Below are 51,311 nucleotides of genomic sequence, written 5' to 3'. Positions count from 1 at the left end.
GTCCCGCGCTACTCAGGTCTCTCGTCACTCCAACTTCAAAGTTTCGTATAAGGGGCTGTCACCCGCTTTGGCGATCCTTTCCAGAATCTTCTACTACCTCTCCGTTGTAAAGCTTTATTCGAGATCCTACAACCCCGACACTGCCGAAACAGCATCGGTTTGGGCTCCTCCCCGTTCGCTCGCCACTACTGAGGGAATCACNGCTTTTCGCAGCTTATCACGTCCTTCGTCGCCTCTTAGAGCCAAGGCATCCACCGTCTGCCCTTCTTTTGCTTATATTTTTTTTGCTCTCGCATATCACACCGTTAACGGCATGATACGGTTATTGTAGTTTTATACCATCCCGTATTTCCATACAGGACAATGCTACTATATTCTTCTCTTCCGATATGTCTATGATCTCGTATTCCTCACAGGAGATCCGCTCTCCCGTTTCGTGGGTGCAAAGTTAGAAAGAGTTTTTCATTCTACCAAACTTTACTAACAAAAGATAGACAAACATATCAAACAGCACTCTCAAAACAGCACTTAATCCGCTTGTTATCAAGCCTGAAGAGAATCAAACATTTTATCGAAAACCGCTATTTCCTTTCCCCAACTGCTCTCCCCTATATATATAATTAATGTATCCCCCGCCTCGGTCGCATTTCATTCCGGTCGGGGAAGGCATTTTTATATATTCCATACCGATGCTCTCCCCGATTTTTACGGCTCTCTATTTTGATCGGAGGGGTCGTTTTCGGAGGGGTGCCGGATTTGTTAAATCAACCCGTTTTATTAACACAATTTTCGATACAGGTTCACCCAAAACGCTAAACGAGCATATTCTTCCGGCTTAACGTGTTTAATTTTTCAATGAACACGTTTACCGGATTCATTAAACACGTTTACCGGATTCGATTAACGTGTTTAGCCAAAATAATTAAAACACTACACATCAGTATTTTATGTATTTTCACCCTAAAATGCACCCGGAAAGCCGATTTTCTCTATTAGATTTTCTTCACAGAGCACCCTGTTAAAATTCACACCTATTAACGCGAAAAAGCCCCATCAAACGGACTAAGAAAATTTTTTCTCCGAAGATGAGATTTTGCCATATCGCTTTCATTCAAAAGATCTTATCTTAAAACGACTTGACAAATTCGCCTCCTCCAAGCCAAAAATCTCCCCTTCCCCCTCCGTTTTCCGCATGACGTTTTTATATAAAAAGACCGATGCGCTCCTCCAAAAGCACATCGGTCTTCTTCCTTGTTCCTAAAATAATTCTGCCGAACTAAACCAGCTNCTCCTCCAAAAGCACATCGGTCTTCTTCCTTGTTCCTAAAATAATTCTGCCGAACTAAACCAGCTGTTTCGAGTCTTGGATAAACTTTGCCAAGCCGGTATCGGTAAGAGGATGATTGAGCAACTTCAGAATAGAGTCCAAAGGCGATGTAATGACATCCGCACCGATCTTTGCACAAAGTGTTATATGCAGCGGAGAACGGATGGAAGCCGCCAAAATCTCAGTAGTGTATCCGTAGTTGTCAAAGATCACACGAATATCTTCTATAAGATTAAGCCCATCCTGACTAATATCGTCCAAGCGTCCCAAGAATGGAGATACATAGGTAGCTCCTGCTTTTGCCGCCAAAAGCGCTTGTGCCGGAGAGAATATAAGAGTGCAGTTGGTTCTGATACCTTTTTCTGTCAGCTCCTTGATCACTCTTAATCCATCCTTAATAATGGGAACTTTGATGACAATCTTTTCCGGACATATCGCAATAAGCTCTTCGGCTTCTGCCATCATCTCTTCGTATGTAGTAGAGAGAACTTCGGCGCTAACCTTGTCTTCCACTATGTCGCAGATAGCCTTGTAATGTTTCATGACAGCATCTTTTCCGGAGATTCCCTCTTTTGCCATCAGGGACGGATTGGTAGTAACCCCATCCAAAATACCAAGTTCGTGGGCTCTCTTGATCTCGTTCAGATTCGCTGTATCTACAAAAAACTTCATATATAAATGGATTGATATAATGTTCTGTTCAAAAGTAGTGAAAAAAGCGGAGAGCGACAATAGGCTCTTCCATACCTTAGTCCCTATATATAAGAGCCGTAGCCATGGCGGCAATACCCTCCTCGTTCCCTGTGGCATCGAGCCTTTCGTGAGTGGTTGCCTTGATCGAAATATCTTCTTGGGGGATATTCAGGACTCTTGATATATTGGCTTGCATCTCCGGGATATGAGGGTTCATCTTCGGAGCTTGAGCTATAATGGTGGAGTCTATATTGCCTATGGCGTATCCTTTCTCCTTGAGAAGGGCTGCGACCTCTCCGAGCAAAAAGAGACTGTCTGCCCCTTTGTACTTCGGGTCTGTATCGGGAAAATGATAGCCGATGTCCCTTAGGTTTGCCGCCCCCAAAAGCGCATCGGAGATGGCATGAAGGAGAACATCCGCATCGGAATGCCCTAAAAGTCCGATCGAATGAGGTATGCGAACTCCTCCGATGATAAGATCTCTATCCGGGACAAGCCTGTGAATGTCGTACCCGAATCCTACCCTTATGTTCACTCCCATAGTCTTATCTTTTTTGTTTCTGTGGATGAATGGATTAAAACGAGCCGGTAAGCGAAAGGCGAAGAGTGCCATTCTGAGGATTGCGTGCGCTTATGGCAGCAAAGTAGGCAAAGTCGAAACGGACGAACTTGTACTTTACGCCGACACCCATAGAGAATCCACTGTCCGATCCTTTCGAGGGATGCATATACTTGTAACCGAGACGAAGAAAAGCCAGATCGTTGTACCCTGCCTCGATACCCAGTGCCGGTGTGTACTCTCTAAGCTCTTCACCAAACCCTTCCGGAGCATCAGAGAATGAGGCAAATATGCCTTGAAGTGCGGTAGTGGAGTAATACTCGTCTATGAGATCCGTGGTTCCGTCCGAGTCTTTCCCAATAGGATAAGATGGCACAAGCAGTTTTTCCAACTCCAGATAAGATGCCAAGGAGATATTTTTGGCAAATCGGGTCTGATACCCGACCCCTACGCGCAACATGGTCGGCATGAAAAGAGACTTACTGCTCTCGCCTATCTTCAGCTTCGGACCGATATTCAGGAGAGATGCTCCGGCGGTCAGTTTGTGCTTCTTTTCGGCATCCAGATAGTCGGTGAAAAGTGCTCCCAAATCGAAAGTAAAGTTACCCACAGAGGGATAGTAGGAGAGATGCCCCGATGATCCTGCGGTATAGAAATATCTCAACCCCGTTCCAAAAGACCACTTATCGGAAAGAGCATAAGCGTAAGAGAGCTGTGCCGATGCTTCAAAAGGGCTGAAGGTATGTGTGATAGAGCCGGACTTCCCAAAGACATGCACATCGTCAATATTCATTCTACGGAGGGAAACGCCGAAAGTATGCTTCCGCTCCGCTCCCAAAAAGGAAGGACGGAAATATCCGGTCAGGTCTGCTATACCGATTCCATCCGTTATTGCACTCAGCCACGAGAGATAAGCGACAGAAACACCATAGGAGTTACCGGCACGAGAGAGCTTTGCGGGGTTGAAGTAAGCAGAGACGGCGTCCGCTTCCGTTGCGACACCAAGACCTCCTAATGCCGCACTGCGAGCATCCGTGACTATGGATAAGGAAGATGCGGCAGTAACAATGGGAGAGAGAGCCGGCAGATAAACATCCGACGATGAAGCGGTTTGGGCGGAGAGCTTATTGATGCTCAGGAATGAGACCAAAAAGATCAGCAGGAAAGGATTTACAAAGTAAGCTCGCTGTCTCATAACGTATGCTGTATAGTGTCAATATTTTTTCAAAAAAGAAGAGGTGTACCAAGTGCCAACCATAAGCCCTCCTCCCACGATATTACCAAGGGTTGCCGGCAGAAGGTTGCCCCAAAGGAAGTCTGAGAGAGAGACATCCGCACCCTCCATCATACCGAGAGGGATATAGAACATATTGGCTACACAGTGTTCGTAGCCCAGCGCCACGAATGTCATTACCGGCCACCAAAGTCCCCAAATCTTACCTATCGTGGTCGTAGCACTAAGCCCCATCCAGATGGCCAAACAGACCAGCCAGTTGGCACCAATCCCTTTCACGAAAACTTTCCAAAAGGGAGCGGAAGTTTTATACTCCGCTATTCCGATGATCGTACTGTGCCAAGGGTCTTGCGCAAAGAGTCCCACGAGATAGACCAAGAGGTACGCAAAGCAAACCGCACCTACAAGGTTCATGATGAAGACCAGTGTCCAGTTCCGAAGAAGCTTTTTCAGACCAAAGTCTTTATTCCAAAATCCCGGCATCAAAACAGCATTGTTGCTGGTGAAGAGCTCTGCTCCTGCAATGACGACAAGGATAATGCCCACGGGGAAAGTCATTCCCGACAGGAGCATTCGCAGTCCGGGATTTTCGGCAGTAAGTGCCGGCATTCCTCCAGAGACAAGAACGGAGAGCGTCCCTCCCATTGCGATGAAAGCTCCACCGAGAAAGCCCAACAGAAGTGTCTTTATGAGCGAATAGTTTGCTTTTGAAATGCCCAGATCTTTTGCAGCCATCACTATGGCATCGGGCGATAATATATTCATTGTTTAGCTAAGTTCTAATGTGTTCTTTATCGAAGAGACAGTCTGGTCAAAAGCTGTGCTTCTTCTTTTTGATTTGTGTCCTCCAATAAGAGGCAGAGGTTGTCTCCTATAGCTGCCGTGTCGAATGCCTGCCGGAGAGGGAGCAGGAAAATGTCTCCAATCTTAATGGTGTGATACCTGCTTAGACGGGCAAGAGTCTCTTCTGCTTTGGTCAAAAGCTCGACGGGGATATGAATCTCTTCTTGCGCTTCTCCTTTTTGATGGAAAACTTTCACCGCACCATTCTCCCTGATAAGTTCGGGGGAGAATCCTGTCTCGCCCCAAACCAAAGCACCATCGAAGCCGTAAGCAGAGAAGGTCGATACTCCTTGGGAAGAGAGTGTGTCGAGCAGTTCAGGCAATAGAAGAGAGTAACCAACGGTTATGGCAGAGTAGTAACGATGTATAAATCTGGGAGCGATGCTCTTGCCTATACGATTCATCTTCAATACCAGCACAGGCATTACGGCAACAGGCTCGCCCTCTTCAATGGGAGGGAAAACCGGCTTTCCGCTCTTTACATAAGCAGAATCGGGTAGGAGAACCACAGCATCATCCGAAAACTCAGACTGTGTTCTCTTACCCGAATACAAATGTCCCGAAAGACTGAATATCTTCATTTATTATCCGTTTCTACCTTGCCTTGTACACCGGCAGTCTGTACAGTGTCAACTCTTGAGTCTGTTGAACATCACTGCAAGATGTGCATACATGGAGGTATTTTGCACTACAATATCTTCAGGAACTTTTATCCGAAATGGGGTAAAGTTCCAAACGGCTCTGATACCTTTGCTCACTACAATATCCGTCACTTCTTGCGCTTTAGAGATCGGGACGGTAAGCACTCCGATAGAGCCGGGAGTTTCTTTCATCACCCGATCCAACTCGTCCAAATGATAAATAGGAGTGTCCGAAATGGTCGTTCCACAGATAGACGGATCGACATCAAAACCTGCGACAATCTCCATGCCGTACTGGCTCAGTCCTTTATCCGCCAAAAGAGCAGCACCTAAGTTGCCCACCCCGAACACGTAAGCCTTGTGAGTCTGAGTGAAACCCAGAAAAGACTCTAAGACAGAAACCATCTGATCCACCCCATAACCGACACGAGTCTTACCGGAAATATCCACGTAAGAGAGGTCTTTGGCTACCAAAGCCGGATCTATACCTATACACTTTGCTATGGCAGTAGAGGAAATACTTTTGAGTCCTTCTGCTTGCATCAGTTTTACATGAGCCAAATACCACGGCAATCTGCGCAGTGTTGGCTCCGGTACTTGAGTTTGTTTGTCTATTCGTCCCATCTGAAGTTTTATTCTACCTCTAATTTATCATATAAACAGCAAGATCATCAGCTGTGCGACCACTACTCGTAGAAACATTGTCAGCGGATAAACGGTTGCGTATGCAATGGCAGGGTCATCATTTGTGGCAGTTGCATTGGCATAAGCAAGCGCAGGAGGATCTGTGGTACTACCGGATATAAGTCCCATCAACTTTAGATAGTTCACCTTGAAGACTCCTCTCGCAATAGCTCCGACAACGAGTAGCGGTAAGACGGTTATGATAAAACCATATCCTATCCACTGCCAACCTCCTTGATTTACGATTGTATCTATAAACCCGTTACCGGCTCCGATACCAACGCAAGCCAAAAAGATGCTTATACCAATCTCTCGCATCAACAAAGTAGCACTGTGGGTGGTATAAGTAACCATCTTAAATCTGTATCCAAAGCTACTAATAAGTATGGAAATAACCAATGGACCGCCTGCCAATCCTAACTTAATAGGTTGAGGAATACCTGGAACAAGAATAGGAATAGAGCCGAGAATAATACCCAAAGCAATACCTATAAATATGAAGAACAAGTTGGGCTCGTGAAGATGCTTTACCTTATTCCCCATCATCTTTTCCACTTGAGCTATTGCAGGATCACTACCAACAATGGTAAGCTTATCCCCAACCTGAATATGCAAGTCCGGAGAAGCTACAAGGTCTATACCGGAACGTGTAAGTCGGGTAAGATTCACACCATAAAGTTTTCTCAACTGCAGATCAGCGATTTTCTTTCCGGACAGTCTGCCATTCGTTACCAGGATTTGGCGGCTCACAAACTCCGCATGAGCCGGAACCCACTGCTTTCTATCCATGACGATCTGCTCTCCTATGATGGTTGTGATGGCATCGACATCGTCTCTCTGTGCGATCACAAAGAGCTTATCTCCGGTATGCAGCTCGGTTTGTCCGTTTGCTACCTCTATCTTTCCGGTCTGACCGGAGAGATGACGCGAGACAACAAAATCTCTTCCCTCCAATGCTTTTACTATATCAATGATAGTACGACCATTCAGAGCCGGGTTTGTAACAAGTAAAGAGAGTGGAACAAGATTTTGAGTTTCTTCCTCCGCTCCCACTGTTCTGCTTTTCTTCTCATCTTCAAGATTGATTCTGAAAACGACCCTTATCAGAATAAGAGAAAGAATAATCCCGACAACACCTAAAGGATAAGCTACCGCATACCCCATGGCAATGGTAGGATCCGCAGCTCCGGTAACGTCGGAATAAGCTTGCTGAGCAGCTCCCAAACCAGGAGTATTGGTAATGGCACCGGACATGATCCCGACCATCGTAGGAACGGGAATCTTTGTCATGTAATGTATGGCAAGGGTTGTAATGGCACCCAAAAGGACAATCGAAGCCGCCAGCAGGTTGTAGGTAACTCCCCCTTTCTTAAAGTTGGAGAAGAAACTCGGTCCAACCGCCATACCTATCGAGTAAACAAAAAGAATGAGACCAAACTCTTTGAAAAAATGAAGGACTTCATGATTGACATGCCATCCTAACTCTCCAAAGAGTATTCCCACAAAAAGAATAAAAGTAACACCAAGACTGATCCCACCAATCTTGATCTTACCCAACTGGATGCCCAGTGCTATCGTCAGCGCTATAATAAGAACAGACTGTGCGACACTTTGCACCGTAAATAACTGAGTAAACCACTCCATAATTCAGACCTAAGTTTAGTTTGACTCTTTCAAGTATATAATGTTAATGTTGTAAGGTTCTTATTAGATTTACCGGCGGGACAAAGGTAACAATAATATACTAAAGTCAAAAGATGTCAAGGCTGCAACTAACGCGGTTTTTGTATCTCTTTCGGCTGTAATGTTTCTACCGGAACACCCTTAAACGGGAAGAGGGAAAAGCAGACACGGAAAGGGAGCATGCGGAGGGAATAAAAAGAGAGATCTCGCCCCTCTTATTCAGAGGACGAGATCTCTCACAAATTATTATTAACACCAAAAACTTCTACATAAAATTGTTTTGAAGATTGTGTTTCAGAGGATAGCCAAAGAGAATATTACTCTTGTGTAGCTGCAACCTCTTGTTCAGCAGCTTCTGCCACAGGCGCAGACTCAGATACCACTTCAAAAGGAATCTCCACACTAACTTCTTTGTGAAGAGCAATCTTAGCGATATAGCTACCAACTTCTTTGATATTACCCGGAACTGAAATCTTCTTACGATCTACGCTGTAACCTTTTTCTTCAAGTTTTTCAGCGATCATAATATTGTTTACAGATCCAAAGATTGTTCCTTGTGCACTTGTCTTAACCGTAATGGTTAGAGAAACACCGTCCAGCTTTTGAGCAAAATCCTCAGCGTCTTTCTTGATTTGAGCAAGCTTGTGCGCTCTTTGTCTAAGGTTTTCAGCTAGTACTTTCTTGGCAGACTCTGATGCTATCACAGCCATACCTCTAGGGATTAGAAAGTTGCGGCCATAACCATCCTTCACCGTAACGATATCGTCCTTGAAGCCAAGGTTCTGCACGTCTTCTTTCAAAATAACTTCCATATTCTGTCTCCTTTATATTAGTTGTTTCTTACTATTACTACAAAAACTCTTATTTCATAAGGTCTGTCACGTAAGGCAACAACGCGATATGACGAGCTCTCTTCACAGCTTGAGCCACACGACGTTGGAACTTGAGTGAGTTACCTGTGATACGACGAGGAATAATCTTTCCTTGTTCGTTAAGGAATTTCTTTAGGAACTCCGGATCTTTGTAGTCTACAAACTTAATACCGGCTTTCTTAAACCTGCAATACTTCTTCTTGTTAACGTCCACAGACAGTGGAGTAAGATAACGGATTTCTGATTGTGATGCCATAATATTAAGCTTCTGTTTGTTCTTCATTAGGGGTTACTACTTGAGCTTCTGTTGTGCTCTTGTTGCCTTTGAGTTTTCTTCTCTTTTCGGCATACTCTGCGAAGTGTTTGTCTTGGCGGAAAGTCAAGAAACGTATAACACGTTCGTCACGGCGGAATTGCAATTCCAATGTCTCAATAAAAGAAGGCTCTGCCTTAAACTCTACAAACTGATAAAAACCGGTAGATTTCTTAAGGATTGGGTAAGCCAACTTCTTTAGTCCCCAATTTTCGTGGTTTACAAGTTCTCCTCCGTTTGTTTTGATGAGGTCTGTAAACTTATCTACCGCTTCCTTCATCTGAACTTCAGACAAAACGGGAGTTAAAATGAAAACGGCTTCGTAATTGTTCATAAAACGTTTACTATAAATAAATTATACGTTAATATTTTTGTACCGGCAGGGCTATATCCTGCCACGCGAGGCACAAAGTTAGATAAAATAGCCGGAATAGACAAACCTCCCCGCCATTATTCAATTATCGCCAATGCGTTTCAGGGTAATGACAACCTCCTCATCCGGCATTGCAGAGCGGTCTCCCAATATACTTGCATCGGTCAGTTTGAGCACCAAATCCTCTTCTGTCGAAGAGATGATGTCAAACTTTGCCGAAGCCATCCCGGCACTTAGAGAGAAGACACCGTCCAAAATCTTCCAGTTGAGCGTCCACTCTTCCGGCATGATATTCATCTGTTTAAGCACCGGAAGGTCCGGGAAGATCTTGTTCAAGTCTATGTTGGCAATGTTTATCGTACCGTTTGCCTTCAGGTCTATGCTCGGACTGTCGGACACCTCAATGCTTTTTGTACCCAGTTTGAGTTCGGTTGCACTCCATTTGCCTGCCAGATTTTTCTGTGCTTCCTCATCTCCTTTCTGACAAGCGGTAAAACCCAGAAAGACAACCATGAGAAGCAGTAGGGTATTTACCCTTTGGATCGTTCTGTTCATGTTCCTAATTATATATGTATGATGTTATACTCACTCTATTGCTCCACGCCATCTCTTTTGAGCAGCGCATCTATCTTGGCATCCCGACCTCTAAACTCTCTGTAAAGAATATCCGGATCCCGAAGATCTCCCTGCTCCAAAATGTGATGTAGAAACTTTGAAGCCACCGTTCCGCTCCATAAACCCTCCTCCAAGAGGTAGTCGAACGCATCGGCATCCAGCACTTCCGCCCACTTGTAGCCATAATATCCGGCAGCATATCCCCCGCTGAAGATGTGGTTGAATGCCGTTGAGATTGCTACCTCAGAGGGTGTATCTATCAAAGTGGTAGCCTTGCAAGCCTCGGCTTCTGCCTCTGCCACCGTCGGGATAGCCTCTATGTCCGACAGCGTATGCCAGAACATATCGAGATACCCAAAGTTCAGCTGACGAAGCCCTGCATATCCGGAAAGGAAGTTTTGGGTAGACAGCAGCTTCTCCAAAAGCTCTTTCGGAAGCGGCTCGCCCGTTTCGTGATGATGCGCAAACGATGCCACATAATCCGGCTGACGCAGAAAATTCTCCATCCATTGCGAGGGCAACTCCACAAAATCCCGTACTACATTCGTTCCGCTTAAAGATCCATGCTTCACTCGGGTCAGTAGTCCGTGAAGAGCGTGTCCGAACTCATGCAGGAACGTATTCACCTCATCGTAGGTGAGCAGAGAGGGCTGAGTGGAAGTGGGAGGAGTAAAATTCATGACGATACTCACCACCGGCAGATGGGCAATACCCTCTGCATCCATCCAATGTTCCGAAAAGTTGGTCATCCATGCCCCGTTTTGCTTACCCGGATTGGGGAAGAAGTCCGTGTACAGAATACCCACGACCTCTTCGGTAGAAGTGCGTACCACTCGATATGCAGCCACATCCTCTCTGTAAACAGGAGCATCGGAGTCCGGACGAAACTCTATGCCGAAGAGTGTCGTAGCCAGTCCGAACACCGCCTTTATCACCTTATCCAATGAGAAATAGGGGCGAAGCTCTTCGGCATCGAACTTCAACATACGTTGGCGATACATTTCGGAAGCAAAAGCCCAGTCCCAGGGCTGAAGACGATCCTCTTTCCCGATAAAGCCTTCCGAGACAAAGAAGCGTCTCACCTCTTCCAGCTCTGCTTCCGCTTTCGGTTTATATGCCGCTTTGAGGCTGTCGAGCATTTTATAGACCCCTTCCGGAGAGTGTGCCATCTTCTTTCTCAGAGAGAGATGAGCGTAGGTCGGCTCTCCGAGTATCTGTGCCATTCTGAGTCGCAGTCGGGCTATCTCTCTCAGGAGATCTCCGTTGTAAGTCTCCGACTTTTCGGGATGATTGCCCAGCGTCTGCCTTTCCATATAAAATTTACGGCGCAGCTCCCTATCCTCGGCGTAGCTCATCACGGCAAGGAAAGAGGGTGCGGAGAGGTCGAAAACCCAGCCGTTCAGCCCTTTGCTCTTGGCTTTCTCGTGAGCTATGGCAAGTGCCGTGGCAGGGATACCCTTGAGATCCGCATCGCTCTCCGTATGAAAAATGAAAGCGTTCTGCTCTACCAGCACATGGTTGGCAAATGCAAGTGTATGGCTGCTAAGGGCAGACTTAATCTCTTCCAGCTCTCTCTTCTTCTCCTTTTCGAGGTATGCACCGCTGTCTCTGTACCCCTCGTAGGTGCGTTGAAGCAGTCTGCGGTCTGCTTCATCTTCGGGTTGGGGTTGCTTCTCATACACTGTTTTGATGAGCTGCGCCAGAACATCGTCATACTTCATGGCATTGCTCCATTCGGTCAAGAGGGGCACAAGACGCTCTGCCTCTGTCTGACGCTCATCGGTACTGTCCGTATGCAGGAGGTTAAAGAAGAGATTGCTTGCCTGTTCGAGTGCTTGTCCGCTCCGTTCGAGGGCAAGAATCACATTTTCAAACGTAGCATCCTTTTCCGCCACGCTCTTTATCTCCGCCACTTCTCTCTTATGTGCTTCTATCCCTTCCGTGATCTTCCGGCTGAGAGATGCCGTGGAAAGATCGGAAAAGTCGGGATAAATTATCGTTGATTCAGATTTCATATTTTCCATTATTATCCGGACAAAGTTACTATTTTTGGACGATGCTCTATCTAAAATACCTGATAACGGTGGTGATACCCATTTCCCTGGTCGCCACACTCCTCTACCGCCTGTACCTCTACGGTAAAAGGCGAAGAGCCTCCGCATCTTTCAAAAAGGGCAGTAGGCTCTATCCCGAACCGGGAACACCTTCTTCCGCTCTCTCTGCCCGAACGCTCGTCCGCTCTCTGCCCCAAAGCGACAACCCCGATAAGGCAGGAAAATACCTTATCATAGATGTGCAGACAACCGGACTATTCGATAAACAGCACCCCGATACGGATCCGCCCCTGCCTTTGGAAGCTACCCTGCTGTTGGCTGATAGTGAGCTTTCTCCCATCTGTTCGCACACCTCTCTGATCTACCAAGAGACCATTGGCTCTCCCGAAGCCGTAAGCGTGCACCGGCTTTCTGCGGAACGTGTCCGGCGATACGGCTTGCCCATAGACGCTCTTGCCCCTGTCCTGCTCCGGTATATGGAGCGGGCGGATATTCTTGTCGGGCACAATCTGCCGTTCGATCTGGCTGTACTCCGCCACGCACTGCCTCGGCACGAAGCTCTGCACACTCTCATGGAGCAGAAAGAGCAGCTCTGCACCATGGCTCTTGCCTTGGAGAAGCTGCCGGAAGAGGTTTCGCAAGGGCGTTTCTTCTCTCTAAAGCAGCTGTCCCGACTCTTTGGCGCAGAGTGGCACGACAAAGCAAATAGTGCGGTGTCCTATGCCAATGCTCTCTACACTCTCTTTGTCTTGAAAAAGTTGAGCTGAACACCCACTCTCCCAAGCTGAGATTTTTATATATTCCATCCCTTTCCGTCTGTGCCCAAATTGCGCTCTCTATTTTGATCGGAGAGATTGTTTTCAGAGCACGACCAAATTGTTAAATCCACCCCTTTTTATTAACACAAATTCCGATACTCATTAAGCCAAAACGCTAAACGAGCATATTTTGTCGGCTTAACGTGTTTAATTTTTCAATGAACACGTTTACCGATTTCACTTAACACGTTTACCGGATTCGATTAACGTGTTTAGATTTTTTGCTTATAACGCTGACAATTAAATGTTTGAGGTTTTTCATCCTCTTTTTGCCACTTTTTGACCAGAAAACGAGTTAGGATTTATTTACAGATGAGGGTGTTAAAATTTACACCTATTAACTCGAAAACAGCCCATCAAACGGACTAAGAAAAAATTTTTTCCAAATTCGGGCTGATTTTATAAGCAGCTATCAAACAACAAGATAAGAGAAAACAAGAGGCGCAATAGAGAAAAAAGCATCTAAAAAAGTGAAAAATCGGGGCAAAAAACCGGTTTTCATTTTTGTATAAAAATTTCACTCTGAACGGCATTCTTGTTCAAGCAAGGTACTGTCCCGGCATACATCGCCGGCTACTGTTTTTCCATTTTCAGGCAGGAGTAAAAAGAGCTTTGCCGAGACATTCGGAAAGGGAACGAAAGAAACATCCGGAGCGTGGAACAACTCCTCAAAATCGGGAATCCGGAAACAAAAAAAGCGTTCGGATCTCTGCTCCGAACGCTTCTGTATCATCTTTCTGTAAAAGGAGTATCCTTTTTCTTAGCAACAGCCACAACCTCCGCTGCTGCAGCCACCACTGCCACAGTCTCCACTGCTACAGCATCCGCCGTTTTGAGGGAAGAACATCTCGATCTCTTCCGTAGTGGCTTCGTGTACGTCTGTTATCTCTCCGATGAAGTGCAAATCTTTTCCGGCAAGAGGGTGGTTAAGATCCACTCTTACGTGTTCATCGGCAACTTCGACCACCGTACCTATCAACTGATGACCTTCAGCATCCATCAAAGGCACTTGCGCTCCTTCAAAAACCATCTCGCTATCGAACTCACCTTCTACCATGAATATCTCTTTAGGAAGATTGGTGATGTATTCGTCGGAATGCTCTCCGTAAGCATCTTTTGAAGAGAGTACGAAGTCGAACTTCTCTCCCGGCTCCAAACCAAGAAGGTGTTGCTCGAAAGCGGGCAACATCATGCCCAGTCCGTGAATGTACTGAAAAGGTACTTCGTTTGTAGTCTCTTCTACCAGCTCTTCCCCTTCTACGCCTTTGGTCTGAGCATAAAGCTTATATTGTGCTTCAACAAATAGATTTTTGTCTACTTTCATTTGGTGTTACTTTGATATTGAATTTGTTGTATTGGAAATATTTCCGGTGTCAAAGATACGCAGTTTTTTGCAATTATACCGAACATATACCGCTCTTCCTTTTTCTTTTTGTACTTTTGTATGAGGACTTTTAGAGGAGAAAGCTTATGCTGTATGCCGTAGGATAAAGGTCTCACCATGTTTACAACGCGAAGATTCTGAGATAAAGAAAATGAAATCCCTTACAAAGTTCGTCATCAATATCGGTCTGATGATTCTGCTTGCCATAGCAGGCATCTGGGTCATCATGGCTCTGCTGAAAGTGTACACCAATCACAACGACGCGGTAGTGGTTCCCGACATCAAAGGTATGACGATAGAGGAAGCACAGACCCTTTTGGCATCGCAAGACTTGATGCTGAACGTAACAGACTCAGTGTATAGCTCCACCCATCCGAGAGGGGTTATCTTGGAGTTTACACCCGGTGGAGGTGCCAAGATTAAAAGGCATCGCTCCGTCTATGCTACCATAAATACATTCCAGATAGCACAAAAACGCATCCCGAAGATCAGTGAAGTCTCCATGAGACAAGCCGAAGCTCTGCTCCGCAGTAGCGGTTTTACCAACATCTCCATCGCTTATGTGAGTGGGCCGTATAACGATCTTGCCCTGCGTGTAACAGATGCTTCGGGACGAGAACTCAAGGAAGGAACGCTGGTTGCATACAACAGCAAGCTCATCTTGGAGGTCTCTTCCAATAACATCAATTCGCTCTACAATGAGGATGCCATGCTTGCTCCGGAAGATTCTTTGGGGACAGGCGAAGATGAAGCACAAATAGACGAAGACTTTCTCTGATGCAGGACTTGGATTTAGACAACTCGCCTCTGTCGGATGAAGAAGATGAGGTCATAGAGCTATACGAACACTTCAGCGTCAAAGTGGATAAAGGGCAAGCCCCTTTGCGTATAGACAAATACCTCGTACACCGTATGCCGAACGTCTCACGGCATCGCATACAGCAGGCAGCCGATGCCGGTGCTATCTTTGTATTCGATCGTCCGGTCAAGAGCAACTATAAGGTGAAGCCTCTGGACGAGGTAAGTCTGCGTCTCGAAAGACCTCCTTATGAGTTTGAAATCATTCCGGAAAACATCCCACTGGAGATCGTGTATGAAGACTCCGAGCTGCTGGTGGTGAATAAACCTGCCGGGCTGGTGGTGCATCCGGGTCATGGCAACTATACAGGCACGCTCCTGAATGCGCTTGCCTACTATTTGAAGGATGATCCGAACTATGATCCGAATGATCCGAGAGTAGGTCTGGTGCATCGGATAGACAAGGACACGAGCGGACTGCTCGTGGTAGCAAAAACGGCTGAAGCCAAAACGCATCTCAGCAGACAGTTTTTCGACAAGACCACAACAAGGTCTTACCGCGCGTTGGTATGGGGACGCCCCGAACCCAAAGAGGGTACAATAAAAGGAAACATAGCAAGAGACACGAAAGACCGAATGCAGATGGCGGTCTATCCGTACGAGGGAGAGATAGGAAAGAGTGCCGTTACACACTACAAGACATTGGAGACGCTGGGCTACGTAACATGGATAGAGTGCAGGCTCGAAACGGGACGAACCCACCAGATACGTGCACACATGAAGCACTTGGGGCATCCGCTCTTTGCAGATGAGCGGTACGGCGGAGAGAAGATACTCAGAGGACAGTCCACGGCAAACTATAAAAAGTTTGTGAGCAACTGCATGGCTATATGTCCCCGACAGGTATTACACGCCGCAACTCTCGGATTTGGACATCCCGTTACAGGCGAACAGATGGAGTTTTCTGCCCCTCTACCCGATGACATCTCCATGTTGCTGGAGAAGTGGAGACGATATGCCAACGAGGGCATAGAGTAGTAAATAGCACGAGTAAACGAATATGAAGCAAGGAGCTGAAATGAATAAAATCAACATAGCCGTTATAGCCGGAGGAGATTCCGGTGAATATGGTGTCTCTCTAAAGAGTCAGGCAGGTATCTTATCCTTTTTAGACAAGGAGTTGTTCTCTGCCGTTCCGGTCATCATCACCTCTAAGAAATGGGTGGCAACGGATGAAAACGGCAAGGAGTACCCGATAGATAAAAACGACTTCTCCTACTATCCCAACGGAGAAAAGGCTCGGTTCGACTTTGCCTACATTACCATCCACGGCACTCCGGGCGAAAACGGACTTCTTCCGGGCTATTTCGAGATGCTTGGGATCCCTCATTCCACTTGCCCTGCTTTCGTTTCCGCTCTGACCTTTAACAAGTTCTTCTGCAACAGAAGCCTTTCCGCTCTCGGTTACAACGTTGCCAAAGCGATTCTTCTTCGCGAAGGAAACACCTACGATAAGCAGGAAATCGTCAAAGAACTTGGACTTCCGCTGTTCGTAAAGCCGAATGCCGGAGGCTCCAGCGTGGCTACAACCAAAGTAAAAAAGGCAGAAGAGCTCGAAAAAGCAGTGATGGATGCTACCGCAGAAGGAGGAGACGTGATCCTCGAACAGCTCCTGACCGGCACGGAAGTAACGTGTGGCTGCTACAAGGATAGTGATGGCATACATGTGCTTCCGGTAACCGAAGTGGTGAGTAAAAACGAGTTTTTCGACTTTGATGCGAAGTACAACGGACAGGTTGAAGAGATCACTCCGGCACGTATCCCGGCAGAACAGTTTGCTCTAATCCAAGACCTGACCGTTCGCATCTACTCTACTCTCAATGCAAAAGGCATCATACGGATAGATTACTTCATCTCTCCCGAAGGCACACCCTATCTGGTGGAAGTCAATACCACGCCCGGCATGACCCCCACAAGCTTTATTCCGCAACAGGTAGAAGCTGCAGGACTGTCCATGAAAGAGGTCTTGAAAGAGATCATCCTGTACAACCTGAACGCCTGAGTATATGCCTTGATAGAGCAGACACCATCGCACTGATCAACCAACACAAAATCGAGACTGAAAGTATGGAAACAACCAACATATCCAACGATCCTTATAAAGATATAAGACCGCTAAACGAAACAGAGATACCGGAAGCCTTTGCACAGCTATTGCAGGATGAGACGCTTCGTAACCTTATCCCTCTGATGCTACCGGGGCATACGGCAAAAGATTTGGAGGCGTTGCAACCGCGGATCCGAACCATTTACGACTTCAAGAAACACATCTCTCTTCCGGTCGTGATGCAGATCGCCAAGAAAAGTTGCTTCTCTCTCTCGGCTTCCGGCATGAGTAAAATAGAGGGAGATAAGGCTTACACCTTTATCACAAACCATAGAGACATTGTCTTGGATGCCTCTTTCCTCAGCGTCTTACTCTTTCAGAACGGCAAGCTGTTCCCTCAAATCGCGATAGGCGATAACCTTCTCATCAAGGAGTGGATAAGGCAGCTTGTAAGGATCAACAACTCTTTTATCGTCAAACGAGCGGTATCCGTCAGAGAGATGCTCGCCGAAAGCAAAAAGCTCTCTTCCTATATCCGCCACACCATTACCGAGACCGGCGAACCGGTATGGATAGCTCAAAGAGAAGGTAGAGCCAAAGACTCCAACGACCGGACGCAGACAGCCATGCTGAAAATGCTGACGATGAGTTCGGACAAAGATACCGACACCGCTCTCCGGGAGTTGAAAATCGTTCCCGTATCGCTCTCTTACGAGTACGACCCATGCGACTATCTCAAAGCGCAAGAGATGTTACAGAAAAAGATCAATCCGGATCACAAGAAGAGCCAAATGGATGATCTCAAAAACATGCAGCAGGGTATCGTCGGCAAGAAAGGGCGTGTACACCTTTCCGTATGCGATCCGATGGGCGACTTTAGTACCGGACTCCCGACGAAAGAAGCCCTTCAAGCCTGGGCGGAAGAGATAGACAAGCGGATACACAAAAGGTACAGACTCTATGAAATCAACTACATCGCCTATGATCTTCTCAACGGAACAAAGAAGTATCAAGGCAGTATGTACGGAGAAAAAGATCTGGAAGAGATAGACCGTTACTTCGCCGAACAGATTGCGAAGATAGAAATATCGGGAGGAGAAAAGGATGAAGCATTTCTCAGAGAACGCATTCTGGAGATGTACGCCAACCCTCTCATCAACAATCTCAATGCGTAAAGAACAGACACAGAACATGAAAACACTATTGATCGTAGATCCACAGATAGACTTCATATCGGGATCATTGGCTGTCCCCAAAGCAGAAGCGGCAATGCTGAAGCTGACGGAACGGATAGAGAAAGAGGCTCTTGCTCCCACCCAAGCGTGGGAACAGATCGTAATTACCGTGGATGCTCACCCGATAGACCACTGCAGCTTCGTGGCTCAAGGCGGAGAGTGGCCGCCGCACTGCATCAAGCAGAGCGTGGGAGCCGCTATATACGAACCGCTGATGCAGGCTCTCATCAAACTAAAGGGCAGTTCTGCTGCTCCTCGCATCACTATTGTGGAGAAAGGGAAGCTGCAAGAGAAAGATGAGTATAGCGCATTCGGGGAGAGCCTGCCCGAATATCTCCGATCTTCTTCCGGGGTCGAAGTGTGCGGCATAGCAGGCGAATATTGTGTCTTCACCACGCTGAGCGACCTCATCAAGCATGGTATGCCTCCCTGGAATATCGTCATACTGAAAGAGTGCATCGGCTCTTTCGACGATGGAGAAACCATAGAAAAATTTGCACAGACACATCAATGTAACATAGCATAACAGATATAAAGAACAACGAAAATGAATTGGTTTGAATGTAAAGTAACCTACGAGAAAGAAGAAAATCAGGACGGAAAGATGAAGAAAGTGTCCGAAATCTACCTTTTGGATGCTCTTTCCTTTACCGAAGCAGAGAATAGACTTGCCGAAGAACTCGGTCCGCGCGGTCCGTTTATCGTGGACAGCGTGAAGAAGGTAAAGTATGCCGAGATATTCACGGACGAGAACGGCGACAAGTTTTACAAGATGAAGGTCGGCTTCATCTCTTTGGACGAGAAAGCAGGAGTAGAAAAGAAGAAGTACGTCAATATGCTTTCGCAGGCAGCAGACGTGGAAGGTGCCATAGCTCTACTGCACAAAGGAATGAGCGGAAGCATGATGGACTACGAGCTTGCCGCCGTCAGTGAAACCATGATAATGGACATCCTTAGAGGTAACGCATGAGCATCCGAGAAAATATAGAGGCTATCCGGCAGACACTTCCGCAAGATCGGAGTGTCACGCTGGTGGCTGTCTCAAAATATTATCCGGTCGAGGCTCTCATGACAGCCTATGAGAGTGCCGGTCAGAGAGTGTTCGGAGAGAATCGTGTACAGGAGTTGAGAGCCAAGTACGAAGTAGCACCGAAAGAGATCGAATGGCATCTGATAGGTCAGTTGCAGCGTAACAAGGTGAAGTATATTGCGCCTTTCATCCACACGATCCATAGTGTGGACTCCGAGTCGCTACTGGAAGAGATAGACAAGAGAGCAGGACAAGCAGAAGGTCGCACGGCTCCGCTCCGTGTCTTGTTGCAGATCCATATCGCACAGGAAGAGACCAAATCCGGACTCTCACCGGAAGAGTTTCTTGATCTTATCGCCTCCAAGCCGTGGCTGAAATACAAGAATGTCGAGTTTGCTGGCATGATGACCATGGCAACCAATACGGACGACGAAGCACAAATACGCTTGGAGTTCAAACAAGTATCCGATCTCATGAAAGAGGTACAGGCAAAAGCCGACGAACTGGAGCTGCCTGGCACATTCAAAGAGCTCTCCATGGGAATGAGCCATGACTACAATATCGCCCTCGAATACGGAGCAACCATCATTCGGGTAGGCTCCAAAATCTTTTCGGAGTGAATAAGATCGTCATCCTCTACATCGGCAAGACGGACGACAAAGGTTTGGAGTCTGCCACGCAAGAATACTACAAAAGATCCGGAAGGTATATCTCTGTGGAAGAGATAGCCATTCCGGATATAAAAAACAGGAAATCACTCGACCCCGAAGAGCAGAAAAAGAGAGAGGGCGAACTGATTTTGAGCAAACTCGAAACATCGGACAGAATAATCCTTTTGGATGAAAGAGGCAAGGAGCGAACATCGTCCGAAATGGCGGTTTGGCTCGATGGACAGATACAATCATCCTATAAAAGAATGGTCTTAATCATTGGCGGACCTTACGGATTTTCGGATGAAGTTTATGCCGTGGCACACGAAAAAATCTCTCTTAGCAAGCTCACATTTTCCCACCAAATGATACGCCTCTTCCTTGCAGAGCAGGTGTATCGCTGGATCTCCATCATCAAAGGTCTCCCCTATCACCACGATTGAGAGACGGATCACATCCGACCCTCACTCCTGGCACACTCCTCCGGCTCTCTCTACCTGTCAGCCGTCAATCTTGAAAATAAGACCTTTGAAAAAGAGAGCTTCTTGGCAAAAGATCTCAAAATAGCACCTTCTCCCCCTTTCCTCCTCTGTCCGACTGTCGCTTTACCTAAAACGACAAAACTCATCTTCCATGCTTCTCTTCCTGTCTATCATCGAAAAGAGAAGTGAAAGCAGAACAAAAAGAAACTTAATCCGTTCCCAAACAGAAACGATAGTATTAAAAACTTGCTCTAAACGTATTCTGTTCTGTAAATCAAGGCTCGATTTACAGAAATCAAAACCTAACTCTCACAAATCAAGCCTTGTCTGCTGCAAATCAAACTTTGCATGCTCCGACTCAAACCCTGCTTTCTACTTTTTTACCCGTTCAGGAGAGAAAATAAACAGGAAGAGCGATCTTTTTAGACCGCTCTATAACAACTTTTATACACTGATTTTGGAAAGACTCTGCTACTTCCTCTCAAGCAAAGAGAGTAAAAAGCTGAGAGCTGCTTCAGTTAGAGCTTGGATGCGCTCCTGCCTGCTCTCTTGAGGTGGTAAGGTTACTTTCAGCGTGTGTATCTCTCCACACACCACAGCTGCTACCCACATCTCTCCGGGTTGATGCCCACAATATGGAGAATCACCGGCTACTCCGGTAGTAGATAGTGTTATAAGAGATGGCGATGAAGAGCCTTTTTTCCAGAGAGATAGTGCCATAGCCACAGCAACATCCTCTCTTACAAGATCGCTGTGCCACTCTTCGCGCCATTCGCTCAACAGCCATTCTCTTTTGGTTTCAGGCGTATAGGTTACCATGCCACCACCGAACCAGAGAGAAGATCCATCTGTTTCCGTAAGGTGGTGAGAGATATTCCCTCCGGTGCAGCTCTCGGCGACCCGAAGGGTGTAACCATGTTTCAAGAGAAGTTGTGCTATCTCTTGCACCTGTTTTAGTGTATTCATCTAAATGCTTACTCTGGAGTAAGGCTCCAAGTCGAAACCGCTTCGCTCTCCTGCTTTATAAGCAAAAGCACCTGCCATGGCTACCATCGCAGCGTTGTCCGTAGTGTATGCAAACGGAGGAATATAGATGTTCCAGCCATAGCGTTTACCGTAATCTACAAATGCAGAACGAAGACCGGAGTTGGCAGAAACACCTCCGGCTACTGCCACTTCCTTGACTCCATACTGCTTGGCAGCCTTAACCAGTTTCTGCATCAATATCTCTATGATGGTGTGTTGAAGTGATGCGCAGAGATCTTCTTTATTTTTCTCAATGAAGTCAGGGTCTTTTTCCAGCTCGTCTCTCAGTGTATAGAGGAAAGAGGTTTTGAGTCCGCTGAAGCTGTAATCGAGTCCGGCGATCTGAGGCTTTGCAAAAGCAAATCTTTTTGGATCTCCCTCTTTTGCCAGTCTGTCCACGACAGGCCCACCGGGATAACCGAGTCCCATAACCTTTGCACACTTATCGAATGCTTCTCCGGCTGCATCGTCGATAGTCTTACCCACAATATCCATCTTGGAGGGAGACTCTACCAGAATGATCTGAGAGTTGCCACCGGAGACGAGAAGGCAGAGAAAAGGAAACTCCGGAACAGCTACACGAGTGTCGGGAGTCTGGATATAGTGCGCCAAAACGTGTGCCTGCAAGTGATTGACATCTACCATAGGAATTTTAAGCCCCATTGCCATCCCTTTTGCAAACGAAGTGCCCACATGGAGAGAGCCTAAAAGTCCCGGTCCTCTCGTATAAGCGATGACGTCTATATCTTCTTTCTCTATACCGGCACGCTTGATAGCCTCCGAGACAACCGGTACAATGTTCTGCATGTGAGCACGTCCGGCAAGTTCGGGCACTACGCCTCCATACGCCTGATGTACAGCCTGACCGGCTATGACGTTAGAGAGTATCGTATCCCCTCTAAGTACTGCCACAGAAGTGTCGTCGCAGGAAGACTCTATCCCTAAAATGACTTTATCGGTATCTATGAGTGATGTTATATCCATTGTTGTTCTGAGTTGTTATAATTTGAGGACGTCCACAGCGATCTATACAACGCGAGGCACTTCTCGTCCTCCATGGAAAAATCCGATAACGGCATCGGACAGCTCTTTGAGCATCTCCATACGGGCATCCACGGTCTGTGTTCCAATGTGTGGAGTAAGAAATACATTGGGCAGAGAGTAGAGTTCCAATGAGGGAATATCTTTATTTTCAAATACATCCAACCCGGCTGCGGCAATAGTGCCACTGCGTAAAGCCTCCACAAGAGCCGCTTCGTCCACCAATGCTCCTCTGCCTGTATTGATCAGAATAGCAGAAGGCTTCATCATCTTCAATGCTTTAGCATCTATGAGGTGATGCGTCTCTTTGGAGTAGGGAGTGTGAAGAGAAACCACATCTGCCTGCTGCAGGATCTCCTCCACGGAGGCATAAGTAAATGCAAGTCCGGCTTCTTCGGCTTCGGTATAGCGTGTACGCTTATTGTAGAGAATCTTCATGCCACACGCTTGTGCCCTGCGAGCAAAGGCCTTTCCGATATTACCCATTCCGATAATGCCAAGCGTTTTGCCATGGATGCCTGTCCCAAGATTGGTCAAACGGGAAATCTTCAAGGCGTGCTGCTCTTTCCGCATCAGCGCATCCCAGCGAGAGATGTTTCGTGTAGCATCCAACAACAAAGAGAGAGCAAGGTCGGCAGTGGGTTCTACTACCGATCGAGGAGTGTTGGTAACGGCAATCCCTTTAGATGCTGCATACTCTATATCTATATTGTTATAGCCTACGGCGTAGTTGGAAATAAGTTTGAGCTTCTTTCCGGCATCTATTATCTCTCTATCTACGGGGATATCAAATACCGAGCAGAGCACATCGCAGTCTGCCACTTGTTCTACAATCTCATCGTGTGTAAAGTCTCTACCTTCGGGAGGGAATACGACTTCAAAATGTTGTTGAAGCTCATCCCAGCCCTCTCTAAGCATATTAAAAGCGACTAATAGTTTCATCTTTCTGCGCTGTATAATATTGATATACCTATTTTTTCTCTATTCGTCTAAGAACCATAGCCGTACGAGCCGGCAAGTATAAAGACAAAATCCCCTTGCCCTCTATCGTATAGCTGACATCTGGAGCGGTAAAGTGGTGTACCGTTTTATCTATCCGATCGTAGCCGCCAAAGGCTGTGTCATCGGAAGAGAAAAGGACTTCGTACTCACCGGAAGGGGCTATGATGTTATAGTCTGTATAAGAATTGGACGGACTGAAGTTATAAACAAACATATACTCACCTCTTGTGTAAGCCAATACCTGCTCTTCATTCTGTTCCCAAATAGAGTTTAGAGGAAGAGAAGCAAAGTCTCTGATGCCGGAGATAAAATGTATCATCTTCTTGTCAAACTCATCCAGAAGTTGATACCTTAGAAATCCGTTCTCTCGAAGAGACCATTGGCGACGAGCATACTTATAGCTCCAATCGTTGCCTTCACGGGGAAAGTCTATCCATTCGGGGTGTCCGAACTCATTTCCCATAAAGTTCAGGTAGCCTCCGTTTATGGTCGTAGCGGTAACCAGACGTATCATCTTGTGCAATGCGATACCACGCTCCACATTCATATTGGAGTCCGCCCTATCCATGTGCCAGTACATATCGGCATCTATAAGGCGGAAGATGATGGTCTTATCTCCTACCAATGCCTGGTCATGGCTTTCGGCATAGCTTATTGTCTTCTCATCGCCTCTCCTGTTGGTACACTCCCACCAGATAGAGCCCGGTGTCCAATGTTCGTCCGGATACTCTTTGATGATCTTTATCCAGAAATCGGGGATATTAAGAGCCATTCTGTAATCGAAGCCATATCCGCCACTCTTTACCGGTAAAGCAAGACCGGGCATACCGCTGACATCTTCCGCAATGGTAACAGCTTCGGGATAGACTTCATGCACAAGCTCATTTGCCAAAGCCAAATAGGTAAGAGCATTTTCGTCCTGCATATCGTTGTAATAGTCTCCATAGGTACAGAAAGAAGCTCCGATACCATGGTGCAGATAGAGCATAGAGGTTACGCCATCGAAGCGGAAACCATCAAAGCAAAACTCTTCCAGCCAATACTTGCAGTTGGAGAGTAAGAAATGAAGGACTTCATTCTTACCATAATCGAAAAGTTTCGTGCCCCACTCGGAGTGTTCTCCCTTTCCTCCGGGATAGAAATACTGCTCTTCAGATCCGTCAAAACGAACCAGTCCGTCCACTTCATTGGCTACGGCATGGGAGTGAACAATATCCATTATCACTTTTATGCCCAATCGGTGCGCTTCGTCAATAAGTGCTTTCAACTCATCAGGCGTACCATACTTGGAAGATGGAGCAAAAAAAGAGGAGACCTGATAACCAAAGGAAGCATAGTAGGGGTGTTCGTGTATTGCCATCAACTGTATGGCATTGTAACCCGATTCGGCTATCTTCGGAAGGACATTCTCTCTAAACTCATTGTACGTTCCTATCTTCTCTTCTTCGGTAGCCATTCCGACATGACACTCATAAATTAAGAGTGGTTGATGATTGGATGTCGGTCTGCCGTGCTTAAAGGCAAAAGGAGATTCCGGCTCCCATACCATCGCAGAAAAGATAGCAGTATCCGGCATTTGGACAACATACTTCGCCCAAGCAGGTATGCGTTCGCCACTACCTCCGTTCCACTCTACAAAGAGTTTGAAATGATCTCCATGCTTGAGAGCATTCAAAGGAAGAGAAAGCTCCCATATACCATGATCTAACGGATGAAACTTAAATGCCTCCTCTATCTTCCAGCTATTGCCATCACAAAGGAGGTAGAGAGCCGTGGCATTGGGTGCCCACTCTCTGATAACCCAACCGGTCTTCTCTCTGTGAAGACCGAAATATAAATATCCGTCAGCAAAGCGAGAAAGTGAGCCGGACACGTTAGAGGTCAGTTCTTCTCTCTTACTCTTTATGTTCTGATTTCTCTTGTTTATTATATCGGTATAAGGCTTAAGCCAAGGATCATTCTCTATTATCGGAAGATTCATACGTCTGCTCTAAAATCTTTTGTTATCTCTATATCTCAATGACAGGTCTGCAAAGGCATCTATTCGTCTATCTCTCAAGAAAGGCCACCAACGACGGACATTTTCCGAACGACGTAAGTCTACGTCAACCACTCTGACCTCTTCTTCTGTACTGGAAAACATTGCCAAAAGCTCTCCTTGTGGTCCGGCAACAAAAGAAGATCCCCAAAATGTTATACCATTTGTACGTCCGGAAGGATCTTCTTCATAGCCTACTCTATTTACTGCTACCACAGGAAGTCCATTGGCAACAGCATGACCTCTCTGCACGGTAATCCATGCCTCTCTTTGTCTATCTTTCTCTTGTGGAATATCGGTGCTTTCCCAGCCTATCGCCGTTGGATAGATGAGCATTTCGGCTCCTGCCAAAGCCATAAGCCGTGCAGCTTCCGGATACCACTGGTCCCAACAAACCAAAACACCCAGCTTACCCACAGAGGTTTCTATGGGATGAAAGCCAAGATCTCCGGGTGTGAAATAAAACTTTTCGTAGTATGCCGGATCGTCCGGAATGTGCATCTTTCTGTATATTCCGGCAATAGATCCATCCTTTTCATGTACTACCGCAGTGTTGTGATAGAGTCCGGTGGCACGCTTTTCAAATAGTGAGGTTACCAGTACAACGCCTGCCTCTTTTGCAATAGCCCCGTAGAATGTGGTCGATTCTCCCGGTATAGGTTCTGCCTGATCGAAGATATTCACATCCTCTTCCTGGCAGAAGTAAAGGCCATTATGCAGTTCTTGCAAGACAACCAACTCGGCTCCTTGCCGGGCGACATCCAATATTTTACCACGTAAACGCTGTTTGTTCTCTTCTCTATCGGGAGTATTGTACTGCTGTATGAGTGCTACTTTCATATCTTAGATGTTTTGAACAAAACCTTTAGGAAACTGCATCGTGATACAATGCAACGATCCGTGCTGACGCACAACAGTGAAACAGTTTATTGCGACCACCTCCCTGTCCGGGAAAGTTTCTTTTATGACCGCTATCGCTTCCTCATCTTCGGGTACGTTGTATATTGGAAGTAAAACCGCTCCATTGATCAAAAGAAAGTTTGCATACGTAGCCGGCAGTCTCTCTCCTCGTAGAGGGTCATAAACAGGAGAGACAAAAGGCAGCTTTACCAAGCGATATGACTCTCCCTTTGTGTTTCTCATGACTTGAAGTTCTTGCTCCATCCGCACCAATGAATCGAAATGAATATCACTCTTATCCTTAGGAGCACCTACGTAAGCTATGGTATCCGGACTGCAAAATCTTGCCAATGTATCTATATGTCCATCTGTATCATCTCCGGACATTGCATCGACAGAAAGAGAGACCACTTGTTCCACTCCAAACTCCTCCTTCAAGACATCAAGGATCTCCTGCTTGGAGAGTTTGCTATTCCTGTTGGGCTCGTATTGTACAGAGTTTGTCGTAAGCAGCGTACCGCATCCATCCGTTTCTACTGCTCCCCCTTCGCAGACAAAATCTTTCTTCCTGTGGCAACCGACATTCGGGGCAAACACGCCATGTTTCTGCAGTGAGGCCGTTATCTCATTATCCTTATCCCAACCATACTTCAAGCCCCAGCCATTGAAAGCAAAGTCAAGAAGCACAGGCTTGCCATCTTCCATCAAAGATAAAGGAGCTGTATCCCTTGCCCATGTATCATCCAAAGGAATATCGGTAATTATCCGCAACGTGTGTGGGAAAGATAACTCTTGAAGACGGAGAAGAGTTTCCGTAGGCTCTATGCAGGCAATGACCAGAGGTTGAAATCTCAAAATCGCTTTGGCAATCTGCTCATAGCAATGCTCTATATCGGAAAGGATGTAGTTCCAATCCATACTCTTATGAGGCCAGCAAAGCAGCACGGCATCCTGAGGTTCAAATTCAGGAATAAATCTTCTACGCTTATTGATATTGTCGGACATATGCAGTCTGTTATTTAATAAAAGAACAAAGGATCTCACCCTCGGAATCAAAAACCGGGGAAGATCCTTTGATGCTATAAAAAGATGGCTATTCCGAAGAGTAGCTACATCACTATCTCTATTTTATAATCTATCCTTATTATTGTACAGCAGTATCTCCCGGTGTTGTAGTCTCTGTAGCCGGAGTAGCTGTCTCTTCAGGAGTTGCACTGAAAGGAGTTGCTTCTGCAGGAATTGGCATAGGAGCCTTTTCTACCATCTCTTCAATGTCGGATACTTCTCTTGTACTTTGTGTTGTGGGAGCGTATCTTGCTGCAATGATAGAGAAGAATACCAAAAGTCCGGCAAGAGTCCATGTCGCCTTTTCAAGGAAATCTGTTGTCTTGCGCACACCCATGATCTGATTGTTTGAAGCAAAGCCGGCAGCCAAGCCACCACCTTTAGACTCTTGTATGGTTACAATAGCAATCAGCAAAAGAGCCAATACAATTATTAAGATAGATAAGAATGTGTACATTTAAGTTCTATTATTTGTTATTAATCTATTCAGAAACCGAATTTGCTCTGCAAAGTAACTATTTTTTTGCGGATATTTCAAACGTAGAGAAGAAATTATCTTCTTCGCCTGCTCATATTTACCTTGTCTTATATATAGTTTTGCCAGAGTTTCCGTAAGGAGTTCATCTTCTTCGGGCAGAGTGGCATCATCATTCTTGATGGTGCTTTCAGTCGCACTCTTTTCCTCTACCGGATGTTCTGCGGGAGCGGACAAGTCATATTCCGGTATCGCATATAAGGGCAGTGGTTCTACCGGACTTTCGGCAAGATTACTCTCTGCAGCCGTCTCTTGGATAAGAGAAGTTATCACATCCCAAGTCTCATCTTGAGAGGCGGAAATGCTCTTACTTTTATCCCCATGGGCTTGAGGCTCTTCGCCATACCATGTCAAGCCATATTCCTGCCCTTTCAAAAGGAAAAAGAGTCGCTCCGGACGGGAGATATGAATGCTTCTACGGCGAAGCTCGGATGCAAACCGGAGATCTTTACACTTGTAAAGAGCCTTCAGCAGCAACATGTGCAGAGGAGTAGCATACGGATAAGTGGCAGACAGAGAGTACAAGTCTTCTATATGTTCTGCCTGTATATCCTCCGGATTTCTGAGTAGAGAGTAGAGTTGGTCTAAGGTCATATCAATCGTTCTATCTTACCAGTCTTCCACCGTAGCATTGAAGATCTGATTGATAATATCTTTAGAGATGTCATCCACCAACGCATCCTGCACATCGTTGAACATGAGTCCGCTGTCAAATGAAGCGTATGCCGTAAACTCTCTTTCAAAGCTCTTTTTCTCCTCTTTGTTATTGACGTAGCGCACTTTCACTCTCATTGTCAGACGTGTCTTTGCTGCATAAGCGTTTTCCTGTATCGCCTCTGCCGTAAGATCGTATCCTACGATTTCACCTTCAAGCTCCAGGTCTCCCTTGTCCTTATTCTGCGTGAGGCGGGTTCGCTTTTGGAACTGATCTCTAAGCTCTTCCGAAAACCTTGTTGCCAAAGGAGGATAAACGGTTGGAGCAAGATTTCCAAAATCCTTTATGGAGATACTTTTTATCTTGGTGTAGTCTATACTTGTTCCGCTCAGCTTATATGAGGGGATGCAGCTGCTCACAGCAAAAGAAGCCACCAAGATCAATAATATAAAGAGAGAGAAAACAATCCTCTTTTCGGCTATCTGTTTCATATCCTGTTCTATCCGGCTATTACTCTATCCGGTGTTCTTTGAGTTTTCTATAAAGTGTTCGTTCCGAAATCTTCAAATCTGCTGCACTCTTCTTTCTGTTTCCTCCGTTTCTGGAGAGCACTTGAAGGATATACTCTCTCTCCATCTCATCCAGCGTGGGAGGAGTTTCCGCTTCCGGTATCTCCTCTACATCCTCCACCTCATGGAGGAAGCTGTTTTGCGGAACAGTCATCGAGGGAGATTTGGTCGGGAGCAAAGCCTGAGAGACATGTGCATAACCGGAGTGTGAAGGCATACCGCTTATTCCACCTGATGCTGCTCCTGCCATGCTGTCCTTTAGCATCCGGGAGAGTTCTGCCACTTCCATCTTCAGGTCTATAAGCATCTTATAGAGGATCTCGCTGTTACCCGTATGCCCTTGCCCGAATGGAGGTATATCCCAGCCGTTCTGTTCCTCCATCTTGGAGTGTTGCTCCACCACGGCAGGCAGTCTCGTAAGAGCATTGGACGGCAGATAAGAGAGCAGCATATCTCTCGTAATCTGCCTCTCATTAGAGACCACACTGATGCGCTCTACCAGATTGCGCAGCTCGCGAATGTTCCCGGGCCAAGAGTAGAGCATGATGGCTCGTTGCGCTCCTTCGTCCAAGCGGATGGGAGGCATACGATACTTGTCTGCAAAGTCTGAGGCAAATTTCCGGAATAGCAACGGGATATCCTCCCCTCTATCCCTTAAAGGAGGAAGCTCGATAGTAACCGTATCGAGACGATAGTAGAGATCCTGTCTGAACTTTTTCTTCTTTATCGCCTTGTCCAACTCTACATTGGTTGCCGCCACAACGCGGATATCGGTTCGTTTTACTTCGGAAGAACCCACTTTCATAAACTCTCCGGACTCCAACACTCTTAGCAGACGGGCTTGTGTCGGCATCGGTAACTCTCCCACCTCATCCAGAAAGATCGTACCGCCGTTAGCCACTTCAAAGTAGCCGTTACGCTCCGAAACCGCATCCGTAAACGAGCCTTTCTTATGCCCGAAAAGCTCCGAGTCTATCGTCCCTTCGGGTATAGCACCACAGTTTACTGCTATATAAGTCCCGTGCTTACGTGCGCTATTCTGGTGTATAATCTGTGGAAAAACCTCTTTCCCGACACCACTTTCTCCCACGACAAGTACGGAGACATCCGTCTTTGCAATCTGAAGAGCCACCTCTATGGCTCTGTTGAGAGCATCACAGTTGCCTATAATTCCGAATCTTTGCTTGACTTGTTGAAGTTCCTGTTGAGATATCATGACCTATTCTTCCTCATTCGTATGTCCCGCTTTTGCCTCTTGCCGTACTACGCAAAAGAGCAAACCAAGACCTCATACAAAGTTACTATTTTTCTTTCAATCCAAGCAGAGCAGGGATCCTCTTCTATCTCTGCTTATTCATAGGGTGATGCAGCAGAATTTCCTCACGGAGAGACTCCCGGCTGATGTGTGTATAGATTTCGGTCGTAGTGATATCGGCATGTCCAAGCATTGCCTGAATGGCTTGCAAGTGAGCACCGCCTTCGAGAAGATGAGTAGCGAATGAGTGGCGAAAAGTGTGTGGAGAGATCGGCTTCTGAATATCTGCCGCGGCTGCGATCTTGCGGACAATGACAAACACCATCTGCCTTGTGAGTGCCTGCCTGTTGCGACTGATAAACAGATGATCCCTGTATCCGGCTTTCGGTTCAAGTGCATAGCGATCTTTTTGCAAGTACTCTTCCAAACGTGAGATACCTAAAGGAGAGACAGGCACGAGACGCTCCTTGGAACCTTTACCCAGAATGCGGAGATACCCTTCTTCCAGAAAAAGCTGCGAGAAAGTGAGTGCACACAGCTCCGAGACCCGCAATCCGCAGCTGTACAAAAGCTCCATGATCGCGAGGTTTCGCCGTCCGTAGGGATCTTCTTCCGGATCCACGGTGGCAAGCATCCGGTCTATCTCCTCCGTTGTGAGCACTTCGGGCAGACGCATACCTATCTTAGGAGCTTCCAAAAGCTCGGTAGGATCTTCCGTGATAAGCTCTTCCAGAAAAAGGAATCTGTAAAAAGCCTTCACTCCCGCCACTATACGAGCTATCGAACGAACCTGAATACCAAGATCGTAAAGGGTGGCAAGAAAGTGTTGTAGATTTTCGTAGGAGAGAGATAAAGGGTTCAGAGAAAGGGATTGTGCGTATTCGTAAAGATGTTTAAGGTCGGAAAGATAGGAGTCGCATGTATTTGGAGAGAGCTGCCTTTCCGCTCTCAAATGGAGGTAAAAATCTTCTACCAGCCCGTTGGTTTCTCTTAGGAATTTTCCTGTCATCCCCTCTTGAGCCATGACACAACCTGTTCAAACAGCTCTTCGGAAACGGTTGCCGGCAGGAAATATGGGATAACCCGATCTTTGCGCAGGCTTTCTCGTACAAACGACGAAGAGATCTCCATCATCGGAGCATCTATAAGTTGGATTCCGTGAGCAAGGTGGTTCAGCTCCGCAGGTACTTCTCCGGAATATCCGGGACGCGGATAGACCCATATCTCAATCTCTGCAAGCAGATCCGATATTCCGTACCAACGTGGAAGCTGTTCCAGATTATCCGTACCGACAAGAAGCACAAACGACCGCTCCGGATGGCTCTGCTTCAATGCCCTGATGGTATGCAAGGTATAGCTCGGTCGTGGCAACGTATCCTCCACGAGCGATAAAGCAAACCGGGGATAGCCTGCTATGGCACTCTTAACCCAAGCTTTTCTCAGCTCATCGGGCAACAGATGATTCTGTTCCTTGAGCGGATTGTGCGGCGATACCATAAACCACAGTTCCTTAACCTCATCCATACACTCGCAAACATAGTTTGCCAGCGCAAGATGACCCATGTGCATCGGGTTGAAAGAGCCGGGGAAAAGTACCGTTTTATCCTTCATGACGCTATGAAACGAGTGAAAATCTTTTCCGCTTCATTGCAAGCGGTGGAGAGGTCATCATTGACAACAACGGCATCGAAGCGGTCTGCATGCCCGATCTCCCACTCTGCCTTGGCTACGCGCTCGGCTATCTTGTCCGCTTCATCTGTGGCTCTTGCGGAGAGTCGCTGCTCCAAAGCCTCTATGCTTGGCGGCATGATAAAGATGGTCTTTGCTTCATCGCCGTAGATTTTCTTCACATTGAGTGCGCCCACTACATCTATATCGAGAACGACATTAAGACCGGCAGCCACTTTTCTATCCACTTCGCTGCGCAGCGTACCGTAGTAGCGTCCTTTGTAAACCTCCTCATATTCGAGAAACTCCCCGGCAGATATTTTGGCTTCAAACTCTTCGGGGGTCAGAAAATAGTAGTGCTCGCCCTCTTTCTCCTCGCCTCGTGGAGGACGAGAAGTGGCAGAAACAGAGAAAACAAACGGAATGCCTCTCTCCCTCAATGCCGAGATTATGGTGGACTTACCTGCTCCGGACGGAGCAGAAAAGATGATTATTTTGCCTCTTTTTGCCATACTTTTCTGTTTAGAGAACATTCAAAACCTGCTCTTTGATCTGTTCCAACTCATCTTTCATCTTTACAACAATCTGTTGCATCTCTGCTTGGTTGGACTTGGATCCCATCGTGTTGATCTCCCGACCGATCTCCTGAGCTATAAAGCCGAGCTTCTTACCTGCGGCAGGCTCTTCCATGGTTTTCAGGAAGTATGCCAAGTGGTTTTCCAATCTCTTCTTCTCCTCCGTGATGTCGAGCTTTTCGATGTAGTAGATAAGCTCCTGCTCCAGCCTTCCGGCATCATAAGAGACATTCTGCAGCTTTTCGAGCGACTCCGTGAGTCGGACACGAATATCGGCTACCCGCTGCTCTTCGTAGAGAGAAACACCATCGTAATGTTGCCGAATATTCTCGATATTTCCACGCAAAACGCCCTCCAGCATCACCCCTTCCTGTGTACGGAAAGCCTGCAATGCCTCTATGGCAACAGCCAATGCCTCAAAGAGCGTATCACGATAAGATGCGGTCTCCTCCGGAGCAGTCTCGTTATTGACAGAGATAGCGTCCGGCATACGCATGATAGAAGCTGTTACATCCAGAGGATGGGGCATACCGGTCTCCTGACACAGGGCAGAGATCTCCTCCCAGTACTGAAGTATCACTTCTCTGTTCAGTGTGGCAGATCCTTTCTTTTGCTGTCCTTCCATCGAGACAGCCACCTCTACCTTTCCTCTTACTACCTGTGCTGCAACCTCTTTACGCAACTCTATCTCAAACTCTCTCAATAAGTTCGGCATACGAACGGAAAGATCGAGCTGCTTAGAGTTGAGCGTTCTTATTTCTACTGAGATTTTCACACCATCGTTTTGGCTTGTTCCCTTACCAAAACCGGTCATAGACTGTAACATTACTTCCTCCTTCTATAATGGTTTATCTCTTCAAAGTTAAGAAAAAATAGGGAGTTTCGGACACGGCTCTCGTTGGGGAGAGGGGACGATTCTTTTATTTTTATATATTCCATCCCTTCGCCTCCTCCTATTTTTCCGCTCTCTATTTTGATCAGAGGCAGTGTTTTCAGAGCATGACCGAACTGTTAAATTCGGGCTATTTTATTAACACAATTTCCGATACCTGCTAAGCAAAAACAGTAAACGAGCATATTCTTTCGGCTTAACGTGTTTAATTTTTCAATGAACACGTTTACCGATTTCATTAAACACGTTTACCGGATTCGGTTAACGTGTTTAGCCAAAACCATTAAAACCCTAACAATCAAACATCTATGTATTTTTACCCTAAAATGTGCCTAAAAAGGCAGATTTCTTTATTAGGAAACGTTCACAGAAATAGGTGTTAAAATTCACACCTATTAACGCGAAAAACGCCCATGAAACGGACTGAGAAAAAAATTTTTCCAAATTCGCGATTTCCCATAACAATCTAAATACAAGGCCATTATAAAACAGAACCTCAACGCTTGCCGGAAAAAACAGAGAAAAGGGAGCCTTTGGAGGCACTTTTTTCAAGTGGCACTTTTATATAAAAATTCGGGCAAAATGAGAGAAAAACACCCTCATTCTGCCCGAATATGAGACTATATTTATAATATCATCCTATATCTTGGGAGGAGTTGGAGCTGCTCTACGATGCTTTCAACCGCCATCGTGAAGAGAACCTGCTCTCTCTGCGATTACCTTTTCCCTACTCACTGCTTGGAATAGGTGTGAGGGAAGATAGCATGATGCACAACCTCCGCTACGGTAGGATGCGGAAACGGAATACGGGTAAGCTGATCCAACGTGAGTCCTAAAGAGACCGCCATGGCAACAGGCGTGATGTACTCGGAAGAGAGATGCCCGAAGATGTGCCCTCCGACGATACGTTCTCTCTTGCCATAAGTGATGATCTTGCAAAAACCTTCGTTCTCCCCAAACTCTATAAGATGACGACCGGCGTACGCAATGGGCACTTTGTGAATATTGTACCCTTTTCGCCCGATGGTATCCTGCTCTGTCATTCCCACTCCGGAGGCTTCGGCATGAGTGTAAACCACTTGAGGAATATCCTTATAGCTCATGCCGTCTTTGATGTTCAGGATATGATTGATGGCTACTTGGGCTTCTCTACGTGCCGAATGCGCCAAGAGAGAAAGTCCGTTGATGTCTCCACAAGCGTAAAGCCCTTTGAGAGAGGTCTCCAAATGTTTATCCACAAGGATATAACCTTTCTTATGCTTCAGACGAAGCTCTTCCAAACCAAGCTCTTCCACATTTGCACTTCTGCCCATGGCTATAAGAGTGGCTTCGGAAGTAACGCTCTTCTGCCTGCCTTGATGCTCGAATGTGATGGTATGACCCTGAAACTTCTTCAGCTTGGTTCCGGTATAGAGCTTTACTCCATGCCGTACAAGCTCTTCTTCGACAGCGGTACGAATATCTTTATCCATCTCTTTGAGAAGATGAGGAGAGCGTTGGATAAGTGTGGTCTTCACGCCCATGTTCACAAAGAACGAAGCCATCTCGACTGCGATAGTGCCTCCGCCCACAACGGATATGGACTTCGGAAGCTCTTCGAGCATGAGCACGTCACTGCTGGTCCAGTATGGGCAGGTCTCTATCCCCTCAAAAGTCGGGACAGAGTTACGGGATCCGGTAGCCAACATCACCTTATGGGCTTGGTAGCGTTCCTTTCTGCCTTTTACTCCGATCACGAACGTTCCATCCTTAAGACGGCTATCTATGTAGGCGTGACCAAAGCACTGCTCCACACCCATCTCTTTGTAAAACTCCTCGATACCTGCTCCGAAATCTTTCACATAAGACTTCTTGCGCCTCTGAAGAGCTTTCATGTTCACGGAAAGTGCGTCTATCTCCAGCGCATGCACCTTTGCACTCTTCAACGAGTGATAAAGATGCGCCGTGTGCAGCAGGATCTTCGAGGGGATACACCCTTCATTCAGACAGGTTCCTCCGTAGTGCTTCTTCTCAAAAAGAAGCACACGAAGACCGTTTCGAGCAGCATACTCCGCAGCATTAGAACCGGCAGGACCGCCTCCAATAATGGCTATATCGTATGTCATGGCTCTCTACTTTCTCTCCTTGATCCAGTTGTAAGCATTGACAAATGCTTCCATCCAAGGCGTTACATCTGCTCCATACCCTTCGCCAATGTAGTCCGCCGCTTGCCAAGGGAAGACACATCTTTCGGGGTGAGGCATCATGGCAAGGTGTCTTCCGCATGGAGATGCCAACGCAGCGATATTATAATCCGAACCGTTAGGATTACCGGGATACTCGGCATAGCTGTACTGTGCCACCACGTTGTATTCGCTCACCGGCAGAGGCAGGGCAAAACGTCCCTCTCCATGTGCTACCCAGACGGGGATAGAGCTGCCGGACAGAGAGCCGAACATAACACTCTTATTCGCCGGAATGTCTACGCTCACGAATGAAGACTCAAAACGTCCGGAGCGATTGTGCTCCATCCGGTGCTTTTCCGTATGAGACGGATAAAGTACACCCAGTTCCGCCATCAGCTGACAGCCGTTACAGATACCCAGACTAAGGGTATTTTCTCTGGCGTAGAAGGCATCAAGAGCTTTTTTTGCAAGCGGATTATGAAGAAATCCTGCCGCCCAACCTTTAGCCGAACCGAATACATCCGAATTGGAGAAGCCTCCGCAGAACACAAGGAAGTCTATATCTTCCAGCGTTTCACGTCCTGAGGTGAGGTCTGTCATGTGTATATCTTTAACATCGAAGCCGGCAGTATAGAGGGCATAAGCCATCTCGCGCTCTCCGTTGGTACCTTTATCGCGCACGATGGCAGCACGTATGCCGGAAGCTTTATTCTCTCTGTCCGGAACGATACCGAGACTATCGAATGTTCCCTTAAAGTTTGAACCGAACTTATATTTCAATGGTTGAAAGCCCAGATTGCGTGCTCTCGACTCGGCTTCCGCCTTAGAACTTTGAAGTGTTTCCATACTGAACGATGGTGCAAACCATGCAGCTCGCATCTCATCCACAGGAATTGAAGCAGAGAATGCCTTACCGACAGAGATTTCGAGCTTTCTATCTTCTATCAGAGAGCCTATCTTTTCGTATGCCACACCTGCTTCGTCCAGGATCGAAGCCACTTTTGCAAGATCCGAAACCTGTACAACGACACCCGGATTCTCGGCAAACAGTCTGGTTATGGCATCGCATCCTTCGGGCTGAGTGAGATTAACCTTAAGCCCGCCCTTGCTATTGGCAAACAACATCTCCAGTAATGTTGTAACGATACCACCTGCAGAAATATCGTGAATGGCATCTATGAGACCTTTTTTCACGAGCGACTGCACTGCTTCAAAGGCATCCGCAAAATATTCTGCGGATCCCACTTCCGGTGCATCCGTACCAAGAGCGTTCAGCGACTGATAGAAAGCAGAACCGCCCAACGCCAACGGAGCAAACGAGAAGTCTATATAGAGTATGGAGGAGTCCTTCTTACCATTTTGTATAACCGGAGAGACTATCTTTCTTACATCCGACACCTCTCCGGCGGCAGAGATAATAACCGTTCCCGGAGAGAGTACCTGCTTACCGTCGGGATACTTTTGGGTCATGGAGAGAGAGTCCTTACCGGTAGGGATATTGATGCCCAAATCTATTGCCAACTCGGCACAAGCCTCCACCGCATTGTATAAGCGTGCATCTTCTCCCGGATGCTTGCAGGGCCACATCCAGTTGGCAGAAAGAGAGATAGAGGAGAGCCCGTCCCTTAGAGGTGCTCCCACGATATTGGTCAAGGCTTCGGCGATAGCCATTTCAGAGCCTTTTCGAGAGTCGATAAGTGCCACTTGAGGCGCATGACCTATTGATGTTGCCACTCCTGCCTTTCCTTTGAAGTCGATAGCCATGGCTCCGAGATCCGCCAACGGCAACTGTAGCTCGCCCATGCACTGTTGCATAGCCACTTTACCCGAAACCGAGCGGTCCACTTTATTTGTAAGGAAGTCTTTACATCCTACCGCTTCCATCGCCAATACTTCCGGCAGATACTCCATGAACTTCTTCTCATCGTAAGAAGCGTTGGCATACTTGCGCTCTACGCTGTTATCCGTCATCACGGTCTTGGGTGCAGAGCCGAACATATGTTCAAGCATCAGGTCGATAGGGCGTTCGCCATTATCCTTTTCAAAGATGAATGCCATGTCATTGGTCGTTTCGCCCACGACATAGAAAGGAGCACGCTCGCGCTCTGCTATCTTCTTCATCTCTGCTATATCCTCCTTGCCGACCAAAAGACCCATACGTTCCTGACTCTCATTACCGATGATCTCTTTCGCCGAAAGTGTAGGATCTCCAACGGGAAGCCTGTCCACGTTGATTTTACCTCCGGTCTGTTCGACCAGTTCGGACAGACAGTTGAGGTGTCCGCCGGCTCCATGGTCGTGGATAGATACTATCGGATTGGAGTCTGCCTCTGCCATTGCACGCACTACATTGGCTACACGCTTTTGCATTTCGGGATTGGAGCGTTGCACTGCATTCAGTTCGATGGCTCCGACATAGTGTCCGGTGTCCACGCTGGATACCGCTCCACCGCCCATACCGACACGATAGTTGTCTCCGCCCATCACCACAACGCTCTCGCCCGGCTTCGGTTCTCCCTTGAGGGCATCGCGTTTATTGGCAAAGCCGATACCTCCGGCGAGCATGATCACTTTGTCATAACCATAAGAGGGTTGCCCTTGCTCTTCATGCTCGAAGGTGAGAACGGATCCGCAGATAAGCGGCTGTCCGAACTTGTTTCCAAAGTCGGAAGCTCCGTCCGATGCTCTGCTCAAAATATGTGAAGGGCTATGATAAAGCCACTTACGCTCTGCTATATTCTTTTCCCAACCGTGACGGCTCTGCGGATGACGGGTATAAGAGGTCATGTAGACCGCTGTTCCTGCAAGCGGAAGACTGGCACGCCCTCCGGCAAGACGGTCTCTAATCTCTCCTCCAGAGCCTGTTGCCGCACCATTGAAAGGCTCTACGGTTGTAGGGAAATTGTGTGTCTCTGCCTTGAGAGAAAGTACGGTCTCTATCTCTTTAGTCTTGAAAAGAGAAGCGCGATCTGCTTTTTCGGGAGCAAACTGCATGGCTTTCGGGCCACGGTTGAATGCTACGTTGTCTTTGTAAGCAGAGACAAGATTGTTTGGATTCTGCTTCGAGGTCTCCTTTATCATGGAAAAGAGAGACATCTCTTTCTCTTCGCCATCCACCACGAAACGACCTCCGAATATTTTGTGACGGCAATGCTCGGAATTGACTTGTGAGAATCCGAACAGCTCGGAATCTGATAACGGTCTGCCAAGCTGCTCTACAACGCCTTTAAGATAGACGATCTCCTCTTCGCTCAAAGCCAGCCCCTCCTGTTCGTTATAAGCCTCGATGTCTTCGATGTAGTGTATCGGTTCAGGCTCGCAATCCACACGGAACAGCTCCTCATCCAATCTTTCATAGCAGCTGCTCAAAAGAGGATCAAAGTCTTTTGCGCCCGGAGTGAATCGCTCTATACGATCGACGCCCGAAAGGTTCATGTTCTGAAGCACCTCTATTGCATTCGTGCTCCAAGGGGTGATAAGCTCCGGTCTTGGTCCTATAAAGGGTCCGGCAACCGACTTTTCCTGCAAATACTTGGCACCTCCGAACAGCCATTCGAGGCTTGATATCTGTTCGGCACTGAAAGCGTCTCGGTGTCTGAGCGCATAAACATCTCCCTCAGGATGGCGAAAAAAGGATAGAATCATGTCGTTTATAACGTAAAGATTAAAAGCGGAAGGAGCATTCCCTGCCACACATATTAAGTAAGAGACAAAAATAGCAATTTTTAGCCGATTTACATGGTATTATTCAAAGAGGATTCTATCCCGTAACGGCAGGATGATTTTGATAAGATTCTCTTCCGGCTTTTACCCAAAAGTCTCCCTTTTTCACCCTAAAATCTCCCACTCACGAGAGGTACTTTTATATAAAAACGAAGCTCTGAGATTTCTCCCCAAAAGGGTCTGTTTTCTCTCGAAGAAACGGAGAAAAAAGAAGATTGAGAGAGTAACCAGCTCACAATAAGAGCATTATAAATCAGCTCGAATTCGGGAAAAATTTTTTCTCAGTCCGTTTGATGGGGCTTTTCCGCGTTAATAGGTGTAAATTTTAACACCCCTATATATGAACTTTTCCTAATAAAGAAATCTGCCTTTTTAGGTGCATTTTAGGGTGAAAATGCGTAGATAGCTGATTGTTAGCGATTTAATGATTCTGGCTAAACACTTTAATCGAATCCGGTAAACGTATTAAATGAAATCGGTAAACGTGTTTACTGAAAAATTAAACACGTTAAGCCGAAAGAATATGCTTGTTTAGCATTTTGGGTGAACCTATATCAAAAATCGTGTTAATAAAATGGGGTGAATTTAACAATCCGGTCGTGCTCTGAAAACGACCCCTACGATCAAAATAGAGAGCAGAAAAAAAGTGAGCATTTTTCGGGATGGAATATATAAAAATGACGATTGGAAAGCCTCTCTGTTTTGCTCCCGAAAAAGTAGCGAAAAGGATATAAAAAAGCGGAATCCCGATATTTCGGATCGGGCTTCCGCTTTATGGATTTCAAACATCCCTTAGCTTGGGAAGCTGTATAGTTGCTTAAACGATTATAAGTTGCGTCCGTGGCATTGTTTGAACTTCTTACCGCTACCGCAAGGACAAGGATCGTTGCGACCGATACGCTCCGGTGCGACATAAGGTTGAACACGTTCACGTCCTGCCGCAGATGCTGCCATTCCGGCTTCTCTTTGGGCATCCTGCGCCTGCTGTACGTCATCTTTATGCTCGGTGTAGCGGTTGCGAGGCTTCGGCATATCTCTATCCGGAGCTTGTCTCAATGCGGCTGCACCTTCCTGCTGTCCCTCTTCCTGCGGAGGGATAGGCAGCTTACCACGCATGATGATGGCAGTGGCTTTCTTGTTCATATCCTCTACCATGGTCTTGAAAAGCTCGTATGCCTCCACTTTGAAGATGACAAGAGGATCTTTATTCTCGTACGATGCGTTTCTTACGGCACGTTGGAGCTCATCCATTTCACGCAAGTGTTCTTTCCAAGCCTCGTCTATCGTATAGAGCAGAATGGTCTTTTGGAATGCCTTAACGATAGCCTGACATTGTGTGGAATCTGCTTCCGCAAGATCGACAGGCACGTTATACACGCTCTTTCCATCCGATATAGGTACGTGAACAGTGCGTATGGCGTGTCCCTGTTCCTCGAATACACGATGAATAACAGGGTAGGTATCGGACTTTATCTTCTCCGATCTTCTCTTAAGAGCCTCCAATGCGGCATCTGTCAGATAGTCTCCGATCTCAAGCGGAGAGGCTTTCTTGAACTGCTCTTCCGTGATAGGACTTTGGATCGCAAACACTCGAAGCACCTCCACAGTGAAGTCTTCGTAACGTCCGCTACCGGCAAACTGCTCGCCAATGGCGTCGGCACACTGGTTTATGGTGTTCATCACGTCCAGAGTGATACGCTCTCCCAAAAGTGCGTGATGTCTTCGGGTGTAGATCACCTTACGTTGAGAGTTCTTCACATCATCATATTCCAAAAGGTGTTTACGGATACCGAAGTTGTTCTCTTCGACCTTCTTCTGTGCGTTTTCCACAGCTTTGGAAAGGTAACCACTCTCCAATACATCATCTTCACCGAAGCCGAGCTTGTCCATCATCGGAGCCAAACGCTCGGATGCAAACAGACGCATGAGCTTGTCTTGCAGTGAAACGAAGAAGATAGATGAGCCGGGGTCTCCCTGACGACCTGCACGTCCTCTGAGCTGACGGTCTACACGACGACTCTCATGCCTTTCCGTACCGATGATGGCCAGACCTCCGGCAGCTTTTACTTCGGGTGAGAGCTTGATGTCGGTACCACGACCCGCCATGTTGGTAGCGATGGTTACGGTACCTTTCTGCCCTGCAAGCGCAACGATTTCCGCTTCTTTCTGGTGCAGCTTGGCGTTGAGAACATTGTGCTGAATCTTACGAAGCGTGAGCATACGGCTGAGAAGCTCGGAGATTTCTACCGATGTCGTACCCACAAGTACGGGACGCCCCTTATCCACTAGCCCTACGATCTCTTCTATCACAGCGTTATACTTGGCACGATCGGTCTTGTAAACACGGTCGTTCATATCGTTTCGGAGGATGGGTCTATTGGTTGGTATCACCACCACATCCAGCTTGTAGATGTCCCAAAACTCTGCTGCTTCCGTCTCTGCCGTACCGGTCATACCCGCCAGCTTCTTATACATACGGAAGTAGTTTTGAAGAGTGATGGTCGCCATAGTCTGTGATGCAGACTCTACACGCACTCGCTCTTTTGCTTCTATCGCCTGATGAAGACCGTCCGAGTAGCGACGGCCATCCATGATACGCCCTGTCTGCTCGTCCACGATAAGTACTTTGTTCTCCATCACAACGTATTGGTCGTCTTTCTCGAACAGGGTATATGCTTTCATCAACTGGTTCAGAGTGTGTACTCTTTCACCCTGCACGGAGAAGTTGGATAGCAGTTCGTCTTTTCTCTGACTCTTTTCCTCTTCCGTCAAATCAAGGTTTTCCAGCTCCGACATCTGCGATGCAATATCCGGAAGGACGAAGAACTGAGCATCACCCGTAAGCTTTGCAAGGAAATCCAACCCCTTGTCGGTAAGGTCTATCTGGCTGTTTTTCTCATCTATAACAAAGTAAAGCGGATCAGTAACGATATACATCTGACGGTTGTTGTCCTGCATGTAAAACTCTTCGGTCTTGATCATGCCCGCCTTTATGCCCTCTTCGCTAAGGAACTTAATGAGAGGTTTGTTTCTCGGAAGTGCCTTAAAGCTGCGATAAAGCAGTAGAAAACCCTCTTCCTGTACCTTCTTGTCTTCGCTCTTGATCTTCTGTTTTGCTTCCAACAAAAGCTCTGAAGCCAACTTCTTTTGCGCTTCGACAATAGCTTCCACAAAACCTCTGTACTCTTCAAAGAGTTTATCGCCGGAAGACTCTATCGGTCCGGAGATGATGAGAGGAGTACGTGCATCGTCGATGAGAACAGAGTCCACCTCGTCGACAATGGCGTAGTTGTGCATGCGTTGCACCAAGTCGTCAGGCGAAGAAGCCATGTTATCTCTCAAATAGTCGAAACCAAACTCGTTATTGGTACCAAATGTGATGTCGCAGTTATAGGCACGCTTTCTGGCGGCAGAGTTAGGCTCATGCTTGTCGATACAGTCCACCGAAAGTCCGTGGAACATATACAGAGGGCCCATCCACTCCGAGTCACGCTTAGAGAGGTAGTCGTTCACGGTAACAACGTGCACCCCGTTGTGGGTAAGCGCATTCAAGAAGACCGGCAAGGTAGCTACAAGTGTCTTTCCTTCCCCCGTAGCCATCTCGGCAATCTTACCTTTATGAAGAACGACACCGCCAAAGAGCTGCACATCGTAGTGAATCATGTCCCAGACAATCTCGTTTCCACCGGCGATCCAGCGGTTCAGATAGATTGCTTTGTCTCCTTCTATGCGAATAAAATCGTGCGATACGGCAAGATCTCTATCAAAATCGGTTGCCGTTACAACAATCTCTTCATTGCGTGTAAAGCGAGTTGCTGTCTCTTTCATGAGGGCAAAAGCTTTGGGAAGAAGCTCATTAAGCTTATCTTCCAGCTTGGACAGGATGGTATCGTTAATCTTATCCACCTTCTCCCATGCCTCTTTCCGAGCATCTATTTCAAGCTCCTCGATCTTTGCTTTAAGAGCTTCTATCTCTGCTCTTTCTGCTGCCACATGTGCTTGCAGATCGTTCATCATCTCCTGCGAAATGGCTCGCAGCTCATCATGGGATAGCTTCTCCATCCCCTTGTGCGCTTCAAGAATCTGCTTTACATAGGGCTCTATCTCTTTTCTGTCCCGTTGTGCTTTGTTGCCGAATATCTTGGACAATATGTTTACCAGTGCCATTGAATATTATGTTTTTGTTATTTTTCTTTTTTGTTCGTGTGTAATAATAGTGGTATCTGCTTGGGAATGTCCGGTTCGGCATTCGGAGGTCTTATGCGGAGCACATAAGCCAAAACAGAAGAGACGGACAGGGTAGAAATGGCATCGCCTATAACTTCCGGTGTCTTAATATCTCTCCATACTAAAATGAGCGGAGAGGCAACGGCTGTAACCCTTTCGTGATCCGACGCATTGCGCTGTCTGCCATTTTCCGTACCGCATGCCCATCCTTGCAAAAGGGAGTATAACAGCTGCGGTCTGTTCTTTGATACGGAGTGGTGATAGAGATAAGATTGACGGGAAGAGAGCTGTCCGTTTTTTATCTGAGTGGATGTAACGACATCTTTAATGCCCGAAAACTCTCTCAAAAAGTCTGCGGCATCTTCTTCCAAATCTTTTACTGAAACATTGTACTGCTTTGCCGCTTGCAGATTAAGATAGACCTCACCCCTGTCGGATACATCCAAAACCCATTCTGCACGCCCATACTTCGGGTTGAGATAGAGGTTAAGGAGTGTCTTGCAACGGTCTGTGAAGAATGTTCCTACGGAATGTCTGAGGCTCTCTCTGTCTCTTGCCACTCCGGTACCCGAAAGCATATAAACCACCTGATCTTTATGGTAACCCAGCTTATACTCGACCGCCCTTAGGATGTCGGCAACTGCCTTATCCAAACGGAAGTATGCGTCCTGTGTGGCAAGGAGAGGATTTTCTTCGTGATCGTGTGCAACAGAGAGTTGGACATTGAGCAGATCGGGAATTTCATCTGCTCCCAATTCACTACTTCGCAGTATAACATTGGTCAGCATTGCAATCTCCTCATTGATCATGGGAGATGCTTTGAATCTCCGGACAGCATCCACATCCGATCCGAAACCGACAGAGAGCTTGATCTCTCCTCTCTTATTCTTCGCCGGAAGATGTCTGTATGTTGTGGGATAAGCGTTGTAGAGCAACTCCCATTTGAGTCCGGAAAGCCTGCTATTCAGGGATGATGTCCCGTTGTTGTACTGATCTACGGCATTCTGAACCGCATGAGAGGCCGGCTTATAGTAGGTTGTGGAAGCCCATTTTCCGGAATTGCCATCCAGCCAATAGGAAGCATCTGCTCGCCTTCCGCCCATTACAAGTGCTTCTTCCGGCTGAATGCCGACAGCATAGACAAGACTCTTTCCACTCCAATTCTCTTTCAGTTTGTCCCCAAGCGTGGAGACATTCAGAGCTAATGGCGAGAGTTTGTCATTGGTTGCATATCCGATATATTTATCATCGTAAAAGACAGATCTGCTACGCTCTCTTCCGTTGCCGACAATAGTAGTCGGATAGCGATGTGTTATGTGATGATCCGCCGGAGTATGCCCGGTCTGAAGCATAGCCATAGCACTTAAGACATTGCTTTCAGCAAGGGGAGACTTCAACTGTTGGTAATAGACCCCTCCTTTGATCAGCTTTGTCAAACCATCCTCACGCATTTCCGGTAGAAGAGTTTCCAAATAATCTGTTCGGAGATCTTCTACTGTAAGCCAGACAACTAAGCGAGGCAGCGAGACTTGTGCCTGTGCCTGACAAAGCGTCAAAAAGGCTATGAGAGGAACTATTGCTTTCTTCATTCCGGTAGTAATCTATGCTTTTGCTTTCTTGTATAGTCTCCGCATATTCTGTGCCAATTCTCTGTGAGAGTAGCACAAAAGCAACAGAAATGCCAATAAATATATGGGAACGGATAGAGATTGTACTCTAAGGAGGAGAGTGATAAGTATGCAGAGAAGGATGAGACCGGCAAGGAGAATAGTCCACCTCCGAACAAGTTGTGAGCCGTTATCCTTTTTCCAAATCATCCAAACGGTTATAAAATGGAACGGATGCAACAGAAGCATATTGTAGTTGGGAAAAGTAAACGGATGATTTGATAACAAAGAGATATACCAAATAACACAACCAGCTATACCGGCAACGATAAGCAAGAGAGTTTCTACACTTTTCACCACCGTAAAAGAGTTTTTACGATAGCTTACCACAAGAATAACAAGATGCAGAAGCAACAGCAAAGAGAAGAGAGCAGTGGGTGTAACGATATCTGTCCACGTCTTCGGGGTGGCATTTTGAAACAATGGATCGGGAGTAAAAAGGACTTCCTCCCGAACGATAAGAGGTTTCTCTCCACGATCCATCCACCTCCCGTTTCTAAGAGTTTCTTCTACCATTACCGGCAAAAAGCGATCTGCTAAAGTATCAGGGTAACTATCCGTACCTGCACCAAGTGCAAGATTGATTCCAAAAATCTGCCAAGAGTTATTTTTAGTACACTCCTCTATCCACTCTCTAAAGGTTCCATTATTTTTTAATGGAACCAGCTCTATCTTTCCCAATACTGACTCGAACAGCATCATGGGTCTATTGGCACAGTTATCAAAAATGAAGTTGTAGAGATACCGACAATTTTCAGGCAAGATATTCTCTTCCAAAGCTGCCACAATAAGCTCTGCTTCAGTGTCTGTAAGGTTCAAGATCTGCTGACTAAAACCTCTGTTGAAGTAGGTATATTCGTAGAAAAAATCGCCGTAACTCCTTTTATCCACCCAATATTCCGGCTTCCCCTGAATAAAGTTGAGCGTAAAATTGGGTTCATTGAAGTCAAAGACACCGTAGTTATACACCGCATCCGTTCCGACAATATGGTCTATCACTCTTACCGCAGTGTGTCCGTAAAGTGTATAAGGAGTTTCGGGACTTGGGGATACGGTGATCACAGAGATCTCATATCTCGGAATGGCAGAGAGCTCTCCACTCACAGACTCCTCTGTCTGTGCTTTCATCAAGGAGGGGAAAGAGAGCAAAAGCAGAAAAGATACAGCCAAGAGCCATACTCTCCACCTTGCATCAATGTCCGAGTATTGCATTATTATACTCTTCATTACAGCTTCATTAAAAAATTGCTCCACTTCCAAGAGTCCGGTTGTAGAGACTTATTAAAAATAGCCATCCCTTTTGGCAGAAGAGAGTTGGCACGGTTACCCAACTGCTTTATCCAGCCCAAAGGAAGACCTTTATAGGTAAGAAGCACTATTCCTTTAGGAGCATCTACGGAGATATTCTCTCTTTTAAGATAGTCCAATGCCTGTTCCTCTCCTATATCTACCATAGGATAAGGATGAGACAAGCGAGAAGATAGTGCCCATGAGTGCTGAGGGATAAGATCCTTACCCTTGAACTCCGCAACAGGTATTCCTGCTTGAACGATCCGACTCTTGCTTCTTGAATGAAGCTGTTGAAGGATTGGGGCGGAAGTCAAAGGCAGGGCAAAAATCTCACCTGAAGGTATTTCCCAAATCAGATCTAACGGTATGGATGTTGCTTTTTCCACTTCCACTTTCGGGTGTCGAAGAGTTACGACTCCTTTCTTAGCCTTGGAAAAAGAGTTGTTTTGTTCTGTTCCTCCACATTTTCTAACCGCAAAGATGCTGAATCCCTCAGAGTCTGTTTCAGACGGTAAAGCCCTATAAATGCCATCACCGGAAGTAAAGATTCCATTCGCCGAATGGGGTTCAAAAGGCTCTAAAACCTCGGCATCATACTCGGATAAAAGGTATGAGAGAATCTGTTCATTCTCTTCCCTGTTGTAGGTGCAAGTACTATAAATCAACACTCCACCCTCTCTGAGCATCTTCCAGGCAGCATCCAAAATCTCTCGTTGCAGTTCCGAGCAGTGAGCTATAAGTTGCAGACTCCATTGAGATACACTCTCCGGCTCTTTCCGAAACATCCCTTCTCCACTGCATGGAGCGTCTACGACAACTGCATCTGCCACTATCCCCGAATCTGCCAAAGCTGGGACACTTCCATGAGTGATGATTACATTCTCATGTCCGAGACGGGTCATGTTTTCTTTCAGAACCTGAACACGGGAAGCATCCCACTCGTTCGAGATAAGTAGCGTATCGGCAGGAAGCGCATCCCTAAGCAGAGTGCTTTTCCCACCCGGAGCGGCACAAAGATCCACCACGACACCGCTAACCGGCTCAATGTGTCCGATATACCGGCTGAGCATCATGCTTCCGGCCTCCTGAACATAGTACGCACCGGAGTGCCACCACGGGTCTGCCGTAAAGATCGGACGAGATTCAAGATAAAAAGCGTTATCGGAACACCACGGCACTCTACGTATATCCGCCGTAGGAGAGAGTGCTATGTCTTTACTCTTATGCAGTCTCACGGAAACAGGAGAGGGCTTATGAAGAATAGCCTCAATAAGAGCAAGACCTTTATCTTGCCCGAAGCCATCGGTTACAGAACAGACTCTTGAGCAAAATATCTCAGGGAGCTGCTGCTTTTGTTCCATTTCGTTCACTATGCCGTCTCTGCTTCTGTTGTTCTTTTTAGATGCCAAAGTTACACATTTTCAAGGAGAATACAGATACTTTACAATTCATCGCAGTCTCTCTTCTCCTATCCGACTTAAAGTTATGACTGCTCCTCTTTTGCTCGAGACGGATCAGATCCATCAAAACACATCGACAAAGAGAGAGGTGTACCACATTGATCAAAAAAATCAAGCGTATCGGAGTGGTATTCCAATACGCTTGAGAGATATTATAAAAGCTATAAAAGAGACTTTTAAGATTATTCCGAATAGCTCCAGTGATACTCTTTCAACGGAGTTACGATCCAAGAAGCCAAATCCATTCGGTGCTTTTGTAGAGGAACAATGCTTAGACCGGGGAACAGATGTTCTTCACAAGAGCGTTTTGCCTCGTCTATCGTACTATTCTGCATACCCTCTTCAAGATCGCCATACAGTACCCACTCTTCTGAGGAAGCGTCCCACGCCATCCCTGCAGTATCTTCATTGTAGATATAGAATGTCATTGCCGAATCTCCTTCCGGTACAGGGGCAATTCCACTAAAGAAATTTTCTATTCTTGCTTTCTCCTCTCCTGTTTGAAGATTATAGACCAAAAGAGTTCGGATATTGCCTGTTCCCTGACTTACGACAAGAGAATTTCCCATGATGGTCTCAAATATTGTACCCTCCGGAGTCTCAAAACTCTTTCCGTCCTTGTATTTGGATTGTACTACAATATAGAATGTATTATCGGTTTCATGATCCAAAAGACGCACGTCTTCGTTTTCAAGACAGATTGTCTGTCCATCTTCAAGAGGAGGTAGCTCGATCTTCTTTTTGCCTGCTCCGGAACAGCCGGTCAGCAGAACGAGCAAAAGTGATAGTGTAAAAGTCAATTTCTTCATACCATTATCGTTTCAAGATAAATTATTTAGATTATTCGCCCGACAAGCAGTGCCGTCTACTCTTCGCTGTACTGCATCATATCCGCGGTAAGAAGAGGGTAAGTCAGCTCCTGTCTTGCCTTTTTAACCTTTTCAAAAGTCTCTTCCGTGATTTTCGGTTCGGCAAGTAATATACGTACCAAACTCGCTGTCGGACTATCGGGATAGCTGCTGATGAAGCGTTCGTACTCTGTTTTCACTTCGGAGTTCAACTGTTCATTGTTTTCAAATTCTGTAATAGGGCTATTATCCAAACCATAAATATAAGCGGCCTGAACAAGAGCATAGCTTCTGCTCATGGTAACAATCACTTCAAAGAGATCTTTATTTTTGGTGGCGTAAGCCTCATACTTTGCGAGAAGTTCTCCAAGCTCTTTCCATGAGACCATGACTCCGGCATCGTTGAAAAAGGTTCTCGACTTCAACGAAAGAGACCAAATCTCCCTGTATTCGTCGGGCAGATGTTTCACAATCTCCTCATAGAACTTCTCTCCGGCAGAAATCTCATAGCTGCCTTCTCCGGTATAGACAATATCCAGCCCCATTTCTTTGTAATGCTTCTCCTTTTGCAAGATAGAGTCTTGAGGTGCTATTCCATTCTCTTTCTGATCATACATTGCACTGGAATAGGCTTCAAGAAAAGAAGCTTCACGTTCGGAAACAGAGAACAACTCTCCTTCGACACACCCTTCCAAGAAGTAAAGACAATGGATTGCATCCGTTGGTATGAGTTTATCCATATTGGAAAGGAGAGCATTTTTCATTTCCAACACTCTGTCCGCAGGAGGAGAGGGAACATCTTCAGAGTAATACAGCTCTTTCAGTACCGAAACCTTCGTATCGTGAGACACCGTTACACTGTCTGTTTCGCCCTCATTGTCGGATTTGCTTCCTGCCTTTTTGCCACAACTTGAGACCAAAAGAAGGAGCATAAGCATATAGATTATTCTACGACCCATAAAGATCTTCGGTTATTTCAGTCCGTTAAACGTTGCATCGAAAGAGATCTCACGAACACGAGAATAGAGTCCGGGCGAATTGTTTACGATGAAATACTTTCCGCGTTCGCTCGTCTCATCGGGTTTCTTGGTTTTAAGAACATAGAGGACATCCGGACTGCTCTTACCTTTTGTAAGCACATAAAGATAGAGAACAGTGGTTTGATAGTCGTTGGAATAGCCATATCTACGTCCCTTATCTACCGTTACTTCTACGGTATAAGGCTCTGTGGGATTGTACCCATTCTCGTGTGTTGCGCCCTTTAGGTAGGCTGCCATCTGATAAGGACGTGAAGAGTTGTCCTTGCTAAAGATTTGGTCCAACTGCCTTACGGCACTACTATTCTTTCCCGAATTGGTTATCGTATTGTTCAATCGTATACACTCCAATCCTGTTTCCGGGTTTCTCCGGTACATTTCGTATGCCATGATTTGGAGAGCAACGGCACCATGAGGTTCTACTGCAAGTATCTCTCTAACCTTTTGAAACTCCTCCACTGTTCGAGGAAATCTGCTGAAAGTAACAGATGCACGTTGTCCTTCCGTGTAGGTATTATGGTCTATTGTCCCCTCCATCGAGACTTTTATGTCAGATACTACTCGTTCTGTCTGCGCCTTTCGGGCATTACGTTCCGCATTGGAAGAGTTTTCCCCATTGTTGTTATCCTGAACAAAAGGATTTAGAAGCACTAAGGCTATGGATAAAAAAAGAGTTGTCATAAGCATAATATTTTTATTGTTAAAAACTTTTAGTGGTTATAATGGAGCAGTATAAAAGCTCCAAGAAGCTCTATTTTCCTGCTCCTCCTCATCCTCATTGGCTTTTGAGCGGTTCGGATCTACGGCTTTTTTATTCAAAACGTATGGGACAATTTCATCTCCTTCTATGGTCCACATATCAAAGTTTATACCCTCAGCGCCACCATCCTTCAGAAGAAAGACAAGGGTGTTATCACTTTTTTTCAAAAAACATTCTACTACATATTTAGGATAGTAGCATCCTTCATCATCCACACGCCAAGTAGAGACTTCATCGTAAGATCTGTGTTCTTCCAAGACAGCGAAGCCATCGGGGGTCTCTATTGCAATGACGCCGAGTGCTTGTCCCATTTCCACTTCAAACTGCATCGCATAAAAGTAAATTCCTTTCTCCCGAATGGATTGATAGCAGGAGATTCCTTTGATGCGGCGTTCGTACTCTTCTTCAAATACGTTCTTTACCTTTCTTTCGGCAGAAGTCAAATCTTCCCACACTTCAGCCAATGAAGAAGATCCTTCTCGCTCTTCTGTTTTCACATTAACCAGCTCAAAGTCTCT

46 protein-coding genes and 1 rRNA gene (1 of these 47 cut by a window edge) are annotated in these 51,311 nt (G+C 46.5%); 9 read left to right on the top strand and 38 right to left on the bottom strand.

The genetic code is table 11. The features are described from left to right. The 13 genes from HQ43_RS03680 to HQ43_RS03620 form a co-directional block, all read right to left on the bottom strand. Positions 1-278, bottom strand: a 23S ribosomal RNA gene (locus HQ43_RS03680); the annotation flags it as partial. A 1,064-nt stretch (positions 279-1,342) separates the two neighbouring features. Further along, positions 1,343-1,999, bottom strand: a complete 657-nt coding sequence (gene fsa / locus HQ43_RS03675; protein ID WP_036789778.1) for a fructose-6-phosphate aldolase — start codon at positions 1,997-1,999, stop codon at positions 1,343-1,345. 76 nt (positions 2,000-2,075) lie between these two features. Beyond that, positions 2,076-2,555, bottom strand: a complete 480-nt coding sequence (gene ispF / locus HQ43_RS03670) for a 2-C-methyl-D-erythritol 2,4-cyclodiphosphate synthase (protein WP_036789872.1) — start codon at positions 2,553-2,555, stop codon at positions 2,076-2,078. Positions 2,556-2,595: 40 nt separating this feature from the next. Continuing rightward, positions 2,596-3,774 carry a type IX secretion system outer membrane channel protein PorV gene (porV, locus tag HQ43_RS03665; protein WP_036789777.1) on the bottom strand — a complete coding sequence of 393 codons (1,179 nt, stop codon included), beginning with the start codon at positions 3,772-3,774 and terminating at the stop codon, positions 2,596-2,598. 18 nt (positions 3,775-3,792) lie between these two features. After that, positions 3,793-4,578 carry a formate/nitrite transporter family protein gene (locus HQ43_RS03660; protein WP_036789774.1) on the bottom strand — a complete coding sequence of 262 codons (786 nt, stop codon included), beginning with the start codon at positions 4,576-4,578 and terminating at the stop codon, positions 3,793-3,795. Between the two features lie 26 nt (positions 4,579-4,604). Beyond that, positions 4,605-5,237 carry a hypothetical protein gene (locus HQ43_RS03655; protein ID WP_036789771.1) on the bottom strand — a complete coding sequence of 211 codons (633 nt, stop codon included), beginning with the start codon at positions 5,235-5,237 and terminating at the stop codon, positions 4,605-4,607. A 48-nt stretch (positions 5,238-5,285) separates the two neighbouring features. Further along, positions 5,286-5,921, bottom strand: coding sequence for a redox-sensing transcriptional repressor Rex (locus HQ43_RS03650; RefSeq protein ID WP_036789768.1), 636 nt, complete (start codon positions 5,919-5,921; stop codon positions 5,286-5,288). A gap of 27 nt (positions 5,922-5,948) precedes the next feature. Further along, on the bottom strand, positions 5,949-7,625 hold the full coding sequence (locus HQ43_RS03645; protein ID WP_036789765.1) for a putative transporter: 1,677 nt from the start codon (positions 7,623-7,625) through the stop codon (positions 5,949-5,951). Between the two features lie 356 nt (positions 7,626-7,981). Next, on the bottom strand, positions 7,982-8,476 hold the full coding sequence (gene rplI, locus HQ43_RS03640) for a 50S ribosomal protein L9 (RefSeq protein WP_052079376.1): 495 nt from the start codon (positions 8,474-8,476) through the stop codon (positions 7,982-7,984). Positions 8,477-8,525: 49 nt separating this feature from the next. Continuing rightward, entirely contained in the window at positions 8,526-8,795 is a 270-nt protein-coding gene (rpsR, locus tag HQ43_RS03635; protein ID WP_200878513.1) for a 30S ribosomal protein S18, read from the bottom strand. Position 8,796: 1 nt separating this feature from the next. Then, on the bottom strand, positions 8,797-9,183 hold the full coding sequence (rpsF, locus tag HQ43_RS03630; RefSeq protein WP_052079375.1) for a 30S ribosomal protein S6: 387 nt from the start codon (positions 9,181-9,183) through the stop codon (positions 8,797-8,799). 120 nt (positions 9,184-9,303) lie between these two features. Continuing rightward, complete coding sequence (locus tag HQ43_RS03625; RefSeq protein ID WP_036789763.1) at positions 9,304-9,777, bottom strand: hypothetical protein; 474 nt, start codon at positions 9,775-9,777, stop codon at positions 9,304-9,306. 35 nt (positions 9,778-9,812) lie between these two features. After that, the gene (locus tag HQ43_RS03620) at positions 9,813-11,852 is read right to left on the bottom strand and encodes a M3 family metallopeptidase (protein ID WP_036789863.1); all 2,040 of its coding nucleotides are present in this window, start codon (positions 11,850-11,852) and stop codon (positions 9,813-9,815) included. Positions 11,853-11,893: 41 nt separating this feature from the next. Between HQ43_RS03620 and HQ43_RS09780 the strand changes: the two genes are divergently transcribed. After that, the gene (locus HQ43_RS09780) at positions 11,894-12,658 is read left to right on the top strand and encodes a 3'-5' exonuclease (protein ID WP_036789745.1); all 765 of its coding nucleotides are present in this window, start codon (positions 11,894-11,896) and stop codon (positions 12,656-12,658) included. 811 nt (positions 12,659-13,469) lie between these two features. On the opposite strand, the gene HQ43_RS03605 is transcribed toward HQ43_RS09780, so the two are convergent. Continuing rightward, complete coding sequence (locus tag HQ43_RS03605) at positions 13,470-14,033, bottom strand: FKBP-type peptidyl-prolyl cis-trans isomerase (protein WP_036789735.1); 564 nt, start codon at positions 14,031-14,033, stop codon at positions 13,470-13,472. A 211-nt stretch (positions 14,034-14,244) separates the two neighbouring features. Here HQ43_RS03605 and HQ43_RS03595 point away from each other — a divergent pair, with 211 nt between their 5' ends. From HQ43_RS03595 to rlmH, 8 genes are all read left to right on the top strand, one after another. After that, positions 14,245-14,871, top strand: a complete 627-nt coding sequence (locus HQ43_RS03595) for a PASTA domain-containing protein (protein WP_052103052.1) — start codon at positions 14,245-14,247, stop codon at positions 14,869-14,871. Further along, entirely contained in the window at positions 14,871-15,929 is a 1,059-nt protein-coding gene (locus HQ43_RS03590; RefSeq protein ID WP_036789732.1) for an RluA family pseudouridine synthase, read from the top strand. The genes HQ43_RS03595 and HQ43_RS03590 overlap by 1 nt, the downstream gene beginning before the upstream one ends. A gap of 40 nt (positions 15,930-15,969) precedes the next feature. Then, positions 15,970-16,953: a D-alanine--D-alanine ligase gene (locus HQ43_RS03585; RefSeq protein ID WP_036789731.1), complete on the top strand. Its 984-nt coding sequence runs from the start codon at positions 15,970-15,972 to the stop codon at positions 16,951-16,953. 65 nt (positions 16,954-17,018) lie between these two features. Continuing rightward, positions 17,019-18,173: a lysophospholipid acyltransferase family protein gene (locus HQ43_RS03580; protein WP_036789729.1), complete on the top strand. Its 1,155-nt coding sequence runs from the start codon at positions 17,019-17,021 to the stop codon at positions 18,171-18,173. Between the two features lie 16 nt (positions 18,174-18,189). Beyond that, a complete protein-coding gene (locus HQ43_RS03575) occupies positions 18,190-18,759 on the top strand; it encodes an isochorismatase family protein (RefSeq protein ID WP_036789857.1) in 570 nt (189 codons plus the stop codon). 21 nt (positions 18,760-18,780) lie between these two features. Continuing rightward, positions 18,781-19,203 carry a DUF4494 domain-containing protein gene (locus tag HQ43_RS03570; RefSeq protein ID WP_036789726.1) on the top strand — a complete coding sequence of 141 codons (423 nt, stop codon included), beginning with the start codon at positions 18,781-18,783 and terminating at the stop codon, positions 19,201-19,203. Next, on the top strand, positions 19,200-19,883 hold the full coding sequence (locus HQ43_RS03565; RefSeq protein ID WP_036789720.1) for a YggS family pyridoxal phosphate-dependent enzyme: 684 nt from the start codon (positions 19,200-19,202) through the stop codon (positions 19,881-19,883). Before HQ43_RS03570 ends, HQ43_RS03565 begins: the two co-directional genes overlap by 4 nt. Further along, positions 19,880-20,356: a 23S rRNA (pseudouridine(1915)-N(3))-methyltransferase RlmH gene (rlmH, locus tag HQ43_RS03560; protein ID WP_036789717.1), complete on the top strand. Its 477-nt coding sequence runs from the start codon at positions 19,880-19,882 to the stop codon at positions 20,354-20,356. The genes HQ43_RS03565 and rlmH overlap by 4 nt, the downstream gene beginning before the upstream one ends. 510 nt (positions 20,357-20,866) lie before the next feature. Here the strand turns inward: rlmH and HQ43_RS03555 are convergent. The 24 genes from HQ43_RS03555 to HQ43_RS03435 all read right to left on the bottom strand — a co-directional run. Beyond that, on the bottom strand, positions 20,867-21,361 hold the full coding sequence (locus HQ43_RS03555) for a CinA family protein (protein WP_036789715.1): 495 nt from the start codon (positions 21,359-21,361) through the stop codon (positions 20,867-20,869). Further along, complete coding sequence (tsaD, locus tag HQ43_RS03550; RefSeq protein ID WP_036789713.1) at positions 21,362-22,405, bottom strand: tRNA (adenosine(37)-N6)-threonylcarbamoyltransferase complex transferase subunit TsaD; 1,044 nt, start codon at positions 22,403-22,405, stop codon at positions 21,362-21,364. A gap of 42 nt (positions 22,406-22,447) precedes the next feature. Then, the gene (locus tag HQ43_RS03545) at positions 22,448-23,404 is read right to left on the bottom strand and encodes an NAD(P)-dependent oxidoreductase (protein ID WP_036789711.1); all 957 of its coding nucleotides are present in this window, start codon (positions 23,402-23,404) and stop codon (positions 22,448-22,450) included. Between the two features lie 28 nt (positions 23,405-23,432). Further along, positions 23,433-25,445 (bottom strand): alpha amylase C-terminal domain-containing protein, encoded by a 2,013-nt coding sequence (locus HQ43_RS03540; RefSeq protein WP_036789708.1) that lies wholly within the window; start codon positions 25,443-25,445, stop codon positions 23,433-23,435. A gap of 9 nt (positions 25,446-25,454) precedes the next feature. Next, positions 25,455-26,342, bottom strand: a complete 888-nt coding sequence (locus HQ43_RS03535) for a carbon-nitrogen hydrolase (protein ID WP_036789705.1) — start codon at positions 26,340-26,342, stop codon at positions 25,455-25,457. A 3-nt stretch (positions 26,343-26,345) separates the two neighbouring features. Then, entirely contained in the window at positions 26,346-27,407 is a 1,062-nt protein-coding gene (locus HQ43_RS03530; protein WP_036789704.1) for an agmatine deiminase family protein, read from the bottom strand. 139 nt (positions 27,408-27,546) lie between these two features. Next, complete coding sequence (gene secG, locus HQ43_RS03525; RefSeq protein WP_036789703.1) at positions 27,547-27,924, bottom strand: preprotein translocase subunit SecG; 378 nt, start codon at positions 27,922-27,924, stop codon at positions 27,547-27,549. Continuing rightward, positions 27,925-28,596: a pseudouridine synthase family protein gene (locus HQ43_RS03520; RefSeq protein WP_036789702.1), complete on the bottom strand. Its 672-nt coding sequence runs from the start codon at positions 28,594-28,596 to the stop codon at positions 27,925-27,927. A gap of 15 nt (positions 28,597-28,611) precedes the next feature. Further along, on the bottom strand, positions 28,612-29,148 hold the full coding sequence (locus HQ43_RS03515) for an LptE family protein (protein WP_081964532.1): 537 nt from the start codon (positions 29,146-29,148) through the stop codon (positions 28,612-28,614). 19 nt (positions 29,149-29,167) lie between these two features. Then, positions 29,168-30,439, bottom strand: coding sequence for a sigma-54 interaction domain-containing protein (locus tag HQ43_RS03510; protein WP_036789852.1), 1,272 nt, complete (start codon positions 30,437-30,439; stop codon positions 29,168-29,170). Positions 30,440-30,566: 127 nt separating this feature from the next. Continuing rightward, a complete protein-coding gene (locus tag HQ43_RS03505) occupies positions 30,567-31,490 on the bottom strand; it encodes a tyrosine recombinase (RefSeq protein ID WP_036789850.1) in 924 nt (307 codons plus the stop codon). After that, positions 31,487-32,092 (bottom strand): nicotinate (nicotinamide) nucleotide adenylyltransferase, encoded by a 606-nt coding sequence (nadD, locus tag HQ43_RS03500; RefSeq protein WP_036789701.1) that lies wholly within the window; start codon positions 32,090-32,092, stop codon positions 31,487-31,489. The genes HQ43_RS03505 and nadD overlap by 4 nt, the downstream gene beginning before the upstream one ends. Next, on the bottom strand, positions 32,089-32,661 hold the full coding sequence (gene gmk / locus HQ43_RS03495) for a guanylate kinase (RefSeq protein ID WP_036789848.1): 573 nt from the start codon (positions 32,659-32,661) through the stop codon (positions 32,089-32,091). The genes nadD and gmk overlap by 4 nt, the downstream gene beginning before the upstream one ends. A 10-nt stretch (positions 32,662-32,671) precedes the next feature. Then, complete coding sequence (locus HQ43_RS03490) at positions 32,672-33,550, bottom strand: YicC/YloC family endoribonuclease (protein WP_036789700.1); 879 nt, start codon at positions 33,548-33,550, stop codon at positions 32,672-32,674. A gap of 797 nt (positions 33,551-34,347) precedes the next feature. After that, complete coding sequence (locus HQ43_RS03480; protein ID WP_036789696.1) at positions 34,348-35,721, bottom strand: dihydrolipoyl dehydrogenase family protein; 1,374 nt, start codon at positions 35,719-35,721, stop codon at positions 34,348-34,350. Positions 35,722-35,727: 6 nt separating this feature from the next. After that, a complete protein-coding gene (purL, locus tag HQ43_RS03475; protein WP_394358413.1) occupies positions 35,728-39,423 on the bottom strand; it encodes a phosphoribosylformylglycinamidine synthase in 3,696 nt (1,231 codons plus the stop codon). Between the two features lie 906 nt (positions 39,424-40,329). Next, complete coding sequence (gene secA / locus HQ43_RS03470; RefSeq protein ID WP_036789695.1) at positions 40,330-43,671, bottom strand: preprotein translocase subunit SecA; 3,342 nt, start codon at positions 43,669-43,671, stop codon at positions 40,330-40,332. 17 nt (positions 43,672-43,688) lie between these two features. Continuing rightward, a complete protein-coding gene (locus HQ43_RS03465; protein ID WP_036789693.1) occupies positions 43,689-45,320 on the bottom strand; it encodes an alkaline phosphatase family protein in 1,632 nt (543 codons plus the stop codon). A 12-nt stretch (positions 45,321-45,332) separates the two neighbouring features. After that, a complete protein-coding gene (locus tag HQ43_RS03460; RefSeq protein WP_036789691.1) occupies positions 45,333-46,625 on the bottom strand; it encodes a lipoprotein N-acyltransferase Lnb domain-containing protein in 1,293 nt (430 codons plus the stop codon). Continuing rightward, positions 46,625-48,097, bottom strand: coding sequence for a methyltransferase RsmF C-terminal domain-like protein (locus HQ43_RS03455; protein WP_052103050.1), 1,473 nt, complete (start codon positions 48,095-48,097; stop codon positions 46,625-46,627). Before HQ43_RS03455 ends, HQ43_RS03460 begins: the two co-directional genes overlap by 1 nt. 233 nt (positions 48,098-48,330) lie before the next feature. After that, entirely contained in the window at positions 48,331-48,957 is a 627-nt protein-coding gene (locus HQ43_RS03450) for a hypothetical protein (protein WP_036789689.1), read from the bottom strand. 56 nt (positions 48,958-49,013) lie between these two features. After that, positions 49,014-49,955: a hypothetical protein gene (locus HQ43_RS03445; protein WP_152567476.1), complete on the bottom strand. Its 942-nt coding sequence runs from the start codon at positions 49,953-49,955 to the stop codon at positions 49,014-49,016. A 12-nt stretch (positions 49,956-49,967) separates the two neighbouring features. Then, complete coding sequence (locus HQ43_RS09435) at positions 49,968-50,714, bottom strand: DUF6935 domain-containing protein (protein WP_152567475.1); 747 nt, start codon at positions 50,712-50,714, stop codon at positions 49,968-49,970. A 36-nt stretch (positions 50,715-50,750) separates the two neighbouring features. Continuing rightward, a protein-coding gene (locus HQ43_RS03435) for a hypothetical protein (protein WP_036789683.1) crosses the window boundary here: on the bottom strand, positions 50,751-51,311 show its 3' portion. 450 nt of this gene lie beyond the right edge of the window; the window shows 561 of its 1,011 coding nt (coding positions 451-1,011); its start codon lies off the right edge, out of view; its stop codon occupies positions 50,751-50,753.

The organism is Porphyromonas canoris (assembly GCF_000769115.1).
Lineage (GTDB): Bacteria > Bacteroidota > Bacteroidia > Bacteroidales > Porphyromonadaceae > Porphyromonas_A > Porphyromonas_A canoris.
Note: the sequence above shows the minus strand (reverse complement) of the source record. Positions and strands in the feature narration are given on the sequence as shown.

Bases quoted from the DNA above. Each gene is read 5' to 3' on its own strand.
- HQ43_RS03450 (WP_036789689.1), bottom strand. From the start codon at position 48,957: ATGAAGAAATTGACTTTTACACTATCACTTTTGCTCGTTCTGCTGACC.
- HQ43_RS03595 (WP_052103052.1), top strand. From the start codon at position 14,245: ATGAAATCCCTTACAAAGTTCGTCATCAATATCGGTCTGATGATTCTG.
- HQ43_RS03480 (WP_036789696.1), bottom strand. From the start codon at position 35,721: ATGACATACGATATAGCCATTATTGGAGGCGGTCCTGCCGGTTCTAAT.
- HQ43_RS03645 (WP_036789765.1), bottom strand. From the start codon at position 7,625: ATGGAGTGGTTTACTCAGTTATTTACGGTGCAAAGTGTCGCACAGTCT.
- HQ43_RS09780 (WP_036789745.1), top strand. From the start codon at position 11,894: ATGCTCTATCTAAAATACCTGATAACGGTGGTGATACCCATTTCCCTG.
- HQ43_RS03585 (WP_036789731.1), top strand. From the start codon at position 15,970: ATGAATAAAATCAACATAGCCGTTATAGCCGGAGGAGATTCCGGTGAA.
- HQ43_RS03620 (WP_036789863.1), bottom strand. From the start codon at position 11,852: ATGAAATCTGAATCAACGATAATTTATCCCGACTTTTCCGATCTTTCC.
- HQ43_RS03490 (WP_036789700.1), bottom strand. From the start codon at position 33,550: ATGTTACAGTCTATGACCGGTTTTGGTAAGGGAACAAGCCAAAACGAT.
- nadD (WP_036789701.1), bottom strand. From the start codon at position 32,092: ATGAAGGATAAAACGGTACTTTTCCCCGGCTCTTTCAACCCGATGCAC.
- HQ43_RS03565 (WP_036789720.1), top strand. From the start codon at position 19,200: ATGAGCATCCGAGAAAATATAGAGGCTATCCGGCAGACACTTCCGCAA.
- HQ43_RS03515 (WP_081964532.1), bottom strand. From the start codon at position 29,148: ATGAAACAGATAGCCGAAAAGAGGATTGTTTTCTCTCTCTTTATATTA.
- HQ43_RS03540 (WP_036789708.1), bottom strand. From the start codon at position 25,445: ATGAATCTTCCGATAATAGAGAATGATCCTTGGCTTAAGCCTTATACC.
- HQ43_RS03530 (WP_036789704.1), bottom strand. From the start codon at position 27,407: ATGTCCGACAATATCAATAAGCGTAGAAGATTTATTCCTGAATTTGAA.
- secA (WP_036789695.1), bottom strand. From the start codon at position 43,671: ATGGCACTGGTAAACATATTGTCCAAGATATTCGGCAACAAAGCACAA.
- HQ43_RS03580 (WP_036789729.1), top strand. From the start codon at position 17,019: ATGGAAACAACCAACATATCCAACGATCCTTATAAAGATATAAGACCG.
- HQ43_RS03660 (WP_036789774.1), bottom strand. From the start codon at position 4,578: ATGAATATATTATCGCCCGATGCCATAGTGATGGCTGCAAAAGATCTG.
- HQ43_RS03590 (WP_036789732.1), top strand. From the start codon at position 14,871: ATGCAGGACTTGGATTTAGACAACTCGCCTCTGTCGGATGAAGAAGAT.
- HQ43_RS03575 (WP_036789857.1), top strand. From the start codon at position 18,190: ATGAAAACACTATTGATCGTAGATCCACAGATAGACTTCATATCGGGA.
- secG (WP_036789703.1), bottom strand. From the start codon at position 27,924: ATGTACACATTCTTATCTATCTTAATAATTGTATTGGCTCTTTTGCTG.
- HQ43_RS03605 (WP_036789735.1), bottom strand. From the start codon at position 14,033: ATGAAAGTAGACAAAAATCTATTTGTTGAAGCACAATATAAGCTTTAT.
- rpsF (WP_052079375.1), bottom strand. From the start codon at position 9,183: ATGAACAATTACGAAGCCGTTTTCATTTTAACTCCCGTTTTGTCTGAA.
- tsaD (WP_036789713.1), bottom strand. From the start codon at position 22,405: ATGGATATAACATCACTCATAGATACCGATAAAGTCATTTTAGGGATA.
- HQ43_RS03535 (WP_036789705.1), bottom strand. From the start codon at position 26,342: ATGAAAGTAGCACTCATACAGCAGTACAATACTCCCGATAGAGAAGAG.
- HQ43_RS03460 (WP_036789691.1), bottom strand. From the start codon at position 46,625: ATGAAGAGTATAATAATGCAATACTCGGACATTGATGCAAGGTGGAGA.
- fsa (WP_036789778.1), bottom strand. From the start codon at position 1,999: ATGAAGTTTTTTGTAGATACAGCGAATCTGAACGAGATCAAGAGAGCC.
- HQ43_RS03545 (WP_036789711.1), bottom strand. From the start codon at position 23,404: ATGAAACTATTAGTCGCTTTTAATATGCTTAGAGAGGGCTGGGATGAG.
- HQ43_RS03555 (WP_036789715.1), bottom strand. From the start codon at position 21,361: ATGAATACACTAAAACAGGTGCAAGAGATAGCACAACTTCTCTTGAAA.
- HQ43_RS03570 (WP_036789726.1), top strand. From the start codon at position 18,781: ATGAATTGGTTTGAATGTAAAGTAACCTACGAGAAAGAAGAAAATCAG.
- HQ43_RS09435 (WP_152567475.1), bottom strand. From the start codon at position 50,714: ATGACAACTCTTTTTTTATCCATAGCCTTAGTGCTTCTAAATCCTTTT.
- porV (WP_036789777.1), bottom strand. From the start codon at position 3,774: ATGAGACAGCGAGCTTACTTTGTAAATCCTTTCCTGCTGATCTTTTTG.
- HQ43_RS03655 (WP_036789771.1), bottom strand. From the start codon at position 5,237: ATGAAGATATTCAGTCTTTCGGGACATTTGTATTCGGGTAAGAGAACA.
- HQ43_RS03650 (WP_036789768.1), bottom strand. From the start codon at position 5,921: ATGGGACGAATAGACAAACAAACTCAAGTACCGGAGCCAACACTGCGC.
- gmk (WP_036789848.1), bottom strand. From the start codon at position 32,661: ATGGCAAAAAGAGGCAAAATAATCATCTTTTCTGCTCCGTCCGGAGCA.
- rplI (WP_052079376.1), bottom strand. From the start codon at position 8,476: ATGGAAGTTATTTTGAAAGAAGACGTGCAGAACCTTGGCTTCAAGGAC.
- HQ43_RS03625 (WP_036789763.1), bottom strand. From the start codon at position 9,777: ATGAACAGAACGATCCAAAGGGTAAATACCCTACTGCTTCTCATGGTT.
- HQ43_RS03520 (WP_036789702.1), bottom strand. From the start codon at position 28,596: ATGACCTTAGACCAACTCTACTCTCTACTCAGAAATCCGGAGGATATA.
- HQ43_RS03445 (WP_152567476.1), bottom strand. From the start codon at position 49,955: ATGGGTCGTAGAATAATCTATATGCTTATGCTCCTTCTTTTGGTCTCA.
- HQ43_RS03505 (WP_036789850.1), bottom strand. From the start codon at position 31,490: ATGACAGGAAAATTCCTAAGAGAAACCAACGGGCTGGTAGAAGATTTT.
- HQ43_RS03465 (WP_036789693.1), bottom strand. From the start codon at position 45,320: ATGAAGAAAGCAATAGTTCCTCTCATAGCCTTTTTGACGCTTTGTCAG.